The 57,671-nt window shown below is 39.9% G+C and carries 44 protein-coding genes and 1 pseudogene (1 of these 45 running past the window's edge); 39 read left to right on the top strand and 6 right to left on the bottom strand.

Annotation, left to right across the window (positions count from 1 at the left end):
* Nucleotides 1-119: 119 nt before the first annotated feature.
* The 3 genes from QRD39_RS04975 to QRD39_RS04985 form a co-directional block, all read right to left on the bottom strand.
* Entirely contained in the window at nt 120-623 is a 504-nt protein-coding gene (locus QRD39_RS04975) for an HdeD family acid-resistance protein (protein ID WP_008533882.1), read from the bottom strand.
* A gap of 77 nt (nt 624-700) precedes the next feature.
* Nucleotides 701-1,453, bottom strand: a complete 753-nt coding sequence (locus QRD39_RS04980) for an NUDIX domain-containing protein (RefSeq protein ID WP_285955857.1) — start codon at nt 1,451-1,453, stop codon at nt 701-703.
* A gap of 57 nt (nt 1,454-1,510) precedes the next feature.
* Nucleotides 1,511-2,617 (bottom strand): AAA family ATPase, encoded by a 1,107-nt coding sequence (locus QRD39_RS04985; RefSeq protein WP_285955858.1) that lies wholly within the window; start codon nt 2,615-2,617, stop codon nt 1,511-1,513.
* A gap of 361 nt (nt 2,618-2,978) precedes the next feature.
* On the opposite strand from QRD39_RS04985, the gene gdhA reads away from it, so the two are divergent.
* The 22 genes from gdhA (at nt 2,979) to metG (ending at nt 27,008) form a co-directional block, all read left to right on the top strand.
* A complete protein-coding gene (gene gdhA / locus QRD39_RS04990; RefSeq protein ID WP_285955859.1) occupies nt 2,979-4,331 on the top strand; it encodes an NADP-specific glutamate dehydrogenase in 1,353 nt (450 codons plus the stop codon).
* A 240-nt stretch (nt 4,332-4,571) separates the two neighbouring features.
* Nucleotides 4,572-6,215, top strand: a complete 1,644-nt coding sequence (locus QRD39_RS04995) for a glycosyltransferase family protein (protein ID WP_285955860.1) — start codon at nt 4,572-4,574, stop codon at nt 6,213-6,215.
* A gap of 165 nt (nt 6,216-6,380) precedes the next feature.
* Nucleotides 6,381-6,791: a peptide deformylase gene (locus QRD39_RS05000; protein ID WP_285955861.1), complete on the top strand. Its 411-nt coding sequence runs from the start codon at nt 6,381-6,383 to the stop codon at nt 6,789-6,791.
* A 172-nt stretch (nt 6,792-6,963) separates the two neighbouring features.
* Nucleotides 6,964-7,407: a MarR family winged helix-turn-helix transcriptional regulator gene (locus tag QRD39_RS05005; RefSeq protein WP_285955862.1), complete on the top strand. Its 444-nt coding sequence runs from the start codon at nt 6,964-6,966 to the stop codon at nt 7,405-7,407.
* 3 nt (nt 7,408-7,410) lie between these two features.
* A complete protein-coding gene (locus QRD39_RS05010; RefSeq protein WP_285955863.1) occupies nt 7,411-9,225 on the top strand; it encodes an ABC transporter ATP-binding protein in 1,815 nt (604 codons plus the stop codon).
* On the top strand, nt 9,215-10,993 hold the full coding sequence (locus QRD39_RS05015) for an ABC transporter ATP-binding protein (RefSeq protein WP_285955864.1): 1,779 nt from the start codon (nt 9,215-9,217) through the stop codon (nt 10,991-10,993). Before QRD39_RS05010 ends, QRD39_RS05015 begins: the two co-directional genes overlap by 11 nt.
* 109 nt (nt 10,994-11,102) lie before the next feature.
* Nucleotides 11,103-11,726, top strand: a complete 624-nt coding sequence (locus QRD39_RS05020) for a GNAT family N-acetyltransferase (RefSeq protein ID WP_285955865.1) — start codon at nt 11,103-11,105, stop codon at nt 11,724-11,726.
* A 148-nt stretch (nt 11,727-11,874) separates the two neighbouring features.
* A complete protein-coding gene (locus QRD39_RS05025; RefSeq protein ID WP_285955866.1) occupies nt 11,875-12,498 on the top strand; it encodes a GTP pyrophosphokinase in 624 nt (207 codons plus the stop codon).
* Nucleotide 12,499: 1 nt separating this feature from the next.
* Nucleotides 12,500-13,186: a response regulator transcription factor gene (locus QRD39_RS05030; protein WP_285955867.1), complete on the top strand. Its 687-nt coding sequence runs from the start codon at nt 12,500-12,502 to the stop codon at nt 13,184-13,186.
* Nucleotides 13,187-13,189: 3 nt separating this feature from the next.
* Nucleotides 13,190-14,413, top strand: coding sequence for a sensor histidine kinase (locus QRD39_RS05035; RefSeq protein ID WP_285955868.1), 1,224 nt, complete (start codon nt 13,190-13,192; stop codon nt 14,411-14,413).
* Nucleotides 14,414-14,637: 224 nt separating this feature from the next.
* Nucleotides 14,638-15,375 carry a UMP kinase gene (pyrH, locus tag QRD39_RS05040; protein ID WP_004183953.1) on the top strand — a complete coding sequence of 246 codons (738 nt, stop codon included), beginning with the start codon at nt 14,638-14,640 and terminating at the stop codon, nt 15,373-15,375.
* A gap of 14 nt (nt 15,376-15,389) precedes the next feature.
* Nucleotides 15,390-15,947 carry a ribosome recycling factor gene (gene frr / locus QRD39_RS05045; RefSeq protein ID WP_004183951.1) on the top strand — a complete coding sequence of 186 codons (558 nt, stop codon included), beginning with the start codon at nt 15,390-15,392 and terminating at the stop codon, nt 15,945-15,947.
* 88 nt (nt 15,948-16,035) lie between these two features.
* Complete coding sequence (gene cvfB, locus QRD39_RS05050) at nt 16,036-16,893, top strand: RNA-binding virulence regulatory protein CvfB (protein WP_285955869.1); 858 nt, start codon at nt 16,036-16,038, stop codon at nt 16,891-16,893.
* Between the two features lie 8 nt (nt 16,894-16,901).
* Nucleotides 16,902-17,117: a YozE family protein gene (locus QRD39_RS05055; RefSeq protein WP_004183949.1), complete on the top strand. Its 216-nt coding sequence runs from the start codon at nt 16,902-16,904 to the stop codon at nt 17,115-17,117.
* A 241-nt stretch (nt 17,118-17,358) separates the two neighbouring features.
* Nucleotides 17,359-18,669, top strand: coding sequence for a LysM peptidoglycan-binding domain-containing protein (locus QRD39_RS05060; protein WP_285955870.1), 1,311 nt, complete (start codon nt 17,359-17,361; stop codon nt 18,667-18,669).
* A 79-nt stretch (nt 18,670-18,748) separates the two neighbouring features.
* Complete coding sequence (locus QRD39_RS05065; protein WP_285955871.1) at nt 18,749-19,810, top strand: PhoH family protein; 1,062 nt, start codon at nt 18,749-18,751, stop codon at nt 19,808-19,810.
* 142 nt (nt 19,811-19,952) lie between these two features.
* Nucleotides 19,953-20,867, top strand: a complete 915-nt coding sequence (locus tag QRD39_RS05070; protein ID WP_285955872.1) for a hypothetical protein — start codon at nt 19,953-19,955, stop codon at nt 20,865-20,867.
* Between the two features lie 162 nt (nt 20,868-21,029).
* Nucleotides 21,030-21,728 carry a hypothetical protein gene (locus QRD39_RS05075; RefSeq protein WP_285955873.1) on the top strand — a complete coding sequence of 233 codons (699 nt, stop codon included), beginning with the start codon at nt 21,030-21,032 and terminating at the stop codon, nt 21,726-21,728.
* Nucleotides 21,729-21,879: 151 nt separating this feature from the next.
* A complete protein-coding gene (locus QRD39_RS05080; RefSeq protein WP_285955874.1) occupies nt 21,880-22,956 on the top strand; it encodes a hypothetical protein in 1,077 nt (358 codons plus the stop codon).
* A 130-nt stretch (nt 22,957-23,086) separates the two neighbouring features.
* Nucleotides 23,087-23,944, top strand: a complete 858-nt coding sequence (locus QRD39_RS05085) for a hypothetical protein (RefSeq protein ID WP_285955875.1) — start codon at nt 23,087-23,089, stop codon at nt 23,942-23,944.
* 150 nt (nt 23,945-24,094) lie between these two features.
* Nucleotides 24,095-24,790: a hypothetical protein gene (locus QRD39_RS05090; RefSeq protein ID WP_285955876.1), complete on the top strand. Its 696-nt coding sequence runs from the start codon at nt 24,095-24,097 to the stop codon at nt 24,788-24,790.
* Nucleotides 24,791-24,920: 130 nt separating this feature from the next.
* Complete coding sequence (gene metG, locus QRD39_RS05095) at nt 24,921-27,008, top strand: methionine--tRNA ligase (protein ID WP_285955877.1); 2,088 nt, start codon at nt 24,921-24,923, stop codon at nt 27,006-27,008.
* Between the two features lie 176 nt (nt 27,009-27,184).
* On the opposite strand, the gene QRD39_RS05100 is transcribed toward metG, so the two are convergent.
* From QRD39_RS05100 to QRD39_RS05110, 3 genes are all read right to left on the bottom strand, one after another.
* On the bottom strand, nt 27,185-28,030 hold the full coding sequence (locus tag QRD39_RS05100) for an aldo/keto reductase (protein WP_285955878.1): 846 nt from the start codon (nt 28,028-28,030) through the stop codon (nt 27,185-27,187).
* A 10-nt stretch (nt 28,031-28,040) separates the two neighbouring features.
* Nucleotides 28,041-28,937 carry a LysR family transcriptional regulator gene (locus QRD39_RS05105; protein ID WP_021145934.1) on the bottom strand — a complete coding sequence of 299 codons (897 nt, stop codon included), beginning with the start codon at nt 28,935-28,937 and terminating at the stop codon, nt 28,041-28,043.
* Nucleotides 28,938-29,169: 232 nt separating this feature from the next.
* The gene (locus QRD39_RS05110; RefSeq protein ID WP_285955879.1) at nt 29,170-29,910 is read right to left on the bottom strand and encodes a CPBP family intramembrane glutamic endopeptidase; all 741 of its coding nucleotides are present in this window, start codon (nt 29,908-29,910) and stop codon (nt 29,170-29,172) included.
* Between the two features lie 409 nt (nt 29,911-30,319).
* On the opposite strand from QRD39_RS05110, the gene QRD39_RS05115 reads away from it, so the two are divergent.
* From QRD39_RS05115 to QRD39_RS05200, 17 genes and pseudogenes are all read left to right on the top strand, one after another.
* Nucleotides 30,320-32,257 carry a GbpC/Spa domain-containing protein gene (locus QRD39_RS05115; RefSeq protein WP_285955880.1) on the top strand — a complete coding sequence of 646 codons (1,938 nt, stop codon included), beginning with the start codon at nt 30,320-30,322 and terminating at the stop codon, nt 32,255-32,257.
* A 1,305-nt stretch (nt 32,258-33,562) separates the two neighbouring features.
* The gene (locus tag QRD39_RS05120; RefSeq protein ID WP_285955881.1) at nt 33,563-34,522 is read left to right on the top strand and encodes a competence protein CoiA; all 960 of its coding nucleotides are present in this window, start codon (nt 33,563-33,565) and stop codon (nt 34,520-34,522) included.
* 10 nt (nt 34,523-34,532) lie between these two features.
* A complete protein-coding gene (gene pepF, locus QRD39_RS05125) occupies nt 34,533-36,338 on the top strand; it encodes an oligoendopeptidase F (protein ID WP_285955882.1) in 1,806 nt (601 codons plus the stop codon).
* A 212-nt stretch (nt 36,339-36,550) separates the two neighbouring features.
* The gene (locus tag QRD39_RS05130; RefSeq protein ID WP_285955883.1) at nt 36,551-37,771 is read left to right on the top strand and encodes an L-lactate MFS transporter; all 1,221 of its coding nucleotides are present in this window, start codon (nt 36,551-36,553) and stop codon (nt 37,769-37,771) included.
* 71 nt (nt 37,772-37,842) lie between these two features.
* Nucleotides 37,843-38,550, top strand: a complete 708-nt coding sequence (locus tag QRD39_RS05135; RefSeq protein WP_014633986.1) for an O-methyltransferase — start codon at nt 37,843-37,845, stop codon at nt 38,548-38,550.
* 61 nt (nt 38,551-38,611) lie between these two features.
* Complete coding sequence (locus QRD39_RS05140; RefSeq protein WP_285955884.1) at nt 38,612-39,754, top strand: peptidyl-prolyl cis-trans isomerase; 1,143 nt, start codon at nt 38,612-38,614, stop codon at nt 39,752-39,754.
* Nucleotides 39,755-40,095: 341 nt separating this feature from the next.
* Nucleotides 40,096-40,581: an LURP-one-related/scramblase family protein gene (locus QRD39_RS05145; RefSeq protein ID WP_008533915.1), complete on the top strand. Its 486-nt coding sequence runs from the start codon at nt 40,096-40,098 to the stop codon at nt 40,579-40,581.
* A gap of 24 nt (nt 40,582-40,605) precedes the next feature.
* Complete coding sequence (alaS, locus tag QRD39_RS05150) at nt 40,606-43,224, top strand: alanine--tRNA ligase (RefSeq protein WP_021145924.1); 2,619 nt, start codon at nt 40,606-40,608, stop codon at nt 43,222-43,224.
* Between the two features lie 177 nt (nt 43,225-43,401).
* Nucleotides 43,402-44,325, top strand: a complete 924-nt coding sequence (locus QRD39_RS05155) for a helix-turn-helix domain-containing protein (RefSeq protein WP_285955885.1) — start codon at nt 43,402-43,404, stop codon at nt 44,323-44,325.
* Between the two features lie 138 nt (nt 44,326-44,463).
* Nucleotides 44,464-45,156, top strand: coding sequence for a DUF6287 domain-containing protein (locus QRD39_RS05160; protein WP_008533919.1), 693 nt, complete (start codon nt 44,464-44,466; stop codon nt 45,154-45,156).
* 64 nt (nt 45,157-45,220) lie between these two features.
* Nucleotides 45,221-45,520 (top strand): hypothetical protein, encoded by a 300-nt coding sequence (locus QRD39_RS05165; protein ID WP_285955886.1) that lies wholly within the window; start codon nt 45,221-45,223, stop codon nt 45,518-45,520.
* A gap of 289 nt (nt 45,521-45,809) precedes the next feature.
* The gene (locus tag QRD39_RS05170; RefSeq protein WP_285955887.1) at nt 45,810-49,136 is read left to right on the top strand and encodes an SH3 domain-containing protein; all 3,327 of its coding nucleotides are present in this window, start codon (nt 45,810-45,812) and stop codon (nt 49,134-49,136) included.
* A gap of 202 nt (nt 49,137-49,338) precedes the next feature.
* A complete protein-coding gene (locus QRD39_RS05175) occupies nt 49,339-50,091 on the top strand; it encodes a response regulator transcription factor (protein ID WP_285955888.1) in 753 nt (250 codons plus the stop codon).
* A gap of 136 nt (nt 50,092-50,227) precedes the next feature.
* A pseudogene (locus QRD39_RS05185) lies at nt 50,228-51,765 on the top strand (SH3 domain-containing protein).
* Between the two features lie 128 nt (nt 51,766-51,893).
* Entirely contained in the window at nt 51,894-52,460 is a 567-nt protein-coding gene (locus QRD39_RS05190; RefSeq protein WP_021145917.1) for a hypothetical protein, read from the top strand.
* Nucleotides 52,461-52,744: 284 nt separating this feature from the next.
* Complete coding sequence (ldcB, locus tag QRD39_RS05195) at nt 52,745-57,025, top strand: LD-carboxypeptidase LdcB/DacB (RefSeq protein ID WP_285955891.1); 4,281 nt, start codon at nt 52,745-52,747, stop codon at nt 57,023-57,025.
* A 132-nt stretch (nt 57,026-57,157) separates the two neighbouring features.
* Nucleotides 57,158-57,671, top strand: partial view of a carbon-nitrogen family hydrolase gene (locus QRD39_RS05200; RefSeq protein ID WP_285955892.1) — the 5' portion only. 269 nt of this gene lie beyond the right edge of the window; only the first 514 of its 783 coding nucleotides appear in the window; its start codon is at nt 57,158-57,160; its stop codon lies beyond the right edge, outside the window.

The following is a 57,671-nucleotide window of genomic DNA, read 5'->3' on the forward strand; positions in this document are numbered from 1 at the left end:
CTAGACATAATAAAAATCCTACTTTCGTAAACAGTACTTTATGTATTTTTACTGTCTACTTAAGTAGGACTATATCAGATGCAAGGCTTTTTTATGTTTATCTGGTGAATGGTTCTATCCTACCATAAGCGGAATGAAAAGGAGAGAACAGAGACACCTGCAAAAATAATCAATGAAGCTACCAAGCGCCCAATCAGAAAGGCTGAGAAAAATGGTGCGCTAAAGAGCAGTAGTCCAAAGACGAGGCAAATCAAGGCAATTGACAGGGCAGGTTGACCTGAAAAACCAAACTGACGTTGGCGATAGGCGTGAAAACCCTGGGTAAAGGCTGAGACCAGCAACCACCAGGCGATGATAGTTACGGCAACACCTGAGAGTACCCATGCTGATGTTGAAAGCAAAATAATACCAAAAATGATTGAAATAATGCTTTGAAGAAGTTGAATAAAGGAACGCTTCTCATTATCTCGTTTGAAATAAACCATGAGGCTTGATACACCTGATACTAACATCACTAGTGCAAAAAGCCAACCGACAATGGCCAGAAGATTGGTAGGATTAGCGAAGAAAAAGACACCCAAGAGGGTTATGAGGATTCCACTAATCAATGTAAAACTTTTCATACGATACCTCTTTTTAATTTTTCTTAATACTACTATGTGAGAGTCGAATTGTCAAACAAAGACCCTCTTTAAGGAGTCTAGATTTTATAGGAATAAGTGGCAGCTTTTTTGGTTCTCGTTGCCATCTGGCGGCCTGTTTTTTGAAAAATATGTTTAAAGCGACGCAAGAAATTTGTGGAATCCATTTTGAGATAATCCTCGTTAAATGTCCCAAAAAGCTGACGATAAGTGGTTAAGGTGTTTTCATCAGGCATGATGCTGAGTATGGTTGGATGATATTCTAATCGTCCCTTAATGCGTTTCATGGCAGTCAACAGAATATCCCAATGGTCGAAAGCAAGGTCATCTTGAGTCAGTTGCTTGTCACCGTCAATCAGTTGTAACTGGCCATTTACCATCGCAATGTCTACCCAATGGGTCGATGCAGCATCATCTGCAGCCTTTTCTACTTGGTGGTCATTATAAGACTTAAAACAGAGGTAGGCTACTGAAATTGTCCACATTCGAGGGTCACGATAAGGTGTCCCAACGGTGATGAGTTGTTCAATATGCTCTGGATTGAGTTGCACTGATGTCTCTTCAAGAACTTCGCGACAAACAGCCATATTGAGATCTTCTTGTTCTTGGACGAAGCCCCCACTAAGCGCATATTTTCCCAAGAAGGGATGGTTTTTTCGCTTGATAAGTAAGGTTTGAACGCTTCCCTCATAATAGCGGAAAATGACTGAATCTACTGTTACTGAGGGTTTGGCATATTTATCCATTTCTTCTTGCTGGTAGATTTTCAAGAAGTCCTTTTCACTACCAGAATTTTCAAAAGTTTTCGGCATGTTTTTTCCTCCTTGTCTTTGATGCTAAGTTGAGAGATGAATGCTTGAAAAGGTCATCTAAACCTCAATGTGCAAACGTTCTTTGATTGCCTTTTTGGCATAATGGTAGTTGTCTGCAAAAAAGCTATCACTGTCACTATTCTCCCCTAAAATAACGATTTTGTCTTTAAATGGTGACAGTAGGTCTAAAAGATGTTTGGTAAACCAGTCACGTGTATGATTGTCAGCCATAGTCATATCACGAAAGCCATCATCAACATAGTTTGACTTTGGTAGAATGACAAAAATCAAATCCCACTTTTCGCGAGCTTGAGTGACTTGATAGAGGCGGTCCAAGGTGTCAAATTCTTCTTGAGAAATACTCTCCTTCAAATAGTAGTCAATATAAACCTTTGTCACCGTTGAATTGGTATCTGCAAAGATAAGACCTGAGTGTTGCCCCTTATCAATGATATCAGCGGTCTGTGCATATTGGTCGGTCAAGAGGTGAATATAGTCATTGGTATCCAATTCATCATCACGAACATTATACTTTTCTTGATACTCACGGGCATATTCCAGAGAACAGGGAGCATTGTATGTACGAGCCAAATCTTTCACGAGGGTAGTTTTTCCACCGCTAGCAGATCCGACAACCAGGACCTTTCGTGTAAAGTGGCGACGGAAAGGCTTAGTGATAAATCGCCAATTTTCCATAGGGTTATCACGAATCTCGGTAGCAGAGATGTCTATAATAGAACGTTCGATGAGCTCTACCTGCGCTTGGGGATAGTGTTCATTGAGTTCAGTCACATACTCGGGCTCACCAACATAAAAGGTGATCTTTTCAGGGGTGTCGGTATTTTTCGAGATAAGCTCCTTAACATGCTTAACCCATGGAATCCAGCCCTCAGGGTAGGCAGGCATCCCTTCTTCATCTAATTTATCTACGACAACAAGTTCGTCATCATAAAATACTTCACGAACGTAACGAAAGCGTCGGTTGAGAGACAGGCCAGCGCGTGTTCCACGATCTTCTTGATCATTACTGCCACTAACGATTACTAGAACATTATCGTTATAGCGTTTGGCTTTGGTGATGAGGTCAACATGCCCAATGTGCATTGGAGCGAAAGTTCCAAACACAATCCCAATACGCTTTCCTGATAGCTGTTTTCTTTTCATAAGAATAATCCTTTATTTGAAATATAGTAAAATTACTAAATTAATAGTAGCATAGCTCAAAGTCTTTGTAAATAGAAAATAGTAAAATTACTAAATTGTTTTTCACGTCCAATATGGCATGAAATTTTCAAAAAAAGCAAAAAAAAAAATTCAAGAAAAAGCCGAAAAAGTTAATGCGCTTACATTGCTGAATTGATAAGGTTTTAGAAAAGACTTAAAATAGATAAAATTGAATTGATGTCATAAAATCTAACATACAAATCAAAAAAATAACAAAAAATACTTGACAAGAAGATTCTGAAAATTTATACTATTCATGTAATTAAATTACTAAGGTAATTATTTGAAAGGAAACATTGATATGACAACAGGTAAAGAATACGTTGCTAGCGTTTTTGAAAAAGTGAAAGCTCAAAACAGACACGAGGCTGAGTTCCTTCAAGCAGTTGAAGAAGTTTTCGATTCACTTGTCCCTGTCTTCGATAAATATCCTAAGTATATTGAAGAAAACCTTTTGGAACGTTTGGTTGAACCAGAACGTATCGTTTCATTCCGTGTACCATGGGTTGATGATAAAGGTCAAGTACAAGTAAACCGTGGTTTCCGTGTACAATTCTCATCAGCTATTGGTCCTTACAAAGGTGGTCTTCGTTTCCACCCATCAGTAAACCAATCAATCATTAAATTCCTTGGTTTCGAACAAATCTTTAAAAACTCATTGACTGGTCAACCAATCGGTGGTGGTAAAGGTGGATCAAACTTTGACCCTAAAGGTAAATCAGACAACGAAATCATGCGTTTCTGCCAAAGCTTCATGACTGAATTGAGCAAACACATCGGTGCAGATACAGACGTACCTGCAGGTGATATCGGTGTTGGTGGACGTGAAATTGGTTACCTCTATGGCCAATACAAACGTCTCCGTAACGAATACACAGGTGTTCTTACTGGTAAAGGTTTGAACTGGGGTGGTTCACTTGCTCGTACAGAAGCAACTGGTTACGGTGCTGTTTACTTTGCAGAACAAATGCTTAATGCACGTGGTGAAAACTTTAACGGTAAGACAGCAGTTGTTTCAGGTGCTGGTAACGTTGCCATCTACGCTATTGAAAAATTGCAAAGCCTAGGTGCTAAAGCTGTGACATGTTCTGATTCATCTGGTTTTGTTTATGATCCAGACGGAATTGACGTTGACTTGTTGAAAGAAATCAAAGAAGTTAAACGTGAACGTATCGTCAAATATGCAGAAGCTCGTCCAAATGCAACTTACACACCTGCTGGTGGTGAAAAGACAGTTTGGTCTATCAAAGCTGACTTGGCTTTCCCATGTGCAACTCAAAACGAATTGGATGAAACAGATGCAGAAACACTTGTAGCAAATGGCGTTATTGCTGTTTCAGAAGGTGCAAACATGCCTTCAACTTTGGGAGCTATTGATGTCTTCCTTAAAGCTGGTGTATCATTTGGTCCTGCCAAAGCTGCTAACGCTGGTGGTGTTGCTGTATCAGCTCTTGAAATGGCACAAGATAGCCAACGTACACAATGGACATTCGAAGAAGTTGATGCTAAACTTTACGATATCATGAAAGGTATCTACGAAAATGCTGCATCAGCTGCTAAAGAATTTGGTCATGAAGGTAACCTTGTTGTTGGTGCCAACATCGCTGGATTCCTTAAAGTTGCAGATGCAATGTCAGCTCAAGGTATTGTTTAATTAGCAGACCTGATCTGATTAATAAGCCTCTCGATAAAATAAGAAAAGAAGCCTGCGGGTTTCTTTTTTTGTTTGAAAGGGTATGGCAGGTGGATCAAGCTGTAGTGATAGTCTGTCTGGTTGTCAGGAACGTGATCTTTTAAAGAGGTAAAAAGTTTCCTGCTGGATTTTTGGTATAATGAGGGAGCAAAGAATCTCTTTTTATAGCTAATTTTATGATTTAATACGAGAGGAAGAATTGTGATTATTGAACAAAGTCCCTTTGGAGAAAGAGAGAAGAACTCTAGTAATTGGGGAGTCCTTGTACTGAGTTTTTTGATAAGTTTCTTGTCAATCTTGCCAATGTTCTTTTTTAGAGATAAGCTTTATGGCGATGATGTGGTTTTTCATATTAACCGTCTTTTGTCTCTAGACACCATTTGGAAGAGTCCTATCAATTTTACGACCAATGGAGGCACTGGCCAGTTAATCAATACCTTTTATCCTTGGTTGACCTACTATCCAATCTTCTTAGTATATAAGCTGACACAATCTATTTTTGTAGCTTGGATGAGTTTTCAGTTTCTTGTTCGCTTTGCAACCTGTTTGCTTAGTTTTTATGGCTTACGTTTATTGAGGTATTCTGATAAGCAGGTGCTGATATTTTCTACCTTCTATCTCTTTTCGGGTTATTTCTTGCATAATTCCTACTATAGGGCAGCGGTTGGTGAAACGCTGGCGATGATTTTTCTGCCTCTAGTTTTTGTAGGCGTGCGTTTGCTAACTTTTGGAGATTACAAAAAATGGTGGGTCTTGACCCTTGGGATGCTTGGCCTTGTCTATTCCCATGTTTTATCGGTCGTCTTAGCCTCTGTTTTGATTTTCTTAGCAGTGGTAACCAGTTTTTGCATTTGGGACTCTAAGAAAGAGCGGTTACTGGGCTTTCTTAAGGCTACTCTAGTAACTTTGGGAATGTCTCTGGCCTATTTTGTGCCTATGATAGAGCAATTTAGGTATGTGACTTTGCGGACGACATTTAAGCCTTTTCTAGCCAAAACGGCTTTGAGTTTGTCAGATACCTGGGGGCTTATTGTAAGTAGTGATTTAAGGACCCCATCAGTTAATCTTCTTTATCTTGTTGGTTTAGTGTTAAGTCTAGCCTTTGCTAAGTGTTTGGTGAAGGATAGGGAAGCTAGAATTTACCTTTTTATATCTCTTGTTTTAGCCTTTTTAACCTTGAAGAGTTTTCCTTGGCAGTTATTGCAGGAAAGCCCGGTGTCCAATCTTCAATTTCCTTGGAGATTATGGAGTTTGGCTTTGCTATTTTTCAGCTTAGCCCTGGCTAATATCTTAAAGACTATTTCTCTAAAAGCTACGACGGTACTTGTCCTGATTGGTATTTGCCTGAATATGTTTCAGATTGTTACTGTTCAAGATAAGATGACTAAAGTCAAGAACATATTGCCGAGTAATACAAAAGTTACGAAAGAAATGCTGGCTAAGGGAACTTACAAAAATATCAACGGCGATTATACCAATAAAGAAGTTCCCTTTAAGTTTGTCTTTGATAAACACCTTTTTCTAGATACTCAGGAAATTAAGTCAGCCATCAAGCAATCTCCTCATGAGCTGTTATTTAAGGTAACCAATAATTCCCAAGCTGAGAAAGTTTTGTCACTGCCTGTTTTCTACTACAAGGGGCAGAAAGTGACGATAGATGGGAAGCCAGCAACAACTTACTTATCTAATGAAAAGAACCCGACTAATTTAGTCTTGCCACCAGGCAAGCATCGTGTTGTATTGACCTATGCTTATACCCCAGTAGCTAAAATGGCAATGAGTGTTTCAGCGATTAGTTTTTTAGCTTTTATTGGCTATTTGTATAGAGTGAAGAAAGAACGATGAAAAAGAAGCCTGAGGGTTTCTTTTTAGTTATCTCTCTTATGAGGTCAGCCATTTTTGATATAATAAGTTGAGGCTATTATGTCTGAAAATAAAAACCGTTGGCTCAGATAAAAGAAGGACATATGATGTCATAGCTTAAGAAAGAAATGATAAGGGAGTAAAGAGATGATAAAAACTATCGTAAAGGATGTCTTTTTTCTAGGACAAAAATCGACAGAAGCGACTAAAGAAGACCTCTATTTGGCTAAGGATTTGCGTGATACACTGGAATTTCACAAAGATGCTTGTGTGGGTATGGCAGCCAATATGATTGGGGTTAAAAAGCGTGTTATCATCGTCAATATTGGTTTTGTCAATCTGGTTATGTTTAATCCTGTTATAGTCAGCAAGTCTTCGCCATTTCAAACCGAGGAGTCTTGTTTGTCTTTAGAGGGAAGTCGTCCAACCAGACGTTTTGAATCAGTTGAGGTAGCTTATTTAGATGAACAATGGATGCCTAAGCAGTTAAGTTTTTCTGGTATGCCAGCTCAAATTATTCAACATGAATTGGACCATTTGGAAGGTGTTATCATATAGAAGGTACTTGAAATAGATTCTAAGAGAGATACATTACAGTTGAAGAGTGAGAGTAGACACTAAAAATTCCTACCTCACTCTTTTTTAGTTCTCATAGAAACTTTTTTCTTGACAATAGTTCTCATAAGAACTAAAATAGTTCCCATGAGAATTATTTAAGGAGGAAGATGCAATGCATGGAAAAGATCCCTTTAGTGACTTCAGAGAGTTCATCAATACCATGGAATCTCGGGTGCAAGAGCTAGGTAAAGCGCATGGTGTTGAGCATCTAGCTGGTCCTCAAGGTTTTGCTGTCAAGTATTTGTCTGACAACCAAGATAAGGAAATTTTTATTAAAGACATTGAGAAAAGACTATGTATCTCTAAATCGGTGGCTAGTAATCTGGTCAAACGGATGGAGAAAAATGGTTTCGTTGAATTGGTGACATCAGATAAGGACAAACGCTACAAGTATGTACATCTGACAGACTTGGGCAAAAAGAAGGCCCAAGATGTCGAACATTTCCGAGAGGCCATTCATGAGCAGTTGTTAGAAGGTATATCAAAAGAAGATGCCGAGACGGCTTTTCGAGTCTTTCATCAAATTCGCAAGAATTTAGAGAAAAATAAGGAGTAACTTATGTTTAAAATATTTAAACGTTTGACGGCAAAAGAGTTAAGTATGATTGTCTTAGCTGTGATTTTTGTTTGCTTGAACGTCTATCTAAACTTGAAAATTCCAGACTATATGTCTGACATCACAACCCTCTTATCAACCAAGGGGACTAAAGCATCAGATATTTTCGCCTGGAATACGGATGTCCCAGGGATGCGAATGCTTTTGATGTCCTTTGCGGGCTTTATGGCCTCTGTAGCAGTTGGATTTCTAGCTGCCAGAACAGCGGCAAGTTTCACTACTCGTCTTCGAGATGATATTTTCCATCAGGTTCTTGATTTTTCGGATGCTGAGATTAAGAAATTCTCCATACCTAGTCTTTTGACCCGTACGACAAATGATATTACCCAGTTGCAGATGGTCCTTACCATGGGGTTACAGGTTGTTACACAAGGGCCAATCATGGCAATCTGGGCGATTACTAAGATTGCAGATAAAAATGGAAATTGGCTCCTAGCCTTGCTCGTTGCTGTGGCGGTGATTGCCATTCTCTTGCTTTTCCTTTTAATCATGGTTATGCCTAAACAACGCTTGATTCAAACTCTGACAGATAAACTCAATAGCGTGACACGTGAATCTCTTACTGGAATTCGTGTGGTGCGTGCCTATAACGCCGAAAGTTATCAAGAGGATAAATTTGAAGATGCCAATACAGCCTTGACTCGAAATAATCTTTTTATCGGACGCTCTTTTGCCTTACTAACACCAGTTATGACAGCTGTATCCAGTGGTTTAACCTTAGCTATTTATTGGATTGGTGCGCATTTGATTGAAGATGTTAAGATTCCAACAGATCCAACTAAGATTGCTGGTGCCATGGAAGATAAAATCCATCTCTTCTCAGATATGGTGGTTTACTCCTCTTATGCCATGCAGGTTGTTATGGGATTCATGATGATGATTGTTGTCTTCTTCCTTCTTCCACGTGCCGTTGTAGCAGCTGGACGTATCAATGAAGTTTTAGATACCCAATCTTCAGTTTCTTACCCTGAAAACAACTCTGAAAAGCCTAAAGAAGTCGGTACTGTCGCATTCGATGATGTTTCCTTCCGTTATTCTGAAACTTCAGAGCCTGTTCTGGAGCATGTTAGCTTCAAAGCTAAGAAGGGGGATACGGTTGCCTTCATTGGTTCGACTGGTTCTGGTAAATCAACGCTTGTCAACCTTATCCCACGTTTTTACGACGCCACGCAAGGGACTATCAAGGTTGATGGTGTAGATGTACGTCAGTATGACCATGACACCTTGCACAATATTGTCGGTTATATTCCACAAAAGGCAGTACTTTTCTCAGGGGACATCACGTCAAATATGACGATGGGAACCAGCAATAATAGTCCCCTTGATGATGTTAAGATTTGGGATGCTCTCGAATTGGCTCAAGGAAAAGACTTTGTTGAAAATAAAGAAGGTCAACTTAGGGCAGAAGTGGCTCAAGCTGGGTCTAATTTCTCAGGTGGACAAAAACAACGTTTGGCTATTGCGCGTGCCTTGGCTCGTAAGCCTGAAATCTTGATTTTTGACGATTCCTTCTCAGCTTTGGACTATAAGACAGACCGTAAACTGCGTCAAGAATTAGCTGAAAAAACACAAGATATGACCAAGTTGATTGTTGCTCAACGTATCTCTACCATTATGGATGCCGATCAAATCTTGGTGCTTGACCAAGGTAAGGTTGTTGGTCAAGGAACCCACAAGGAACTCTTGGCTAATAATGAAGTCTACCAAGAAATTGCCTATTCACAATTGTCTAAGGAGGAGTTAGAAAATGGAAAATAAGCCAAAAACATCGTCCTATAAACGCTTAAAACCCTATATTAAAGGCTTTCAAATTCCCTTTGTCTTAGCGATTTTTGGGGCTATTATTTCAGCGGTCATTACAGTTATTGGACCTGATAAATTAAAAGAAATCACCAATCTTATTACTGATGGGATTACGCCAACTAAGATGGGAATTATTCCCGGTATTGATTTAGACAAGGTGGGCAGCATTGCTTTAACCTTGGCTGTTCTCTATGCTATCTCAGCCATTGTTGGTTATTTGCAAAGCTTTACGGTTGCGACGGTTACACAACGCTTTTCACAACGTTTCCGTACCGCTATCCAAAAGAAAATTAACAGTGTTCCTCTTAATTATTTTGATAGTCACTCCCAAGGAGACACCCTCTCTCGTGTGACCAATGACGTTGACCTTTTGGGACAATCGCTCAGTCAAGGACTGGGTACCTTAATTACGTCCAGTGTTCTCTTGGTGGCAGCTATCATTATGATGCTCTATTCGAATGTCAGCATGGCCTTTACCGCCATTGGTTCTGTCTTGATAGGATTTGTTCTTGTAGGCTTTATCATGGGCTTCTCGCAACCATTGTTTAAACGCCAACAAGATAATCTGGCTAATATCAACGGTTATATCGAAGAAATCTACACAGGTCAAGCAGTTGTAACGAGTTACAATGCCACTGAAGAGAGCAGTAAGGCATTCAAGGCCCTAAACGATAAACTTTATAAGTCGATATGGCAGTCTCAGTTTATCTCAGGTATTATGATGCCACTTATGATTTTCATTGGGAACTTTGGTTACGTTATGGTCTGTCTTGTGGGAGCTATTAAGGTTATTGACGGAAGCTTGACTATTGGTGATGTGGTAGCCTTCATGACCTATGTTCGTATCTTCTCACAACCCCTTTCTCAAATTGCGCAAGGAATTACACAACTCCAATCAGCAACTGCAGCTATTGGGCGTATCTTTGAATTTTTGGAAGAAAAAGATATGGATGACGAGTCAGCCAAGACAGCTGAGTTGACAGATACTAAGGGTCAAGTTGTCTTTGACCATGTTTCCTTTGGTTATACGCCTGAAAAGACTATTATTCATGATTTTTCAGCAGTCGCAAAACCTGGACAAAAGATTGCTATCGTTGGTCCAACGGGTGCTGGTAAGACGACTATTGTTAACCTGCTTATGAAGTTCTATAACATCGACCGAGGTCGTATCACTATTGACGGTGTGGATACTAATGATATGAAACGTGGAACTGTCCATGATCAATTTTCTATGGTGCTTCAAGACACTTGGCTCTTTGAAGGTACTATTCGTGATAATTTGATTTACAACCAAGAAAAAATTTCTGACGAGCAAGTCATTGCTGCGGCCAAGGCTGTCGGTGTTCACCACTTCATCACCACGCTTCCAAAAGGTTATGATACTTATTTGGATGACTCGGTTACACTTTCAGTTGGTCAGAAACAGCTTTTGACCATTGCCCGTGCCCTTCTTAAGGACGCACCTCTCCTTATTTTGGATGAGGCGACATCATCAGTCGACACCCGTACTGAAGAATTGATTCAAAAAGCTATGGACAAGCTTATGGAAGGTCGTACTTCCTTTGTCATTGCCCATCGTTTGTCAACCATTCGAAATGCTGACCTTATCCTTGTGATGAAAGATGGTAATATTATTGAACAGGGTAATCATGCTGACCTTATGGCGGCAGATGGTTTCTACGCTGATCTTTATAATAGTCAGTTTACCGAAGAAGTTACCTAGGATTTTCTTACAAAATTATAATATTTAACAAATTTTCATAAAACGTATGACTATAGGTCGTGCGTTTTATGTTATACTGAGAAAAAACAGATAGATTAGGAGACCCGTCATGCAATATCGTCAAGCAAGACAAGATGAAGTTCAGGAAGTTGCACAAGTATGTGCAGATGCCTTTGAAGATTATCCCTATCTCTCAATGATTGCCAGTAATTTAAAGAAACCTGAGCAGTACCAGGAATTTGTCTTAGCCTTACAGGAAATGTTAGTGCGTTTGGCAATAAAGATGGATTCTTGCTTGGTAGCCGAACAGGATGGTCGCATTGTTGCGGTAGCTATTTTGCAACATCAGACGGTTTCCATGCTTAACTATTTGCAAAATGGAGCGACCAAGCTGTTCCGTTTCATCAGTATTACCAAGTTGTTTAAATATTTTAACTTTGTCGAAGAATCAGAGAGACATTTGGAAGATTCTGCAGAATACGACTGGTACCTGATGATGTTGGCGGTAACCCCCGATTTTCAAAGAAAGGGAATCGGAAGTCGCTTCTTACTTGAAGGTGTTGAACCCTTTGTGCGTAGCACAGGAGGCCGTAGTCTTGGCTTGATTACTAACCGTGACTATAATGTACCTTTTTATGAGAAGAATGGCTATAAGCTATGTGGTTACAAGGTTTTGACTTATGAAAAACACAAGCTGGGCAACTGGCCTTTTGTCAAATCTCTTGAAGAATAGTCAAGTGGAAGGAAAACTTAGAGATGTAAAATGAATCTGGCTTCGGCTGGATTTTTTTCATAGTCACAATGCTAGCTCTATTAGGCTCATTCCTTATTTTTAAGCCTATCTATGCTATAATGAAGAAACGCTATTAGAGGAGGTTTTTATGTCAACTTCAAGTATTTATGGGGAATATGCTCAGTATCTCCCCAACATTTTACAAGAAATAACAGACCCTATTATTGCGGCTAATATTGCGAGCAAAAAAGAAACAGGCTTTAAACTCTATGAACATTTTATTTCACGGATTAAGGAAAGTGACTCCATGCGTGAAAAGTGTCGTCGGAAGAATTTGCCTGAGACTAGCCAGTCTGCCCTCAAGGAAATTTGTGACAGTATTGGAATCCGTATCGTTTGTGGCTTTGTTGATGATATTTACAAAACTATCGAAGTGATAAAGGCTATTCCTGGTGTCACGGTCCACAATGAGAAGGATTATATTTCAAATGCCAAGCCTAACGGTTATCGTTCTTATCACCTCATTTTGGAAATAGAAACAGACTTTCCAGATGTTTTAGGTCAGGCCAAAGGTACTTATTTTGTAGAGGTTCAACTTCGTACTATTGCTCAGGATTCCTGGGCCAGTCTGGAACATCAGATGAAGTACAAGCATGATATCAAGAATACAGAAATGATCACCCGTGAGCTTAAGCGTTGCGCAGATGAATTGGCTTCATGTGATTTGACCATGCAGACCATTCGTAATTTAATTCAAGAAGGAGGGGACTAAGATGGCTCTGAAAATTTTATTAGCAGAGGACGAGGAAGACCTTTCTCGGGTTTATAAAGCAGCTCTTGAACATCAGGGGTACGAAGTGGATCAGGCCTTTAATGGGCAAGAAGCAGTGGATTTGGCTGCCCAGAATGCCTATCAAGTGATGATCATGGATATCATGATGCCCATCAAAACAGGTATTGAAGCCCTAAGAGAAATTCGCTCAACTGGGAATACCACGCATGTCATTATGTTGACGGCCATGGCCGAAATTGATGATCGTGTGACGGGACTTGATGCTGGTGCGGATGACTACTTGACCAAGCCCATGTCTCTAAAGGAACTTTTGGCTCGTTTGCGTTCATTGGAGCGCCGTTTTAGTGAAACATTTACGGCAAAAGTTTTGACGCTTGGCTCGGTTTGTTTGGACCAAGAGGATCAAGAGTTAGTGGCTGGCAATAGTATTCGCCTTTCAAGTCGTGAGACCAAGTTAATGGCTTATTTCATGCACAATCCTACCAAGAAGTTAAGCACTGAGCACCTCTTTAAAACCATCTGGGCTGATGAAGATGACGTTGATGAATCAATTGTCTGGGTTTATATTTCCTATCTGCGCCAGAAATTGCAAGCTATTAAGGCTGATATTAGCATTTTGGGCGAAAAGGGTGGCGACTTTTGTCTTGAGCTAATGAGAGAGGAGTAGGACATGTTTAGACGATTACGCCTGCAATTTATTACGATTGCTTCCTTGGCCATTCTCTTTATCTTGGTCTTTATGGTGGGAATCATCAATACCGTGAGGTCTTTTCAGACGGAGCAGGAAATTAGCAAGGTACTCAACACCCTTTCGGAAAATAATGGTAGCTTTGGGAAAACCACAAAAATTGAGATCAATCAAGGACGTGAGATTCCTTCAGACAGTTTTCGATTTTTCAGCGTGACCTTGTCTGGTGATAAAGTGGTCAGCCAAGATACCAGTCATATTTCTTTAATAGATGATGATGAGGCTGTTAGTTATGCACTTGCAGCTAGCCGTATGACGAGTAATCTTGGAACGATTCGAGAAAAAAACATCAATCTTAGCTATCAAGTAAGTAAGGTCAGTAAAAATAAGGTTTTGGTAGTCTTTTTGGACACGTCTTCTTATTATAATTCTTCCCAAGCTTTAATGAGTCTTTGTATCCTTTTATCACTGTTTGGCTTCATCTTTTTTGTCGTTATTGTCAGTGCTTTGTCTGGAATCGTCATTCGCCCCTTCATTCGAAACTATGAAAAGCAACGGCGTTTTATCACAAATGCAGGTCATGAATTGAAGACCCCATTGGCCATTATTTCTGCCAACACGGAGCTACAGGAACTCATGACTGGGGAAAACGAATGGACCAAGTCTACTAACGACCAGGTAGCACGATTGACCACTCTAATCAATTCGCTTGTGGCTTTATCTCGGCTTGAGGAGCATCCTGATATCGTTCTTCAAGATGTGGATTTTTCGTATGTTACTGAGGATGCAGCAGAGGACTTTAAGGGACCAGTTGTTCGTGACGGGAAATCCTTCCTTATGGATATTTCTCCAGATATCCATGTAAAGGCCGAAGAAAAGTCTCTCTTTGAACTTGTAACTCTCCTTGTGGATAATGCTAACAAGTATTGTGACCCAGAAGGGACGGTTACTGTAAGGCTCCGCCAAGTCGGAAGAACACGTAAGCGGGCTCGCTTAGAAGTGTCAAATACCTATAAAGATGGTAAGGCAGTCGATTATAGTAAGTTTTTTGAGCGCTTTTATCGTATCGAAGAATCTCATAATAACAAGGAAAATAAAGGTTTTGGCATAGGCCTATCCATGGCTCAAAGCATGGTCAAATTATTTAAAGGGCGTCTATTTGCCTCCTACAAAGATGACACCATCACTTTTACGGTCATCTTGTAAGGATATTTTAAAATATTTGACTAGGTGAAAACCCTAATTTATGATAAAATAGTAAGGATGAAGATTTAGTGTTCGCTTTGTCATAAAGAGACCATTTGTCAATCTGGAAAGAGCTTGTAAGAGCTTAATCTCCTTCTTAAAAAGATGGTCATTTACGGATTAGGAATGATAAATCTGAGCCAAGAATACAATCAGAAAAACAACATAGTTAATAGGGAGAAATCATGGTAGAACCAAAATACAAACGTGTCCTCATTAAACTTTCAGGTGAAGCTTTGGCTGGTGAACGTGGTGTTGGGATTGATCTTCCAACCGTACAAACAATGGCTAAAGAAATAGCAGAAGTCGCAGAATCAGGTGTTCAAATCGCCTTGGTTATCGGTGGTGGTAACCTTTGGCGTGGCGAACCTGCAGCCGAAGCAGGAATGGATCGTGTTCAAGCGGACTATACGGGGATGCTTGGAACAGTTATGAATGCCCTTGTTATGGCAGACAGTTTGAAACAACTTGGTGTTGACACACGTGTTCAAACGGCTATTGATATGAAATCTGTGGCTGAACCCTATATCCGAGGTCGTGCCCTTCGTCACCTTGAAAAAGGACGTATCGTTATCTTCGCAGCAGGTATCGGTTCTCCATACTTCTCAACTGATACCACAGCAGCCCTCCGTGCCGCTGAAATTGAGGCTGACGCTATTCTTATGGCGAAAAATGGTGTGGATGGTGTCTACAATGATGACCCACGTAAGAATGCTGATGCGGTTAAATTTGATGAATTGACCCATGTGGAAGTTATCAAACGTGGTCTTAAAATTATGGACGCAACAGCCTCTACCTTGTCAATGGATAACGACATTGACCTCGTAGTCTTCAACATGAATGAACCAGGTAATATTAAACGTGTTATTCTAGGTGAACACATCGGAACTACCGTTTCAAATAAAGCAGACGCACACAAGTAAGAAAGAGAGAAATTATGTCAAACGCAATTATTGAAAAAGCTAAAGAACGCTTCGCCCACTCACATGAGTCATTGGCTCGCGAATTTGGTTCAATCCGTGCAGGTCGTGCCAATGCCTCACTTCTTGACCGCATCACAGTCGAATATTATGGTGCCCCAACGCCTCTTAATCAATTGGCTTCAATCACTGTTCCTGAAGCACGTGTTCTTTTGATTTCACCATTTGATAAAGGATCAATCGCTGATATCGAACGTGCCATCAACGAATCTGACCTTGGTATTAACCCAGCAAACGACGGTTCTGTTGTGCGCTTGGTTATCCCAGCACTTACAGAAGAAACTCGTAAGGAATTGGCTAAAGAAGTTAAAAAAGTTGGTGAAAATGCTAAGATCGCTATCCGTAACATCCGTCGTGATGCTATGGATGAAGCTAAAAAGCAAGAAAAAGACAAGGAAATCACAGAGGACCAATTGAAAGGTCTTGAAAAGGATATCCAAAAAGCAACAGACGATGCTGTTAAAAAAATCGACAGCATGACAGCAGAAAAGGAAAAAGAACTCCTTACTGTTTAATCAATAGAAAAATAAGGAGAGTGGGACAGAAGCAAAAAAGCATGGACTATGTTAGCTTCCTTGTCCGGCTCTCTTTTTGAGGAAAAATATGAATACACTACTTGGAACCATCATTACTGCCTTAGTAACTGATGAAAATGATCGCTTTTACTTTGTCCAAAAGGATGGCGTGACCTTTGCTTTGGCTAAAAATGAAGGAAATCATGCGATTGGTGACATGGTAACAGGCTTTGCCTACACTGACAGCAAGCAGAAATCACGTTTGACACAAAAGGAAATTAAGGCAACTCGTGATTCTTATGATTGGGGAGAAGTCACTGAGGTTCGTAAGAATTTAGGTGTCTTTGTGGATGTGGGAATCCCAGATAAAGAAATTGCCGTCTCTCTTGATGTGCTGCCGGAACTCAAAGAGCTTTGGCCTAAGAAGGGTGATAAACTCTACATCAAACTAGACGTCGATAAAAAAGACCGTATTTGGGGGCTTCCTGCTGAACCTGAAGTCTTTCAACGTATGGCTGGGCCTGCCTATGACAATATGCAGAATCAAAAATGGCCAGCTATCGCCTATCGTCTCAAGCTCTCAGGAACCTTTGTTTACCTACCAGAAAATAACATGCTTGGTTTCATCCATCCGTCAGAACGTTATGCTGAGCCACGCTTGGGTCAAGTCCTTGAAGCCCGTGTGATTGGTTTTCGTGAGGTCGATCGTACCTTGAATTTGTCTTTGAAACCACGTTCTTTTGAGATGCTTGAAAATGATGCTCAAATGATTTTGACCTATTTAGAAAGCAACGGTGGTTTTATGACTCTGAACGATAAATCATCACCAGCAGATATAAAGGCAACCTTTGGTATTTCAAAGGGGCAATTTAAAAAGGCCTTGGGTGGTTTGATGAAGGCTAAAAAAATCAAACAAGATCAGTTCGGAACAGAATTAATCAGTTAGGAGAAAGTATGAGAAAATCTTTTTATACTTGGCTGATGACGCAACGTAATCCTAAATCCAATGAACCAGTAGCCATTTTAGCTGACTTGGCGTTTGACGATTCAACCTTTCCTAAACATACTGATGACTTTGAAGAGGTGAGTCGCTACTTGGAAGATCAGGCTAGTTTCTCTTTCAATCTAGGTCAATTTGATCATATTTGGGAAGACTATCTAGCGCATTAATAGTGCTTAATTCCTATTAAAGGACAGACCTATCTTGACAAAAACATTTTCAAGAAAACAGCAGTTGAGGGAGAATGAATTGTTACATTTTTTTACAAATGTCTCAGCTTTTTTTCAATAAATTAGGCGTATTACAACTAGTTAGTAATTGCTTTAAAGTGCAATAATTTGCCACTTTTTTGACGAGAAGTGTGGTATTATTGTAAGTGTTAAAATTGTTAAAAAAGGAATGAATTTATACATGTTATCAAAATCAAAAACAACTAAGGCACTTCTATACTCGACCGCAGCTCTTTCACTTTTTGCTGCTAGTCATGTACATGCTGATGAAGTAGCCAATTGGACTGCCCGTTCAGTGGACCAAATCAAAGCCGACATCGCTGTTAGTGATAACCAACAAACTTACACTGTTCAATACGGTGACACTTTGGGTAGTATCGCAGAAGCAATGGGAATCGATGTAAATGTTTTGGCTAATATCAACCAAATCACAAACATTGACTTGATTTTCCCTGGAACAGTCTTGACAACAACTTACAACGCTGATAACCAAGCAGTATCAGTTAAAGTTGAAACACCAGCTTCAGAAACTTCAAATGCATCTGTTGTTGCAGAGGCTAACTTGACAACTAACGAAGTAACAGTAAACGGACAAGCTGTAGCAACAACAGATTTGTCTGCTCCTGTTGATTCAGTAGACACAACGGCTACAGTTGCTCCTGCTACAGAAGAATCAACACAAGCTGTTTCAGAAGTGACAGAAGCTATCGCTTCAGCATCTGAAGCACCAGCTTACGCAGATACTGAACAACCAGTTGCCGATGCCATTGATCATGTAACGGCATCAGCAAAAGCAAAACCTGCAGAAGCTCCAGCACCAGCAGCTGAAGAAAAAACAGCACAGCCTGCAGAAGCTCCAGCAGAGCAACCGGCAGCAACATCAGAGGCAGCTTCAGAGGCTCCAGCGGCTTCAGAAGCTCCAGCAGAGCAACCAGCAGCAACATCAGAGGCAGCTTCAGAGGCCCCAGCGGCTTCAGAAGCTCCAGCAGAGCAACCAGCAGCAACATCAGAGGCAGCTTCAGAGGCCCAAGCGGCTTCAGAAGCTCCAGCAGAGCAACCAGCAGCAACATCAGAAGTAGCTTCAGAAGCCCCAGCGGCTTCAGAGGCGCCAGCAGCACAACCTGCTTCAACAAACACGCTTCCAACGGATCCACACCTTCAACCACAAGCTGAAGCTTTCCGTCAAGATGTAGCATCAAAATTCGGTCTTACTGATATCGGTGGTTACCGTGAAGGTGATCCTCAAGACCATGGTAAAGGACTTGCCGTTGACGTTATGGTACCAGTTGGTTCAGAAGTTGGTAATCAAGTCGCTCAATATGCTGTAGACAATATCTCAAATGCAGGTATCTCATATGTCATCTATCGACAACAATTCTACGCACCAGTAGATAATATCTACGGGCCAGCTAACACATGGAACCAAATGCCAGACCGTGGTAGCGTTACTGAAAACCACTATGACCACGTTCACGTGTCATTTAATGAATAAGTCAGAATGATAAAAAGTCACGCTTAGCGTGATTTTTTTGATATAATGGATAAAAATACTTAAGAAAGAGGAACTCTATTTGCAAGAGTATTCTGTTGAAATTACCCTTAATCACCCAGATGATGTCTTGTCGCTTTTTGGAACCAATGAGCGTCATCTAAAACTCATTGAAGATAACTTGGGCCTTATCATTCATGCTAGAACAGAGCGTGTCCAAATTCTTGGAGACGATCAGGAAAGCGTTGAATTGGCACGTTTGACCATTCAAGCCCTCCTCGTTTTAGTGGAGCGAGGGATGCTGGTTAACACTTCAGATGTTGTGGCAGCTCTAACCATGGCTCAGGATGGTTCGATTGACAAATTTGTTGCCCTTTATGAAGAAGAAATTATCAAGGACAATAGTGGTAAACCAATTCGAGTGAAGACCTTGGGACAAAAGGTCTACGTTGATAGTATTAAAAATCATGATGTGGTCTTTGGGATTGGTCCAGCAGGTACAGGAAAAACCTTTCTAGCAGTTACCCTAGCTGTCACAGCACTTAAGCGTGGTCAGGTGAAACGTATTGTGCTAACCCGTCCGGCTGTTGAGGCAGGCGAAAGTCTTGGTTTCTTACCAGGAGACCTTAAGGAAAAGGTAGACCCTTACCTTCGCCCTGTCTATGATGCCCTTTATCAAATCCTCGGTAAAGAGCAGACGACCCGTCTCATGGAACGTGAAATTATTGAAATTGCGCCACTCGCCTATATGCGTGGTCGGACCCTTGAAGATGCTTTTGTTATCCTTGACGAGGCGCAAAATACGACCATCATGCAGATGAAGATGTTCTTAACGCGTCTTGGCTTTAATTCTAAGATGATTGTCAATGGGGACATGAGCCAGATTGACCTTCCACGTCGTGTTAAGTCAGGTCTTATTGATGCTATGGAAAAATTGAAGGGTATCAAGTCTATTGATTTTGTTCATTTCTCTGCCAGTGATGTCGTCCGTCACCCAGTCGTAGCTGACATCATTAATGCTTATGAAAAAGATGTACCTAAGTTTGATCTTGAGGAAAAATCAGAAGGATCAGACCAGGCTGAAGAAGTAGCATCAGAATTGACCGAATATCCAGTCATTGGTGCTGAGGATGTTAAAAAATAGAAAGTAAGAAAGAGGTTTGAGAGCTGATATTTTCAAGCCTTTTTTATATGGCAATACTTTAATATAATAAAACTAAATATTGATTTATTGGTTTTTCTGATAAAATAATAATATAAATATTTCATTTAAAAGGAGATTAATAATGAATCAGAAAGATTGGATTAAATATTTTGAGGTGATAAACGATCGTAAACCGACTCCACAAGAGTTTGCGGCTGCAAAAGAGGCTGGGGAGTTTGTGAGTGCTAGTCCGAATCTCCAACAGACGGTATCAATTGAAAAAACGACTCGAGTAAATCAACAGGGCCAGGATCAGTCTTTTAATGTAGGTACTCAACAAATAACACAACCTGTTACTCCGGAATTTGAGAGTATGGATAAACTGCCCAAACCAAAAAGGAAACTTACCAAGAAAACTAAAACAGTAGTATTTTCTATTCTAGGGGTTCTTACTGCGATCTTATTGATAGTTGGAGGCTATAGCCTTTGGCGTTACCAATCTGGAAAGCTTGCTTCAGGAGTTTATGAAGAGGTATATGGTGAATATTATGATTATGAAAAGAAGAAGTGGATAGAAATTAAGAAAGAGTCTGCTAAAGATGGTGTGCCATTATATGACTTTGTAGTTGTTAAAGGAGATAATTACCAATATCATTCTTTTTGGAAATTAGACTCGGGTAGTTATGTTAATCCTACTGACTATGACTCAACTGTAAACACCTTAAAGTTGTATCCTTGGGAAAAGCAGGCTAAATTTCAGATGTCGTTTTCGGAGTATGAATCTGAGTTTACGAAATTAAGAAAAAACTATCCAAAGTTTATCAACGACACTTATTTTGATGTTAAGGAGTCTTACCAGAAAAAATCAAAAACGACAGTGTTATATGAGAAAAATGGTGATATGTTTACAGAGAAGAATTATGATGAGGACGGGAAATTATTTTTAAAGAGAACTTTTAGACGTTTATCAAAAGAGGATTCTAGAGAAAGACTAGCTGATTATGACAGAGCAGTTGAAGAAGATAAAAAAGAACGTCAAGAAGATTCTGATGATTAATAGATCAGAAAAAGTTAATTAAAAGAAAAGTCAATTGTTTCTTTAAGATATAGGAAGGTCAGCGAATAATGCTGGCTTTTTCCTTTGCTGTCCTGTCACTAGCTATTCCCCTATTTTTGGTAAAATAGTATTGAAGAATAGGCCAATAAGGAGGGGAGAAGTATGACTAAGGCAAAAAAATGGAAGATTGCTATTATTTCGGTTCTAGGCCTTGTGGCGGTAGTCTTAATAGCCATTGGAGAGGGAAGGTTTTGGAAGTATCAAGAGAATCATATTCCGGATGGCACCTATCAGATGGTAAAATATGAGGCTAAATCAGCATATTCCAATGAATTGATAAATTGGACTGAGCGGGGAGAGAATAATGATAGCTTATATGAGGATTTTATAGTTGTTGAGAATATGAAATCTCAATTTTATTATGTTTTTGTGGGGGATGGGGAACCTTTTGTCTCACCATTTGAGCACGATGAAAAGATCCCACAGACTTTTGACCCACGTACTGGGACTTTGAAACAGGATCTAACAGTCTCTGAATATAAAGCTCTAGTGATTTCTTATATTGATAAGATTTCTAAAAAGGGAGAGGAGTATTCAAGAGTAAAGGAAGTATCTGTCCAGAGGTGTGTAGATGATTATAAAAAAATGTTGAAGCAAAAAAGAACTTATGAAAAGAGTCCTAATGGTCTCGTTCTGACTGTTTATGCTGATGATGGACATATTGAGTCGCGTAGAACTTTTAAACGATTAAGCTCAGAGGAAGCCGAAGAACTCAAAAGTGGTTATGATGGGGATTATGAGTATGCCTTGGAGTATCATAAGGGCTGGGATCATTATGGAGATTATGCCATCTGGCGTTGAACCCACTTACCGACCAAGCAGCTCTTTACTATCGAGAATTGTAGCCTAATGGTTTATTAAAAAACTTACAGGCTTTATGATAATTGTCAAATACTATTTCATCATTAATTTTGGTACAATAGACTTGTAGACCAATAAAAAGGAGATTATTATGAACCAGCAAGAGTGGATTGAGTACTTTGAATTAGTCAACGGTCGCAAACCAAGTCCAGCAGAATTAGCTCAAGCTCAAGCAGCAGGGGAGTTTATTCTTGAGCGACCTAATGTCTTTGGAGCAACTGGACAGGCTAATGAACCAAGAAAAATTAAACCAGCTGAACCTGTTATTTCTATGACGCAACAGCCTCAGTTTGCCCAAACAACAGCAACCTTCCAACAAGCCATGCCAGTGAAAAAAGGAATGTCAAAAAAAGCCAAGATTATTCTAGCATCAGTCTTGGGTGCTGTGGCAGTGATTTTACTTTCTGTTGGTGGCTATTCATTATGGCGTTATCAGTCAGGAAAAATTGTAGATGGAACCTATGAAGTCGTTTCTCTCTCTCGTTATGATGAAGACAAAGATAAAATGGTTGATGGCTTAGATGAATACAAGGACGAAGGTTTGGACGTGCAGTCTTTTGTAGTTGTAAAGAATAATCAATCTAGAACCTACAATTTATTAGAGAGTGACAATAAATCATATGTTAGTTTGATAGACTATGAGATGGATGTTCCTCAGGTATTTGATCCGTGGAATAAAACACAAAGTCAAGTTTTAAATGCGGATCAAGTCGAAGATGCCACAAAAGACTTCATGAAAAAGATGAGAAAAGACTATTCGTTCTATACCAAAGAGGCAGCTGACAAAGTCGTTAAAAAAACAACAAGAGAATATAAAGATACCTTGAAGGAAAAACGTACTTATGTCAAACATGGTGATGAATACACTCTGACTACTTATGATAAAAAAGGAAAGCTTGAGTCACGTATTACCCTTAAACGTTTAAGTAAATCTGATGCAGACAAACGTTGGGATGATTATAAAGACGCTGTCAAGGATTATAAGAAAGAGCTGAAGTCTTATAGCAATCAATACGATGACTTCAAGGACTATTATGGTTATGGTTACGGTAGTGATTATGGAAGTGACTATGGAAGTGACTATGGTTACGGCTATAGTGACGACTATGGTAGCGATTCAAAATCAAGCTCTAGCAGTAGCAGTAAAAAGAGCGTTGATAGAATTTAACATTCATAAGTCTAGTAAAGTAGTATCAGGCATAAAGTCGGGTACTGCTTTTCTTTTTATGAAAATAGTCAAATGGATTTTTGGCATTTTTCTGGTAAAATAGGAGTATCAATGAAAAAAGGGGACTTTTATGAACGAAACAGAATGGTTAGATTATTTTGAAACAATCAATAATCGCAAACCAAGCGAGGAAGAAATTCAACAGGCTAAAGCTAACGGTGAATTTGTAGCTTCAGAGCCTGTGGCAGAGAACAGCCAGCCACAAGTTCAGGTGAGTGGGCCAGTGACTGGACAAGGGACACCAGTTGTGGCACCTAAAAAAGGCTTGTCTAAGACAGTGACGATCATTATTGCTTCTGTTATTGGAGCAGTTGTACTAATTGCACTTTCTTTTGGTGGCTATGCCTATTTCCACCTACAGGGAGGTAAAATCTCAGAAGGAACCTATCAAATAGAAACTTATCGCTATTATGATAAGGACAAGAAAAAGATGGTTGATGGTATGGAATCCTACGAGAAAGGGAAGTTAAAAGACGGTGATTTTGTTAAAGTTAAAGGCAATCAGTTGAAATTTTATAACTACACCTTGGCTGGTGCGGTTAACTTGGTTGACTTTACGGATTATGATACCGAAAAAGCTTTCCGTCTTGATAACTGGTCTAGAACGCTCACACCAACAATGTCTTTGGCTGATTACACAAAAGTCGTTGAGAAAGCTGTAGATAATCGTTATAAAGTGGACGAATATACCACTAAATCTGATATCGACGATAGTAAAAAAGTCTACATTAAGGATTATAAAAAATCTCTTAAAGAGACGGTTCACTATAAGGTCAATGGCGATAAAATTATTGTCCTTATCTATGATAAAAAAGGCAAACTTTCAGAAGAAAAAGTCTTTAAACGCCTAACAAAAGAAGAAGAGAAAAAACTAGATTACGAATATGAGCGCGATGTTAGAGCTGATAAAAAACTCTTTCATTCCTAGTTAAATGTGAAATGAACAAAAACCAGCTAGTCTGGTTTTTTCTTTTATGAAAATAATCACAGAAATATTTCCATAATTTTTGCTACAATAAAAGATAGTTGTTTTCAGTTAATCATTAAACAGTGGACAATGAAGAGGAAAAAGAAAAATATGTACAAAAAATCAGTTAATGCAGGTTCAAAATTTAAATGGCATCGTTTTTTAGTCAAAGGCCTTGCCGGAATCCTAATAATTTTAGGTCTAATGGGTGGAGGCTATGTGTTTTGGAGGCATCACACAGGGAAAATAGCTGATGGTCTTTACCAATTGCAAACGGCTAAGTATTATAACAGTACGACCAAGACCTGGATGGACGGTAAACCTGGTTATGAAGGAACAAAGCTAAAGGATTTTATGCGTGTTGAAGACCAAGAAGCTAAAGAGTACACTTACTATACCTTTGAGAGTAGTTATGGGTCATTTGACAATGTGTCTCCTATTGACTTCGAAACGGGAAAAAACTATAAGGTTAGTGCTTGGTCTAGAACGTTTAAGCCCTTAGTGACTCCTAAAGACTACCAAAAAGAAGTTCATAGCATTGTTCAAAAATACTATAAGGCCAGTGCACTTGTCAGCCAAAAGGCCATCGATCAAATGGAGAAAAAGCTGATTGATCTTTATAAGCGACGAAGTGAAGGAAAAATCAGTTATGAGGCTAAAGGTAATCAGTTGACGGTAATCATATTTGACAAAAAAGGAAAGGCCATCGAAAAGCGGAGTTATAAGCATCTTTCAGGCAAGGATGCTAAGCAATTAGATGCCAACTACCAAAAGGCAGTTAAGCGTTATAAGAAAAGTAATAAGTAACTGTCAGATTTTCTGAATGAATATGCTTTAAAACCAGCTAGTCTGGTTTTTTTAGTGTCCAAAACGTGCTATAATAAGATGTTATATCATCAGTGTTAGCCCATTTGTTAACACATGAAAGGAAATTAAAATGACAAAAACATTCTACATCACAACACCTATCTACTACCCATCTGGTAAATTGCATATTGGTTCTGCCTATACAACCATTGCTTGTGACGTCTTGGCACGTTACAAACGCATGATGAACTATGATGTCTTCTACCTTACTGGGCTTGATGAGCACGGCCAAAAGATTCAACAAAAGGCTGAAGAAGCAGGAATCACACCACAGGAGTATGTGGATGGTATGGCTGTGGGTGTTAAGGACCTCTGGCAACTTTTGGATATCTCATACGATAAATTCATCCGTACGACTGATGATTACCATGAAAAAGTTGTTGCTCAAGTTTTCGAGCGCCTCTTGGAACAAGGAGATATCTACCTTGGTGAATATTCGGGTTGGTATTCAGTCTCAGATGAGGAATTCTTTACAGAAAGCCAGCTTGCAGAAGTTTACCGTGATGAAGAAGGCAATGTCATTGGTGGTGTGGCTCCATCAGGACATGAAGTGGAGCTAGTGTCTGAAGAATCCTATTTCTTTAAACTCAGCAACTATGCAGACCGTTTGACGGCCTTCTTTAAAGAACACCCAGAATTTATCCAACCTGATGGTCGTATGAATGAAATGCTTAAAAACTTCATCGAGCCAGGCTTGGAAGACTTGGCTGTGTCACGTACAACCTTCACTTGGGGGGTTAAAGTCCCATCAGATCCAAAACACGTGGTTTATGTGTGGATTGATGCTCTTATCAACTATATTACAGCCCTTGGTTATGGTCAGGATGAGCATGGTAACTTTGATTTGTTCTGGCAAAATGATGAAAACCACGAAATTATCCACATGATTGGTAAGGATATTCTTCGTTTCCACTCAATCTACTGGCCAATCATCCTTATGGCTCTTGATTTGCCATTGCCTACACGTCTTGTTGCCCACGGTTGGTTCGTCATGAAAGACGGTAAGATGTCTAAGTCTAAAGGAAATGTGATCTATCCAGAAATGTTGGTAGAGCGTTTTGGTCTTGATCCACTCCGTTACTACCTCATGCGTAGTCTTCCAGTTGGTTCAGACGGTACCTTCACGCCAGAAGACTATGTGGCCCGTATCAACTATGAGTTGGCTAACGACCTTGGAAACCTCCTCAACCGTACAGTTGCCATGATTAACAAGTATTTTGGTGGTCAAGTACCAAAATTTGAAAAATATTCACACGAAGAACAGGTTAAAATGGAAGATGGTTCTTGGGAAACTGTCTATCCACCAGCTAGGACGTTAGAGTTATATTCAGATGCTACCGTATCAGCTTATTGTAAGTTCATGGAAAGAGTGGATTTTCCAAAAGCTTTAGATAGAGTTTGGTCGCTTATTAATCAAGCTAATAAGTATATTGATAAAACTGAACCTTGGAAGTTAGGAAATACTAATAACAAATCCGACATAGAAAAATTAGAAGAGGTTATGAGCCATTTAGTTGCTTCTTTGAGAGTTATAGCTTATCTCATTCACCCATTTATGGTAAAGACTTCTAATAAGATTTTAGATCAACTTGGAATGGAGAAAATCGATTCTAAACGAAAATCTAAAGTTAATTTATTTGATGGGAAGAAGTTTCTTAAATTTGATAATATTTCACCCAATTTGACAGTCGTTTCAAAAGGTACACCAATCTTCCCACGTCTTGACATGGACGAAGAAATTGCCTACATCCAATCTCAAATGAACGCAGGCAAACCACAAGAAAAAGAATGGAACCCAGAAGAGGTCGACCTTAAATCTGAAAAAGACCAAATTAAATTTGACGACTTTGACAAGGTTGAAATCCGTGTCGCTGAAGTTAAAGAAGTAGAAAAAGTCGAAGGTTCAGACAAATTGCTCCGTTTCCGTCTTGATGCTGGTGACGGTGAAGACCGCCAAATCCTCTCAGGTATCGCTATATTCTATCCAAATGAACAAGAATTGGTTGGCAAGAAACTTCAAGTCGTGGCGAACCTCAAACCACGTAAGATGATGAAAAAATATGTCAGCCAAGGTATGATTCTTTCTGCTGAACATGACGGCAAACTCACTGTCTTGACAGTAGACCCATCTGTTCCAAACGGAAGTGTGATTGGGTAAAACAATTTAGTTTTTTGCGATTTCCTCAAGAGGAAATAGGATGACGAAGCGCTTTTGAATAATAAGGCTTCTGTTCCATTCCCTATTTTGAATTTTAAAGGGTGCTCCTACTTACCTAAGGGCAATCTAAATAAGACATTTTTAACATTAAAACGAGTTCAGTCGAACTCGTTTTCTTATACACTATATTTCAGTAAATGCTTAATGCGTTCCACGCTTTCATCAGGACCATAAGCATTTGGGTATCGGTCTAATTTACTGATAGCATCAAGGTCTGCCTGGTTTAGGTGAAAGTTAAAGCTATCAAAGTTTTCCTTCATCCGTTCGATATGGGTGCTTTTAGGGATGGTTAGAATACCTTGCTGGGTTTGCCATCTGAGGATGACCTGGGCAACTGTCTTGCCATGTTTTTCAGCGATAGCAGTTAGGGTTGAGTCCTGAAAAATACCATCCTCTCCTCTGTGAAAAGGGGCCCATGCTTGCGTCAGAGTACCAAATTTCTTATCAGCTTTCTGGATAAGTTTGTGTTGTTTATAGGGATGCAACTCTATTTGGTTGACTGCTGGAACAACAGGAGTTTGCAAGGCAAAATCCGCCAAACGTCCTGTTGAGAAGTTAGAAACCCCGATGGCTCTAATAAGTCCTTCATGCTGAAGCTCAATCATAGCACGCCAGGCACCATGTAAGTCGCCAAAAGGTTGATGAATCAAATATAAATCAAGATAGTCAGTATCTAGTTTGCGGAGGGTCTCTTTTAAGGCTAATTTGGTATCTTCGTAGCCGAGCTGGCTAATCCAGGCCTTGCTGGTTAGGAAAATATCTTCACGAGGAATGCCAGAAGTCTTAATGGCACGACCCACAGCCTTCTCATTACGGTAAAGACTGGCTGTATCAATCAGACGATAGCCGACAGAAAGAGCATCTTCTACGGCTTTTTGACATTCCTTTTGGTCGAAAATTTGCCAGACGCCAAAACCGAGTACGGGGATTTTGATGCCGTTGTTAAGTGTTTGAAATTCCATTTTCTTCTCCTTAGTGGTGGGGTAGTAAGCTATCTTGGATTTCTTCGATAAATGCTTGGATAATTGCAGATTTTTTCTGTTTATTATTGGTCACAATACCCAAGGTGTGCTTGGGACTGTCCTTAAGTGGGATTAGGACAATCTGGTCCTTGATAAAACTGTTGACAATACCAAGGCCAGAAGCATAACTATCAGAGGCACAGAGCAAATTCATGACACTACCTCGGTCATTACTGTAGATAACCTGTTGATCAGGTAGAACCTCCAGAGGGTCCTCATCAAAGTGAATACCAGAACTTTCCTGACGAAAACGGACCTGTGGATAGCCCTCTAAATCCTTGAGATTGAGGGATTTTTTCTTGGCTAAGGGATGTTGACGCCCCAAGAAAATCTTAGTCTCAAACTCCCCAAGCGGAGTAAATGCCAAATCCATGTGTTTGAAACTACGCTCTAGGATGTGGGCATTGTCTTCATCAAGGTAAATAATCCCCAAGTCACTTTCGAAACTCTCCACACTTTTGAGAATCTTTCTGGTGGTTGTTTCAATCAGTTGAAATTCTTGATAATCACTACGAAAGCGTTTGGCAATGTGAGCCATGGGAAGTGACAAAAAATCATAGTGGTGACTAGCAATAGTGAATGATTTCTTGAAGGACTTGCGATAGCGTCCTTCTAGTAGATCTAGCTCTCCAAGGATACGTTTGGCGTATTTGAGAAAATCATGGCCATCATCAGTCAGTTTGGCTCCTGTATTGGAGCGCTCAAAGAGTAGAACTCCTAGTTCTTCCTCTAAATCACGAATGGATGCTGAAAGATTGGGTTGCGTCAAAAAGAGTTTCTTAGCAGCTTTACTAAAAGACCCTGTTTCAGCTATAGTCTGAACATAGCGGCATTGTTGAAAATTCATAAGCATCCCCTTTTTTAAAAACATGATTGTGACCTATATTATAACAAAATGAGAAGTCTAATATCAGCAAAATCCTGATAGGAATCAATGAAGACCTGATATGAAATTTTTATGAAGCCAGGTCTTATAAGAGTAGTGAGGATTGAGAGGGTTGGAAGAAGGGATTTCGACAAAAGAAAAGCACTCCAAAAGTTAGTTTTTTTGTCTAACTTTTGAAATGCTGTATAAAGTGTCAGTTACTAAGACGTCTAATGGCATCCAACTTTTTAGGTCGAATGAGGAAGAGTCCGATGGCAATGAGTGGTAACCAGAGAATGAAATGCCAGATACTTGTAGCTGGAGCAGCCTGCGTTGATTGTGACATCAAGACACTGGTAAAGTCAACCAAAAAGTGCAGAATGATAGTCCACCAGAGGCTACCTGTGCGTAGGTAAATAGCAGCAAAGAATATGCCGATAGCCGAGGCATAGTAAACTTGAAACAGGGTAGCATCCAAAGGTTGGTGGGTGAGATTTCCTAGATGAGCCAATCCAAAAAATAAGGCTGATAAGAGAACGGCCCCCAAAATTTGTTTTGAAGACCTAATACCATCTTGGAAGGCGAGTTTAAGGAAGAGTCCACGAAAAACATATTCTTCAAAAAAACCGGCTCCTAAGGCGACAATCAAGGCGGTACCAATCATATGAGGTGCCTTACTAATACCCAAAGCTCCCCCAGAAATATAGATACAGTCAGCTAAAATAATCAACCAACAAACACGTAAGGTTTCAGCCAGACCTATCTTTTGAGTGGATTTGATTTTTAAACCTAGTCGCCTATGTACTAGGAAGTAACATCCGCACCCAAGAACAAGCGTTTTAATAAGATAGGCTAAATTTTCAGGCAAGGGCCTGAGTATCAAACGAAGTGCGAGGTTCGCAAAAATAATAGTGATCCCCAAAAGGAGCAGTGTCCTAACTTCTTTCTTTGTCATTGAAAAAGTTCCCCAACTTTCTTAACATTTTTTTCAAGCATACGACGAAAAGCTATTAAAGTCAAGGCCTTAAAGGTAGTTTTTCTGTTCTTTTATCAAGAAGGATAAGAGCTTTAGATGAGGTTGAGTCTCTAGGGATGCGTTTTGACTCTAATCGTTATCTCTGAGGAGGGTTTGACAACTGTAAAAAAATAAATGAAGAAATGGTACCTTCTTCTTATACATATCTAGGATAATTGTAAAGAAATGATTAAAATATAACAAAAATGTGTCATATTTTAAAAGTGTGTAGCAAATACATAAGTTTTTTTTCATAAATCTATTGCTAAAATTTAAAAATCACGGTAGTATATTAAACGGTTAAGTAAAACTGGTTAATAAAGCATTAACCGAAAAGGAGAAAGTATAAATGAAAGTCAACCCATTTAAAACAACATTATATTCAAGTGTATTGCTTGCAGGACTTGCTGCTACTAGCGTAGCAGCCGCAGATGAAGCTAAAGATGCCACAGTAGCTACAGATACTGATGCCACAGTCTCAAATGCGACTGCAGAATCAAGTGCTAATCTTGTTAAGACAACAGGAGATGCAGCAGTTGTTACAACTGTACCTGGAACAGAAGAAACAACAACAACTGAAACAGATACTACTGTAAAAACAACAACTAAAGCTATTGCTGAAGTGTCAAACCCTGACTTTGATAATGCTGTTGAAACTGCAAAAACTACGGCAGCTGCATCAAAAGACTCTGCTGATGTTAAGGCTGTTCAAGAACAAGCAGCTAAAGATGCACAAACAGCTTCAAACACAGTTGTTTCTGAAAATAAATTAACACGTGAAGAAGCTGATGCGGCGCTTACATCTGCTCAAGCAAATGTTGTCGCTACAGGAGGATTCACAGTAAGTGAAGAAGCGGGTGTTAAACATACTAGTGTTGAAGCTGCCAACAATGACAACAAAGTGCAAACTAAAGCTTTGACGACTGCTGTCTCAGACTATAAACAAAAACTTGCAGATTACAAGACACAATTGGATAAATACTACCAAGACGTTCTTGCTTATGCTGCTTGGCAAAAATCTTACAAAGAATATACTGGTGGTTCAAATGCTCGTCTTTTGACAAAAGGATTAGCAGAGAATGCGACTGGTTTGATTTATCAAACAGAGGCTAATGCCGCAATGACTGTTGAAAATTCAGCTGGTTCTGTTGACTACTTGGATAAAAACATCCAATCAGGTCATTCAGAAGATGAAATTCTTCAACAGTTCAATACATCTCGTTACATTCCAAGTGATTTCAGTGCTGCTAATGGGACACAATATACTATTAACGCTGATGGTGAGTATACTGAAGATGTATGGTTGAAGATGGCTACAGGTCAAACATTGACTGTAACCTACAACAACCTTAACGGAACGTCATACAATGGTACTCCAGTTAAGAAAATCGTTGCAACATACACTTTGGTAGAAGCACCAAGTACAGATGGTTCTGCCATTGTTAAGTTGTACCACGATCCAACTAAGACCCTTTTTATTGGTTCACAAACTGACGATACTAACAAAAAACTTCATGTTAAGATGAACTTGAACTTCTTTGATTCTGAGTCATCAGTGACACCACTTGACTTGTCTAAGAATGGATCAGTTTTGAGTATCTCATCACTTAACCATTGGAACACTGAACTTGGAAACCACATCGAAAAAGTTGGTTTGAATGGAAACGAATACGTTCAAATCCCTGGTTCATCTATCACTTTGCATGAAGATGGCTATGCTTATGCAAGCAATGATAACGAATTTGTGGCTAATGGTGCTCGTTTTAACAGCGACCCAACAGTAGATCCAACAACTGGTGAAGTGACTGATGAGGGGTGGGATGCTATCAACCCAGATGGAACACCTCGCACGAAGAATGCTTACTATGGTGCAGCTGCAACAATCTTCAAAGGTCAACCAATGGACTTTATCGTAAGCGGAAATAACCTCAACGTTCCAACAGCTTACTGGTTCGCAACAAACTCAACTGTGGTTGTTCCTGAATTGCCAGAAGAACCAAATAAGCCAGTTCTTCCAAATACAGTTTCAGTATCAGTTACTTACCACAAGAACTTTGTATCTGTTGAAAAAACAACTGAGAAACCAAAACCACAAGTACCAACAACTCCAACAGAACCAAAATCTGTTAAACCTGTGACACCAACATCAGTTCCTGTAAAAGAAGAGGCTCCAGCTCTTCCATCTACTGGTGAAAAATCAACAGCAGCTTCTGCAGCAGCCGGTGCAGCTATGGTGACATCAGCTTTGGCCTTGTTTGGTATCTCAACTTACAAACGTAAACACTAAGATAAGTTATAGAAACTAGGAAGATGATTTTCCTAGTTTTTTTATGCAAGAAATGATTAGAGAAATTGGCTATAAAAAAATATGAAATTTTCTGATAATTACTAAATATCATCCAAACAGATAAAAAAAGGTGAAAGAAACAAAAGTTTTCTAATTTTTCAACACCCCCCAGAAATGCTTTTGTTATAGTGGTTTTAGGCGTTCCCCCTCTTTGAATTAGCTGTTTAAAAAATATTTTCAAAAAATATGAAATAAATTAATTGACAAAAAATTATAATACAGTATAATAGATACTGTTAGGAAGAGTTTGTTTTTTGACAGGGTGACTCCCTAGTCAAAAAGGACTATCTTAGAATTCAAAATTCTAAGTTATCAAATTCCAATGTTTCATTGTGATGATTTAAAAAGAGAAGATTTGAACAGCAAACAAATTAGATTAATCTATTTAAAACATCAGCATCATCGTAGCGGGGGCTAGCGGTATTTTTAATCCGTGTAGAGACAAACGACAGATTCAAAAACAGCAGAATCGGTAGAGGCTACTCTTCGGAAACGAAGAGGGAGAGAAAATAAAGCAGCAACTGCATATACTTATCAGAAGGTGGACTAAGCCTAAGATAGGTAGTATGTTTTGAGAGTGGCTATTTTAGCCAGTACTCATCTAGAGATTAGTATCTTGAAAGCAGGATGACTGCCTGCTATACAGAGCTTGAGGGAAAGCTTTATTAGATTGACTGACTATCAATCTCGGGATACTTTGAAGCTAGAGACCATTTTGGACCAACACGGTTTTGCGTTTGTTGGTATTGAACTGCACCTAGGGAAATGGTGGTTCAATGTTAGTAAATAAGGATTTTGGATGGTAAGCATCCAAGTCTAAAAATTGTTTTATCTTATTATTGACTAAAGGGATTAAGTCCTTGATGAGAGTTAGGAACAAAAGGGTGATAAGCATATTAGGATGATGTTCCAGTGGCGGAATTTGACCAGATGTTTGTGAGAGCATCTGTCTGTGCTACATTGGCTATTTTCAATAGTCGTGTGGGATAGAGACTGTTTTCAGCTTCTAATTTCAGGGTAGATTGGGGGATTTACCTCTAGAAATTGAAAGATTGAAAAGAGTTCAAATGGATTGAGCGGCACTTGTAACCTAAGGTAAGCAATACACCTATAAACCTATGTTTCCATGCAGCAGGGAGCAAGTTTCAATTCGAATGGGGGACGCATCTAGAGAAATCTAGATGCTTTTTTTCATTTTATGACATCTTTTGCGAATAAGTAATAGAGTGCATAAAGGAGAGAGTCATGTTAATTGCTAAAAATCAGGAAGGTCTCTTGGTTTCGGCTCTTGAAAATGGGTTGAACCGTGAGAAAATTTATAGGTGCCCTGGCTGTCAAGGGATTGTAATGTTGAGACAGGGACAGGTGATGTGCCCGCATTTTGCCCACAAATCCTTGCAGGGTTGTCAGTTTTTCTCAGAAAACGAATCGGCCCAACATTTATCCCTAAAAGCTGCTTTGTATCAGTCCTTGGACAATCATGGCGAAAAAGTTTGTATTGAAAAGGTGATACCTGAGTTGGGCCAGATTGCAGATTTATTCGTTGGAGATTCCCTGGCTCTGGAAGTCCAATGTTCTCGTTTGTCACAGAAACGTCTCAGAGAGCGGACCTTAGCTTACCATCAAATAGGTTACGAAGTACGTTGGCTTTTGGGACAAGAACTGTGGCTAGGACAGCGTTTAACAGATCTACAGCGTGATTTTCTTTATTTTACAGCTAAGATAGGTTTCCACCTCTGGGAACTCGATTGGGAGAGGGAAGAAGTGAGACTTAAGTATCTCATCTATGAGGATATTTTTGGGAAGGTTCATTATTTAACCAAGTCTTGGTCCTTAACCGAAAATCTCATGTCCATATTACGTTTTCCCTATCAGGCAAGGAAGGTGGAGACTTATCAAGTGCCTCAACGAAGGAAGGTCTCGCGTTTGATTCAAAGAGAGTTGATGGGCAAAAATCCAAGGTGGATGAAAAGACAGGAGACAGCTTACCTTAAGGGAATGAATTTATTAAGTATGTCCGATCAGGATTTTTTTCCACAAGTGAGGTTTCCTGAATCCAAGCAAGGATTCGTGCAAATTAGACTAGCACTTGATGGTTTTGAAAAGGTTTTTAAGCAATATTATCGAAAAAGGGATTTTTCTTACAGACAAACCCTCTACCCTCCTACCTTTTATGCTAAAATAGTAGAGTATAGACACAATTAAGGAGAATATTATGTCAGACAATCGTAGTCATTTAGAAGAAAAATATACATGGGATTTGACCACCATTTTTGCGACAGATGCTGCTTGGGAAGCTGAATATGAAAGTACTGTTCAGGATCTTAAGAAAGCTAGTGCCTTTGCTGGTCACCTCTTGGACTCAGCCAAGAATTTGCTTGAGGCTACAGAACTTTATATGAGTTTGATGCGTCGTTTGGAAAAGATCTACGTTTATGCGTCAATGAAAAATGACCAAGACACAACGGTTGGTCTTTATCAAGAATACCAAGCTAAAGCTTCAAACCTTTACTCACAGTTGAGTGAATCCTTTGCTTACTTTGAGCCTGAATTTATGGCTTTGGATGCTGAAAAACTAGCATTCTTCAAAGAACAAGAACCTGGTCTTGAACTTTATGACCACTATTTCGAGCGTCTTTTAGCCAACAAAGACCATGTGCTTTCACAAGAAGCAGAAGGTCTTTTGGCAGCAGCCGGCGATATTTTCAATGGCCCAACAGAGACCTTTAATGTCTTGGATAACGCTGATATCCTCTTCCCATGGGTATCAGATGGTCAAGGGGATGTGATTGAGTTGACACATGGTAACTTTATCACGCTCATGGAGTCTAAAGACCGTGACATTCGTAAGGGAGCTTATGAAGCGATGTATGGAACCTACGAACAGTTCCAACATACCTATGCACAAACCCTCCAAGGCGTGGTCAAGGTTCACAATTACCAAGCTAAAGTACGTCACTATAACTCAGCACGTCATGCAGCGCTTGCGGCTAACTTTATTCCAGAAAGTGTTTATGACTCACTCTTGGAGTCAGTGCACAAACATTTACCACTTTTACACCGCTACCTAGATTTGCGTAAGAAGGTCTTGGGACTTGATGAGCTTAAGATGTATGATGTCTATACGCCACTCTCTGAGACTGAGACTGCTCTTACTTATGAAGAATCCCTCAAGAAAGCAGAAGAAGTCTTGGCTATCTTTGGTGAAGAGTATAGTGAAGGGGTTCATGCAGCCTTTACGGAACGTTGGATTGATGTTCACCCTAACAAAGGGAAACGCTCTGGTGCCTACTCAGGTGGTGCCTATGATACCAATGCCTTCATGCTTTTGAACTGGCAAGATACTTTGGACAATCTCTTTACCTTGGTTCACGAGACTGGTCATAGCTTGCACTCAACCTTCACACGTAAAACCCAACCATATGTTTATGGGGATTACCCAATTTTCTTGGCGGAAATTGCGTCAACAACTAATGAAAATATCTTAACAGAAACTCTTCTCAAAGAAGTTAAAGATGACAAGACACGCTTTGCTATCCTCAACCACTTCTTGGATGGCTTTAAGGGAACAGTTTTCCGTCAAACTCAATTTGCTGAGTTTGAACATGCTATTCACGAAGCGGATGCATCAGGTCAAATCTTGACAGCCGACTTCATGAATAAACTTTACGCAGACCTCAATGAGAAATACTATAACCTTAAAGCTGAAGATAACTACGAAATTCAGTTTGAGTGGGAACGTATTCCGCATTTCTACATGAATTACTATGTCTACCAATACGCTACAGGGTTTGCAGCAGCAAGCTACTTGGCTGAAAAAATTGTTCACGGTACTGAGGAGGATAAAGAAGCTTACCTTACTTACCTTAAGGCGGGAAGCTCAGATTATCCTTTGGAAGTTATCAAGAAAGCTGGTGTTGATATGACTAATACCGACTACTTGGATGCTGCCTTCAAAGTTTTTGAAGACCGTCTCGTTGAATTGGAAGCCTTGGTTGAAAAAGGTGTTCACCTTTCTTAAAAAAGTCATTATACTATATGAGAGAATCATTCTGGAAAAGAGTGGTTCTTTTTATGTCTAAAAACGAACATTTACAGTATAAAAGTCTTGATTAATACGGAAATTACTAATGAGCATATTTATAGCCCTTTGTTTATATTCATGATAGACTAAAAACCTAACGTTTTATAATTGATAAGTGAACAATGTTCAGAAATAGAAAGTAGGTTTTTGTGAAAACAACCAATCGTTATCTTGTAGCAACGTGTGGTGTCTTACTCCATCTCATGTTGGGGTCTACCTATGCTTGGAGTATCTATCGTAATCCTATTATGGCCCAGACTGGCTGGGATCAATCTTCAGTTTCTTTTGCCTTTTCATTGGCCATCTTTTGTCTTGGTCTTTCTGCAGCCTTCATGGGACGTTTGGTTGAAAAATTTGGTCCTAGAGTGACTGGAAGTATGTCGGCTGTTCTCTATGCTGGAGGTAACATTCTAACAGGAATTGCCATTGCTCAGGGAGAGCTGTGGATACTTTATCTTGGTTACGGTATTCTTGGTGGTCTAGGGCTGGGTGTGGGGTATATTACGCCTGTTTCAACCATCATTAAGTGGTTTCCTGATAAGCGTGGACTTGCGACTGGTCTTGCCATCATGGGCTTTGGCTTTGCCTCACTGCTAACCAGTCCTATTGCCCAATATCTGATTCAGGCACGTGGTGTTGAGCAGACCTTTTATATCTTGGGAGTTGTTTATTTTATTGTGATGCTTTTTGTCTCACAATTCATTAAACGACCAAGTGTAGAGGAAGCACAACTGTTGGCTGACAAGAGTCCAAACCGTCAGGCTGCTGATTTGAGCAAAGGGGTTACGGCTAATGAAGCTCTGAAATCGTCAACTTTCTACTGGTTATGGCTTATCTTGTTTATCAATATTTCATGTGGCTTAGCCCTTGTCTCTGCTATTTCTCCAATGGCTCAAGATATGGTTGGGATGTCAGCGGAATCAGCAGCAGTTGTTGTCGGTGTTATGGGAATCTTTAATGGTTTTGGTCGCCTTCTGTGGGCAGGCTTGTCGGATTATATTGGGCGTCCGAAGACCTTTATCCTCCTCTTTGTGGTTAATATCGTTATGGCTATCCTCCTAATTGTCCTGCAAGTTCCACTTGTCTTTGTGGTTGCGATGGCTGTTCTGATGACTTGCTACGGGGCAGGATTCTCCTTGATTCCTCCCTACCTTAGCGATATCTTCGGGGCAAAGGAATTGGCTACCCTTCATGGTTATATTCTGACTGCCTGGGCTATGGCAGCCTTGGTGGGACCAATGCTCCTGTCGGTAGCCTATGAATTGACAAAATCTTACCAGATGACCTTGCTTGTTTTCATTGCTCTTTACGTGGTAGCTTTAGTTATTGCTTACCTCTTGAAAAAGAAGGTTATTCGTCAAGTAGTCTAATGATGAGGATTTGAGTTATAGATAAGAAAACTCTCTAGCACTCGCTAGGGATTTTTTATATAATAAAACACATGGTTAAATCATATAGTAAAAACGCAAATCACAACATGCGTCGCCCAGTAGTAAACAAGGATATCGTGGACTACATGCGAACGCATCTTCAGGAAAATAAAGGGCATTTGGCTGAGCTGGAGGCCTTTGCTCGTAAGGAAAATATTCCAATTATTCAGCACGAAGTTGTTGCTTATTTCCGATTTTTGTTACAGACCTTGCAGCCTAAGAAAATCCTTGAGGTAGGAACGGCTATTGGTTTTTCAGCTCTTCTAATGGCTGAGTACGCCCCTGATGCTCAGATTACGACGGTTGATCGTAATGAAGAAATGATTGGCTTTGCCAAGGAAAATCTAGCCAAGTATGACAGTCGCAAACAAATTACCTTAGTTGAAGGTGATGCAGCAGAAGTTTTGCAAGATTTGGACACTGATTATGATTTTGTTTTTATGGACTCAGCCAAGTCTAAATATATCGTCTTTCTGCCTGAAATCCTAAAACGTCTCAAGGTAGGTGGTGTCATTGTCTTTGATGATATCTTCCAAGGGGGGGATATTGCCAAAGACATCATGGAGGTTCGTCGTGGTCAGCGTACGATTTACCGTGGTTTGCATCGTCTTTTTGATGCGACCTTAGATAACCCTGGTTTGACTGCTAGTTTGGTACCTATGAGTGACGGACTTCTTATGCTTCGGAAAAATTCTGAAAATATTATCTTGCCAGATTAAGCATTATTTAAGTAAGTGTGGTATAATAACAAAGATATTGACAATTTAAGGAGTAGATAGAATGGCTAAAGAAAATGAAAACCTTGAGTCAACAGAAGAAACTGTTGAAGAGGTTGTAGCAGACAAAGACGTAGAACAAGAGCAACTTGATCGCCAAAAAGAAGAAGAGGAAAGCATCGCCCTCGCTAGTGAAAAAGCGAAAGAAAAAGCTAAACGTGCTAAAACTAAGAAAACACGTGATGCTGGTAAACCAAGTTCAGGTGGTCGCTTCCTCGGAGGTCTTGCCCTTGTAGCTGTCTCAGCTCTTGTTGGTGCAGGGATTACATATGTTTCTCTTGGGAACAAAACAACTGAAGAAACAACTTTGGTATCTATGAAGGGTGATACTGTCACTGTTGGTGATGTGTTTGATTCACTTAAAGGTAGCAGCCAAACCCAACAAAGTGTTTTGAGTGCAACCTTGCAAAAAGCTCTTGAAAAAGAATACGGTAGCAAGGTCAGTAAAGAAGACGTTGATAAAGCCTACAAACAAGCTTCAGAACAGTATGGAGAACAATTCTCACAAGTTCTTGCAGCTTATGGTCAAACAGAAGAGTCATATCGTACACAAATCCGTACGCAAAAATTGGTGGAATATGCTGTTAACCAAGCAGCTAAGAAAGATTTAACAGAAGCAAACTACAAGGCTGCTTATGATAACTACACACCAAATACAGAGGTTCAAGTCGTTTCAACAACTGATAAGGCAGTAGCTGATAAGGTTGACTCTGAAGCTAAAGCAGAAGGCGCAGACTTCTCACAAGTCGCTAAAAATAATAGCTTGGAAGTGAACTCTAAGACAGTTAACTCAGCATCTCAAGACTTCCCAACAGACGTTTTGACAGCAGCTTTCAAACAAGATGCCAATGCTGTTTCTGATGTAGTCACAGTTTCAAACAGTTCAACAGGTGCAGCTACTTATTACATCGTTAAGACTGTTTCAAAATCTGATAAAAATGCAGATTGGAAAAACTACAAGGATGATTTGACTAAGGTTATCATCAATGGTAAGAAAGCTGATACTAACTTCACTAACTCAGTAATTGCTAAGGTTCTTAAAAAATACAATGTTAAGGTTGTAGATAAAGCCTTTAGCGCAATTCTTGACCAGTATGTGACTGGTTCTGGAGCTTCATCAAGTTCAACATCAAGCTCTAGCAAATAAATCACAAGATAGAGTTGATAATCTTGTTATCAACTTGACCTAAGACCTAAAACACGTTAAAATGGAAAGTAACGAAGAGTTTTAATATTAGGAAACTCTGAGTCTTCCCTTTGAGAAAGGTAATCATTACTTCGGATACAGAAAAATGGCGGTTGCTGCGAGCCATGGACGGATGGGATTACTTGCTACTCAAAGTTTACAATTTAAGAAAAATAAGAATGACAAGGTCATTGAATGAAGGTGGTACCGCGGTTCACGTCGCCCTTCGTTTAGTGGTCTTGTCTTTTATTCTTTTAGTATTTTTTGAATGAATGTATGTATGACATTATTGGAGGTAGCTTATGAAAACCTATTTTGTCAAACAGAAGTTTCGATTGGGTGGTGAACGCTTTGATATCAAGGATGATCAAGGTAGAGTTGCCTACCAGGTCGAAGGATCCTTTTTTAAGGTTCCAAAGACCTTTACGATTTTTGGCGAGGATGGTCGTGAGATCAGTCATATCACCAAGGAGCCTATTAGTCTCTTACCCAAATTTACGGTGGATTTACAGGGTGGTTCGAGTTTTTACATTCGTAAAAAATTAACCTTTCTTCGTGATAAGTATGATGTCGATAATCTTGGCTTGCGAATAGAGGGGAATATTTGGGACCTGGATTTTCAACTGCTTAATAGTCAAGATCAGGTAGTTGCTAGGATTCAAAAGGAACTCTTCCATCTAACATCGACCTATACTGTTACCGTTTATGAAAATACTTATGCCGATTTAGCCATTTCCCTATGTGTCGCTATTGACTATGTGGAAATGCTCGAGAATAGCTCAAAATAAGAAACAATTGATTAAGGAGAAACAATGAAACAACTTACTTCAGCACAAATTCGTCAAATGTGGCTTGATTTCTGGAAATCAAAAGGTCACGCTGTTGAACCATCAGCTAACTTGATTCCAGTTAACGACCCAACCCTTCTTTGGATTAACTCAGGGGTTGCCACTTTGAAGAAATATTTTGATGGCTCAGTGATTCCTGAAAATCCACGTATCACCAACTCACAAAAAGCTATTCGTACCAACGATATTGAAAACGTTGGTAAGACAGCTCGTCACCACACGATGTTTGAAATGCTTGGTAACTTCTCAGTTGGTGACTACTTCCGCGATGAAGCCATCACATGGGGTTATGAGCTTTTGACAAGCCCAGAGTGGTTTGATTTTCCAAAAGACAAACTTTACATGACTTACTACCCAGATGATAAAGATTCATACAACCGTTGGATTGCTTGTGGTGTTGAACCAAGTCACTTGATTCCAATTGAGGATAACTTCTGGGAAATCGGTGCTGGACCTTCAGGACCAGATACTGAAATCTTCTTTGACCGTGGAGAAGACTTTGACCCTGATAATATTGGTATCCGTTTGCTTGAAGAAGATATTGAAAACGACCGTTACATTGAAATTTGGAACATCGTTTTGTCACAATTTAACGCAGACCCAGCTGTCCCACGTTCAGAATACAAGGAACTTCCTAATAAAAACATTGATACGGGCGCAGGTCTTGAACGTCTTGTAGCCGTAATGCAAGGGGCTAAAACAAACTTTGAAACTGACCTCTTCATGCCTATCATTCGTGAAATCGAAAAAATGTCTGGCAAGACTTACGATCCTGATGGGGATAATATGAGCTTCAAGGTCATCGCTGACCACATTCGTTCATTGGCCTTTGCCATCGGTGACGGTGCTCTTCCAGGTAATGAAGGTCGTGGTTATGTCCTTCGTCGTCTTCTCCGTCGTGCTGTAATGCATGGTCGTCGTCTCGGTATTTCTGATGCTTTCTTGTACAAACTTGTTCCAACAGTTGGTAAAATCATGGAAAGCTATTACCCAGAAGTTCTTGAGAAGAAAGACTTTATCGAAAAAATCGTTAAACGTGAAGAAGAAACCTTTGCACGTACTATTGATGCAGGTTCGAGCATGCTTGATGAACTTCTTGCTAACCTTAAGAAATCTGGTAAAGATACGCTTGAAGGTAAAGACATCTTCAAACTTTACGATACTTACGGATTCCCAGTGGAATTGACAGAAGAATTGGCTGAAGACGAAGGCTTCAAGATTGACCATGAAGGTTTCAAAGCTGCCATGAAAGAACAACAAGACCGTGCGCGTGCTAGCGTCGTTAAAGGTGGTTCTATGGGTATGCAAAATGAAACCCTCGCTAATATTACTGAACCATCTGAGTTCTTGTATGAAGATGAAGCTGCAGAAAGCCGTTTGAGCGTTATCGTTGCTGATGATGCCCGTCATGATACTGTAAATTCTGGACAAGCTCTCCTTGTCTTTGAACAAACACCATTCTACGCTGAAATGGGTGGACAAGTAGCTGACCACGGTACGATCTCAGATGCAGCTGGTACTGTTGTGGCACGTGTTGTTGATGTCCAACGTGCGCCAAATGGTCAACCTCTTCATACCGTTGAGGTTGAAGGTGAACTTGTAGTCGGTGCTAACTATAAACTTGAAATTGATCATACACGTCGTCATCGTGTCATGAAAAACCACACAGCAACTCACCTCTTGCACGCTGCCCTTCATAATATTATCGGCAACCATGCGGTCCAAGCCGGTTCACTTAACGAACAAGAATTCTTACGTTTCGACTTCACTCACTTTGAGGCTGTAACTCCAGAAGAATTGCGTGCTATCGAAGAACAAGTCAATGAAGAAATCTGGAAAGCAACTCCAGTAACAACGATTGAAACAGATATTGACACTGCTAAGTCAATGGGAGCTATGGCCCTCTTTGGTGAAAAATATGGTAAGAATGTACGTGTCGTTTCAATCGGTGATTACTCTGTTGAGCTTTGTGGTGGTACACACGTTGCTAACACTGCTGAAATCGGTATGTTCAAGATTGTCAAAGAAGAAGGTATCGGTTCAGGAACACGTCGTATCTTGGCAGTAACATCACGTGAAGCTTACCTTGCTTACCGTGAAGAAGAAGATGCCCTCAAAGCAATCGCAGCAACACTTAAAGCACCACAATTGAAAGAAGTGCCTAACAAGGTTGCTAGCCTTCAAGAACAGTTGCATGCCCTTCAAAAAGAAAATGCTGCTCTTAAAGAAAAAGCAGCAGCTGCAGCAGCTGGTGATGTCTTCAAAGACGTTAAAGAAGCTAACGGTGTTCGTTACATTGCTAGTCAAGTAGAAGTTTCTGATGCAGGTGCCCTTCGTACCTTTGCTGACCAATGGAAACAAGCAGACTACTCTGATGTCCTTGTCCTTGCAGCTCACATTGGCGAAAAAGTTAATGTCCTCGTAGCAAGCAAGTCTAAAGACGTTCACGCAGGTAATGTTATCAAGGTTCTCGCACCAATCGTATCAGGTCGTGGTGGTGGTAAACCAGATATGGCCATGGCCGGTGGTAGCGATGCCAATGGTATCCAAGATCTTCTTTCAGCAGTAGCAGAACAGCTCTAAGATGTGATACAATGAAAGTAACTTGAAAAGGTAGGATGGAAATCCTATCTTTTTTCTTTGTAAGTGGTATTGAAAGTAATGATTATTTTCGTTTCAAAATTGAAATAGTGAATACTGGGTGGTATACTATTACAAATCATAAAAATTATAATAGTTTCAAGTAAAAGGGAGCTAGCGATGTTTGGACAAGACTTTGGTCATCGGTTAAGAGAATTGAGATTAGCACAAGGATTCACTAAAGAAAAATTTTGTGAAGGGGATGAGGTTTTATCAGTACGACAATTGACACGTATAGAAACAGGGAAGTCTCAACCTAAATTAGAGACCTTAGAGCACTTGGCAAGACGTCTGAATATATCTTTATCGGAATTGCTTGGAGAGAGGGCTATAGGTTCAAAGTTGCCGGTAGAATACCTCAATCTCAAATATCAATTGATGCATGCGACTAGTCTAGATAAGCCAAATAACCTAATGAAACTAGACGAAAAGCTGGGTAAAATTATTGATATTTATTATGATGATTTGCCAGCTGATGAACAGAGGGTTGTTGATATCTTACAGTCAAAACTTTACTCATATACTTCAAAGACACACCAAAAATTTGGCATGAGCATTTTGGAGAAGAGTTTATCATCATTATGTGAGAAAAGGGTATACACTATCAATGATCTACTACTTATAGAACTATATCAAATTTCGTTAGGAGATGGTGATAGTATGCGGTCAGATGGGTTTAGTGAAGAGACTTTTTATGCCATTTGTAGAAATCTTATAAATAGTTATGATAATATTCCCACGGAGTATTTATTTTTACTTAGGGATGCCTTATTAATGGTTCCAATAGTTGAATATGAACGAAAAAAGTTTCATTTATCGGAGATAGCATTCAATCAACTGCATCGTATTATGGAGGAAACTCAAGATTATCAGAAAAAACCAATTTTGAGAATGCTAGAGGGACAGTATCTATATGTTGTAAAGAATGATATTTTTGAGGCTAAAAAGGCTTATCAAGAAGGGATAATCTTGGCTAGATTGTTAGGAGATACCTCTTTAGCTGACATCATATCAGAGAAAATGGGAGATGTTATGAAAGAATAGAGCAGGACATACGTGTCCTGTTCTTTTTTTCTAATATGCAGTATATTATATGCATAAGAAGAACTAAAGAATATAACTTATTTCATCGAGATTTTTGAAAATGACACAGTCTAAAATAGAGTATTAAGGAGAATTATTATGAAACCTGCTACAAAACGTTTCACAACTTTAACCGCACTCGCTTTAACTTCCGTTCTATTACTTGGTGCATGTGGTAATAACAAGAAGGAAGCCACATTAACATCGAGCTCTAGTAAGGTTAGTCAGAAAGTGAAATCGACAAAACCATCTTCAAAAGAAAAAGCGAAGAAGTCTGAGCAAAAGACAAAATCTTCTAGTTCAGAAGAAGTCTCAAAAGCAACCTCTGGAGAAAAGGATTCACAACCATCAGCCGGAAATGTTGCTGGATCTGCTCAACAAGAAGTTGCTCCAACAAATCCTAGTGAAGAAACAGCTGGAGTAAATCAAGGAACTACGACAGAACAACCAGCTACTTCAGCGGAACAAACACCAGCTACCACAGCAGTTGATGCTACTGCAATGGCTAATGGTGATTTCTCTAGTGTTGCTGGTACCTATCAAAATGACCTAGGAGACACAATTACAGTATCCCCATCTGGTAGTGTAACCCGTGTTGGTGCTGAAAGTGGTTATAGTGATACAAGTAGTCAGCTCTTTAATGGTTTTGCTCAAGATGGCGGTTATGTGGCAGGTTTTGCTCATAATGATGGACCAACCAGTGACCCAATTTTCTTTGATAGTAATGGACAGATTCGTTTTGGTTCTGATGCGATATATGGTCGGATGCATGTTTACAATAAATTAGATTGATGGTATTGTCCCTCAGTACTTAAGAAAAGGAAATAACAAGTAGTAGAAGGAGCATACTTTAAAAATGTCTCAAAAAGAACATGGAGAAGTGAGAAGTACTAGTGGCACCTTAAAGGGTACCTATCAATATTTGAATTCTCCCAGTCCTCGTTTGTTTCCGTTTGTCTTTATTAGTAATGTAACAGATAGTCTTCAGATGTTTCGCGTGTGTAAGAATGGAAAGCCAATTGCCTTTCCATTACTTCTACCAAATCAATATAAAATTGTCTACATTAAGGACTCTCAAAATGTTAGCTCCTGTGATGAGATTACAGTGACTGAACATTTAGAAGAATACATCTATGATGAATCAGACTTAGACTAGAATGATATCTATAGTCAATTTAACTCGGAATGAATTGATTAATCTATTCAGATTTGCTTAATGTGTCAAGAAATTAGATGTAGGAAAAGTCCTTAGATAATATATCTAAGGGCTTTTCTTCATTATAATAGGTAATAGTTATCGAAAAGATTATCTATCAATTTTCCACAAAATAAAGTTTAGTAATATTAATGAAATACTTGTAAAATATTTTTAAAAGAAGTATACTATAGGCGTAAAAACGGTTCCATTATTTTATGAAACAGCCTAGAAAGTGAGAGTGATCAAAATGAGAAAGGCAAATGTTATCAAGGAACGTCAACGTTATTCTATTCGTAAATATTCTTTTGGAGCTGCATCAGTCTTGATTGGTGCGAGCTTGATGCTTGGTGGGCATGCTTTGGCTCAGGAACAAGCTAATGGCACAGGTTCTATCACGGACTATGAAGTTACTGTAAATAATTCTGAAGCACCCCAAATTGACCAAGCAACTTCAGAAGCTGTTACCGATGTCCTCAATCAACCAGCTTCAAGATCTGAAGCGCCAAGACCTAAGCTTGTTAGCAGTGAAGTTGCTTCCTCTGAAGCTAGTAGTGTAGTGGTCAGCGAGGCTGCTTCTTTGGAAGTACCAGCAGAGGTTGCTCAATCTGCATCTACTGTTGCTTCTGTTGCGAGCTCAGAGGTGGCTAGCCCACGTTATGAAGTGTCATCAGTAGCTAGCTCTGAAGTAGCTAGTGAAACGGACCGTTCAGCAACTTCAGAAGTAGCAGAAGTTAGAGGTACTGACCGTGAAGCTGTGGATACTCCTCAACCTGGTGTAGATGGTCCAGTGACTGCAGATGGTTCTCTTGATATCCCATCAAACGGTACCTATTATTTCCGTCGCACAACAGAAATTCGTACTGCGCCAATCATGGATATCAAACCTACTTTTGTCTTTAGTGCAGGCGACCATGTTATCTATGACAAGGTCTTGAAGAGAGACAATCACCAATGGATTTCTTACATTGGTTACGACTATGAACGCTACTACGCTGATATCGCAGCTTTGAAAACTGAAACCACTAGTAGCACCACTGAAGCGACTAGAGATGAAACCATTCCTGAACGTGGTACTTATTACTTCACTAAACCTGCAGATGTGAAGAACCAACCTAGCTTGACTGCTAAGACTGAGTTCAATTTTGATCCAGGTATGTCAGTCAACTACGATAGATCTTTGCTTGCTGACAACCACCGTTGGATTTCTTATGTGTCATACAATGGTACTCGTCGTTACGTCGACCTAGGTGCTACTGTAGAGGCTGTAGCTAAACCAAGAGGCGATATCGCTATTGAAAGCCATGACAATGGTGATTTTAGTGTCGTTATCAGTAATGTTTCAGACCAAAACGGTGTCCTCGGGGTATCCGTTCCAATCTGGTCTGAAAAGAACGGTCAAGATGATATCATCTGGTACAATGCGACTCGTCTTAACAATGGTAACTACAAGGTTAATGTCAGTCTAAGTGACCACAAGAATGAACGTGGTCTCTACAATGTTCATCTTTACTATGTTGAAACTAATGGTAAATTAGTTGGTGTGGGTGGCACCACTTACACAGTTCCTGCCAAGGTTGAAGAAACGCATACAACAACTAGTTATAGCCTTCCTGATGCAGGAACTTATACTTTTAAAGAACGCTCTAGCATCAAGGCAGAACCTCGTGTAGCAAGCCCAGAGTTGGCCTACTACGATGCTGGCATGTCAGTCAACTATGACAAGATTGTCAGTGGTGATGGTTATCAATGGCTTTCTTATCTCAGCTACAATGGCAATCGCCGTTATGTAGCTGTGGCAAAACTTGCTCAACAAGAAAGCAAACCAAGCGGTACTATTAATATTGAAAATCTCTCTAACCTTGGTTTTGATGTTCATATCACCAATGTTTCTGGTGGCGACAAGGCTATCCAAGGCGTCAGTGTTCCAGTTTGGACAGTTAAAGACGGCCAAGACGATTTGGTATGGCACCAAGCTGACAGACAAAGTGATGGTAGCTACAAGGTTCGTATTAATGTTAGTGACCATAAGTCTGAAGCAGGCGAATACATTGTTCATCTCTACTATGTCCAAGACGGTAAGATGGTAGGTATCGGAGGCACTAGCACAACTGTTCCAGTTCAAAATGCAACCCGCCACAACCTTCCAGCTTCAGGTTCATATACCTTTACGGCTCGTTCTGGCATCAAGACTCAACCTTTGGTAGCTAACCCAGATGTTAGTTACTACGATGCTGGTATGTCAGTCAACTATGACAAGGTTGTCAATAATGACGGCTATACATGGCTTTCTTATCTCAGCTATTCAGGAAATCGTTTCTATGTGGCTATCGCACCAACGAGCGTGACTAAACCTGTAGAACAACCAGTCCAACCAAGTACACCTTCATCTGGCACCTATACTTTCAAGGAACGCTCTAGCATTAAAGCAGAACCAAGTGTGGTAAGTCCAGAGTTGGCCTACTATGATGCTGGTATGTCAGTTAACTATGACAAGATTGTCAGTGGTGATGGTTATCAATGGCTTTCTTACCTCAGCTTTAATGGTAACCGCCGTTATGTAGCTGTGGCAAAACTTGCTCAACAAGAAAGCAAACCAAGTGGTACTATCAATATTGAAAATCTCTCTAACCTTGGTTTCGACGTTCATATCACTAATGTTTCTGGTGGTGACAAGGCTATTCAAGGAGTAAGTGTTCCAGTTTGGACAGCTAAGGACGGCCAAGACGACCTTGTATGGCACCAAGCTGACAGACAAAGTGATGGTAGCTACAAGGTTCGCATCAATGTTAGCGACCATAAGGCTGAAGCAGGCGAATACATTGTCCATCTCTACTATGTTCAAGACGGTAAGATGGTAGGTATCGGAGGCACTAGCACAACTGTTCCAGTTCAAAATGCAACTCGCCACAATCTTCCAGCTTCAGGTTCATATACCTTTACCGCTCGTACTGGCATCAAGACTCAACCTTTGGTAGCCAACCCAGATGTTAGCTACTACGATGCTGGCATGTCAGTCAACTATGACAAGGTTGTCAATAATGACGGCTATACATGGCTTTCTTATCTTAGCTACTCAGGACAACGTTTCTATGTAGCTATCGCACCAACGAGTGTGACTAAACCTGTAGAACAACCAGTCCAACCAAGCACACCTTCATCTGGCACCTATACTTTCAAGGAACGCTCTAGCATTAAAGCAGAACCAAGTGTTGCAAGTCCAGAGTTGGCCTACTATGATGCTGGTATGTCCGTTAACTATGACAGATTGGTGACTGCAGATGGTCATACATGGCTCTCTTACCTTAGTCGTGGAGGTAGCCGTCGTTACATTTCTATTGATGGTAAGGCAACAGCAGTTGCTCAACCAACAAGTCCAAGCCTAGCAGCAACCGGCACTTATACCTTTACCCAACCTAGCTCTATCAAGACTCAACCAAGTGTTGCAAGTCCAGAGTTAGCCTACTATGATAAAGGCATGTCCGTTCGCTATGACAAGGTCCTTACAGCTGATGGCCACACCTGGTTGTCTTATGTAACCTATAGCGGTGCAAGACGCTATGTGGATATTTCTTAAGAGTTGTAACATCACTCTCTTTTGAGGGTGGTGTTTTTTTAGTTTCAAGAGTTGAATAAATATATTGTTCAATATGTTTTGGAAATATTTGCCGTAAATTAGCGAAAGTTGTAAAATCAAGGTGAAAGTATAGGATTCGTTCTATACGTAGCTAATTCATCAAGTTATTGAAAGAAAATGATATAAAACGGAGGTACTGAGCATGTTAGATATTTTTGTTTTAGAAGAAGATTATTTTCAACAAGCTCGTCTTGAGGATGCTATCCACAAGTCCAAACAAATATATATTTTAAGAATTGGGAAGGTCGATTTATACGATAAACCTAATCAATTATTAGAGCGTATTACGGAAAGGGGCTCGCACTTACTGTTTTTCCTAGATATTGCAACTGATAGTGATGTCGAAGGGGGAATATTGGTTGCTCAACAGATACGTGAGCGAGATCCGTATGCTAGTATTGTTTTCATCACAGCACATCCCGAACTCCTACCATCAACCTTTCAGTATCGCTTAGCTGCACTTGATTTTATTGATGAGAATTTGCCTGATAATGAATATGAAGATAGGCTTATTTCTGATATTGGATTAGCACTTTCTAAAAATGGTTTGAGCCAAATAGAGTGTGCTTTTACGGTAGATACAAAGAATGCAACTATACAAGTTCCTTTTCATAAGATTCTTTATTTTGAAACATCTCCAACAGTTCATAAGGTGATTCTTCATACAACGGAAGAGCAGATTGAGTTCTATGGTCAATTATCAAAAATTGTGAAACAAGATTGCAGACTGTATAAATGCCATAAATCATTTGTTGTAAATCCCGAAAACATTGTGAGATTGGACAAAGAGTTAGGTATTATTTATTTTGAAAACGGAGAGTCATGCTTGGTTTCAAAAGCTAAACAAAAAGAGATTGTTGCTAAGATGCTTGTTCCAAAAAACATGGCAGTTTGATGTATATAGTATTTTTATTTTAAAATGTTATTTTCTGATTATGACGGAATTTGAGTATTTTATGACAAGTATGAAAATAATTAATTTTTGATGCTATACATTTTTAATGTAAAAAATTTAAGGAGATTTTTCTATTATGAAGAATAGTTATTTCAACTGTACTAGTCAACGTTTCTCAATTCGTAAGTATTCTTTTGGTGCTGCTTCTGTGCTTTTAGGGGTTTTCCTACTTTCTGGTGTACAGACTGCTCATGCTGATGAGCAAACGGCTGTTTCTGAATCAACTGCAAGTATTACTAGCGATAATGGAGTTGTATCAGAGAAAGTAACTTCTTCAATACTGAGATTGCTCTTTCTGAAGCTACTGTTTCAGTTCCAAAGGATAGTTTGGAACCTGCTAAAGCACTTTCAAGTGCTGTGACTCCAGAAAAGACAAGTGAAAGTTCTCAGCATGTTGAAACAGTTACTACGAATGAAACTCACAAAGTTGAAAATACTACTGAAGCGATATCAACAGTAGAAGAAAAGGTTAACGTAGCGACAAATACTGATAAGTCATCTGATAAAAAAATTACTACTCCAAGCATTTCAAATGAGGCAAATAAAAAAATTGAGTCCGAGGTACGTGAAGATAAGGAGACTGAAAAAGTTACTGTAACAGAGAAAATTTCTGATCCAAAAGTTCCTGAAATAAAAACAGATAATAAGCCAACAATACCAAGTACTGGTTATTCGCGATTATTCAGTGTTGGAAATATCAGACGACCAATGTCAACTAATCCTAGAATTGGTGATGATTACCCAGCAGCGTGGAGGTTTGCTGAAGGATACGACCAGTGGGGATATGCTATGGGTAACTGTACATCTTTCGTTGCTTATAGATTAAAAAATGTGAATCATATTGAACCACCTCGAGCATTGGGAAATGGAGCCCAATGGGGTGCTTCTGCTAGAGGGTATGGCTATCGTGTAGATAAAACTCCAGCTAGAGGATCTGTAGCATATTTCGATGATGGCGGGTATGGACATGTTGCATGGGTAGCGGATGTCCGTGGTGATAATGTTATTATTGAGGAGTACAATTGGTATATCAATGGTATATATGATCATAGTTACCATACTCAAACATTACCTATTTCCCATTATACTGGTTACATCCATTTTAAAGACTTAAAAGGTGGAAATACAAGTATCCCTGATACTCCAACACCAACAGATAATACAGGAAGTAATTTAGCTTCTTCAGGATCTTATCAATTTACAGAGAGAGTAAGCATTAAAGCTGAACCTAAAATGTCTGCCCCAGAACTTGCCTATTATGAAGCAGGAAATACTGTTAATTATGATAAAACACTCCAAGCAGATGGTTATGTCTGGATTTCTTATCTATCATATGCTGGAAACCGTCGCTATATTCCAGTACAAAAGCTTTCAACTGTAGAAAGTGCTTCAACTATATCTAATCCTTCTAAACCATCAATTCCTAATAGTGGTGTTTATACTTTTAAAGGCTATGCAAGTATCAAAGCAGAACCAAAGATTTCTGCACCTGAGTTGGCATACTATGATGCTGGAAATACCGTGAATTATGATAGTCTTATTCAGGCAGATGGTCACTATTGGATTTCTTACTTATCATATTCAGGTGCACGTCGCTATATTGCTATTAGCTAAGACATAGGGGTCACCCTATTATAGAAGATCGCAGGAAATATTTTTATATTATTTTATGAAATTGTATTGAAATATAGAAATAAAGATGTTATATTTGTAACGAAAAACAAATAAAAGGAATATTAATCATGAAAAATACAAGTAAACTTATTGGTTTAGTATTAGCCCTTATCGTAGTTACCCTCGCTATCTTTTTGGTGACTAAATTTAACAGCCATGAATCAGCGCGTGTTGGCACAAGTAGCAGTTCAGTCCAAACGGTTAAAAAGTCATCTTCAAGCTCAAGTAAGGTCGTTAAGAAGGATAAAAAATCAACTCGATCATCATCTTCGGCAGTCACAAATGAAGAAAATGACAATCAGGCCTCAGCAGTAGCACCTAAGGCTTCTTCTCAAGAACAAGCTCAAGCAGGTACTACAGATGGCGGACAAGTGGCTGAAGCAACAACACCAGCTTCTCAAGTTGGAGGAGTTGAGGGTGGTCGAGGTGCTTGGAAAGCTACTTCTGGAACATTGACACTTGATGAGGAAACCCCTGTCTATGCTGCACCAGATAAAGACAGTGGGGTTGTTTCTAAAATGCCTGCAGGTGATGTTGATTGGGATAAATATGAAATTTTACCTGATGGAAACTGGTATAGTTTTGTCAAAGATGGGCAACGTTATTACATTTCATATTCAGATGTAGGACATTGATATAAGGTTCAAAAATGAAACATGATGGCATTTAAAGCTATCGTGTTTTTACTTTATTTTCCATTTTTTTGGAAAAACAACGAATATATAAGTATAATCAGTCATTTTTTTCGATTATGACGAAAATCGGACAGTTTATGATTTAAGTGGGAACAAGTCAAAAAATTTGGTATACTAGTGGACAAGTGAGAAATATAAAGTAATTTTTGTAAAACACTTGTAATATTTGTCACCTAATGTTACAATCAATCGGTAATAACAATTTGATAGAGAGAAATAATAATATGAAACGAGAAAAATTTTTACACGAACAACAACGTTTTTCAATTCGTAAATATTCTTTTGGGGCTGCGTCAGTTCTTTTAGGAGCTAGTTTGGTCTTTGCGGGCCAAGCTTTGGCTGACGAACACCACGAAGTCACAACGACTTCAGATGCCACTTTGCGTGCGACTTCAGATAGTGATGCCTTAACAGCGGCTGATATTTTCAGTGGCGTAGCAACTAATGGAGTGGCGTCAAGTGAGAAAGCTAGCGAAACTTCAACAACGAGTCAAACAGTTAGTGAAACTGCTACTAGCGAAGCGACAAGTGAAGTCAGTGCCTCACAAACAGCTGATAAAGCATCTGAAACTGCAGTTGCCCCTTCAGCTGTGACAAATCGCTCAAATCTAGCTGAAAAAGATGCTAATCTTGATGTATCTAGTATGGTGAGAGCGGCTGTTAATACTAGCTTGGTGAGCACACCAACAACTACTACAGACAGTGACCTTCCAAGCCAAGGAACTTATGTCTACAAGGAACGTACAGAAATCAAGAATCAACCTAAGATTTCTGCCAAGGCTGAATTTTATGTGAATCCAGGGGATAGCGTCTTTTACGACCAAGTCGTGACAGCTGACGGCTACCAATGGATTAGCTACAAATCATACTCTGGCGTGCGTCGTTATGCGCCAGTAAAACCAGTGGCGGCTGGTAGCGGCAGTGGTAACAGTGGTAGTGGGGATGGTAAGCCTTCTAATGGCGCTCAAGCTACAACAGGGGCTTTGAACATCCCAGCGACAGGAACTTTCTACTTTACACGTGACACAGATATTAAGAAAGAACCAAAAGCAGATCTCAAACCTACTTTTGTTTTCAGTAAGGGTGACCATGTCATCTATGACAAAGTTTTGACTGCGGATAATCACCAATGGATTTCTTACCTTGGTTATGACTATGTTCGCTATTATGCCGATATTGCGACTTTGACACCTGCCAAAGCTGAAACACCAGCTGCTAAGCCAACAGAAAACAATCAAGCAAAACCAGAAACTACTGGTGCTGAAAAACTTCCAGCAAGTGGTACTTATAATGTGACACGTAGCTTGAATGTTAAAAACGAACCTAAGGCCTCTGCAGAAACGCTTTATACCTTGGAAAAAGGCTACAAAGTGAACTATGACAAGGTCTTGACTGCGGATAACCACCAATGGATTTCTTACATTAGTTACAGTGGTACACGTCGTTATGTGGATATTGCGACTTTGAAAACTACTGAGTCTAAGCCACAAGAAAACCGTGTTTCAGGTGACCTTACTATAAGCAACCAAACTTCTAACGGCTTCGATGTTGTGGTTACCAATGTTTCAGGTGGTGGCAAGACAGTTCAAGAAGTTCGTGTTCCAATTTGGTCAGATAAGAATGGTCAAGACGATCTCACTTGGTACCATGCCGACAAACAATCAGACGGTAGCTACAAGGTTCACGTAGATAAAGCCAGCCATAAGGGTGATACTGGTAGCTATTCTGTGCATCTTTACTATGTGTTGGATGGCAAGAGAACTTATATTACAGAAACTAAGGCTACAGTTCCTGAATCTCAAGTAGCAGGAAAATTGACGATTACCAACCAAACCTCTAATGGCTTTGATGTTGTCGTAACTGATGTTTCAGGTGGTGGCAAGACAGTTCAAGAAGTTCGTGTTCCAATTTGGTCAGATAAGAATGGTCAAGATGACCTCACTTGGTACCATGCTGACAAACAATCAGACGGTAGCTACAAGGTTCATGTAGATAAAGCCAGCCACAAGGGCGATGCTGGTACCTATGCTGTGCATCTTTACTATATGTTGGATGGTAAGCGAACTTATATTACCGAAACTACAGCCACAATCCCTGAAACTCAAGTAACAGGAAAATTGACGATTACCAACCAAACGTCTAATGGCTTCGATGTTGTGGTTACCAATGTTTCAGGTGGCGGCAAGACAGTCCAAGAAGTGCGTGTTCCAATTTGGTCAGATAAGAATGGTCAAGATGACCTCACTTGGTACCATGCTGACAAACAGTCAGATGGTAGCTACAAGGTTCATGTAGATAAAGCCAGCCACAAGGGCGATGCTGGTACCTATGCTGTGCATCTTTATTATATGTTAGATGGTAAGAGAACCTATATCACAGAAACTACAGCCACAGTCCCTGAATCTCAAGTAGCAGGGGAATTGACGATCACCAACCAAACCTCTAATGGATTTGATGTTGTCGTAACTAATGTTTCAGGTGGCGGCAAGACAGTCCAAGAAGTCCGTGTCCCAATCTGGTCAGATAAGAATGGTCAAGATGACCTTACATGGTACCATGCTGATAAGCAGTCAGATGGTAGCTACAAGGTTCATGTAGATACAGCCAGTCACAAGGGCGATGCTGGTACCTATTCTGTGCATCTTTACTATATGTTGGATGGTAAACGAACTTATATTACCGAAACTACAGCCACAGTCCCTCAATCTAATGAATCCCATGTAACAGGGAAATTGACTAATAACGGTTCTTATTACAGTGTTCGTGGTAAATACGATGATATTATTATTGTCAATAAAAAACACGGTCTTTCTAAGGACTATAACCCAGGTGAAAACCCAACAGCTAAGGCAGCCTTTGTTCGTCTTCGTGACGATATGATTAACCAAGGTTTGAATGTTGGACGTTCATACAGTGGTTTCCGTTCTTACGATTATCAAAAGACTCTTTACGACAACTATGTTAGTCGTGATGGTCAAGCAGCAGCGGACCGTTACTCAGCTCGTCCTGGATTTAGCGAACACCAAACTGGATTGGTCTTTGACTTGACTGACAAATCTGGTAATTTGCTTGAAGATTCACGTGCTAGTCAATGGCTTAAAGATAATGCACATAACTATGGCTTTATCGTGCGTTTCCAAGCAGGTAAAGAAGCTTCAACTGGCTACATGCCAGAAGCATGGCATATCCGCTATGTGGGTAAAGAAGCTAAAGATATCCATGATTCAGGATTAAGCTTGGAAGAGTACTTTGGAATTGAAGGTGGCGATTATGCTACTAGCAGCAAACCTGCTGAAAGCAAACCAGCCACTACAGGTGCCATCAACCTTCCAGCGACAGGCACTTATACCTTCACAGGTCGTGCGTCAATCAAGGCAGAAGCTAAGGTTTCAAGCCCAGAGTTGGCCTACTATGACAAGGGTATGAGCGTTAACTACGATAAGGTTTTGACAGCCGATGGTCATCAATGGCTTTCATACATGACAGCAAGCGGTGCCCGTCGTTACGTTGATATTGCAACAGTTAAAGCTACAGAAACTAAACCAGAAGCCAAACCAGTTGCTAAACCAGCGGACCAACCAAGTCTTCCAGCGACAGGAACTTATACTTTCACAGGTCGTGCGTCAATTAAGGCAGAAGCCAAAGTTTCAAGCCCAGAATTGGCCTACTATGATAAGGGTATGACTGTAAACTACGACAAGGTTTTGACAGCCGATGGTCATCAATGGCTTTCATACATAACAGCAAGCGGTGCCCGCCGTTACGTTGATATTGCAACAGTTAAAGCTACAGAAGTTAAACCGGTTGCTAAACCAGCGGATAAACCAAGTCTGCCAGAATCAGGCACTTATACCTTTACAGGTCGTGCGTCAATCAAGGCAGAAGCCAAGGTTTCAAGTCCAGAATTGGCCTACTATGATAAGGGTATGACTGTAAACTACGACAAGGTTCTGACAGCTGATGGTCATCAATGGCTTTCATATGTAACAGCAAGTGGTGCCCGTCGTTACGTTGATATTGCAACAGTTAAAGCTACAGAAGTTAAACCGGTTGCTAAACCAGCGGATAAACCAAGTCTGCCAGAATCAGGCACTTATACCTTTACAGGTCGTGCGTCAATCAAGGCAGAAGCTAAGGTTTCAAGCCCAGAGTTGGCCTACTATGACAAGGGTATGAGCGTTAACTACGATAAGGTTTTGACAGCCGATGGTCATCAATGGCTTTCATATGTAACAGCAAGCGGTGCCCGTCGTTATGTTGATATTGCCGCAGCCAAGGCTGAAGCAAGTCAACCAACTGCGAAACCAAGTCTCCCAGAGTCAGGCCGTTATACCTTCACAGGCCGTGCGTCAATTAAGGCAGAAGCCAAGGTTTCAAGCCCAGAATTGGCCTACTATGATAAGGGTATGAGCGTTAACTACGATAAGGTTTTGACAGCCGATGGTCACACATGGCTCTCATACATGACAGCAAGTGGTGCTCGTCGTTACGTCGATATTGCTTAATGAGATAAAGAATCAGGTTGGACAACGTGTCCAGCCTTTTTTGATAGCCTCTCTTTATCAGGAGATTGAATTTTTCAATTTTTGTGACGTCTTTTGGAGTGCTATAATGGTTAATATAGAATCGAGGTTACTATGAAAATCGCATTGGTACAGATGGATGTTGCTCACGGACAGCCTGCTGAAAATGTAAAACACGTGAAAGAGATGTTGGAAAGGGCGCTTGATGACAATCCCGATGTTATTGTGCTTCCTGAAATGTGGAATACAGGCTATGCTTTAGATGAACTTGACGGACTTGCAGATAAGGATGGACTGGAATCTCAAGCTCTCTTATCTCATTTTGCCAGAGAACATGCTGTGGCTATTCTCGGAGGGTCTGTTGCCATTGAGAAAGATGGCAAATTCTACAATACAACCTATGTCTACAATAAGTCTGGGGACTTAATCAATACCTACAGTAAGGTCCATCTTTTTGGATTGATGGCGGAGGACCAGTATATGTCTGCTGGGACTGTGGAGTCTGTTTTTGAGCTTAATGGTGTGACAGCGGCTAGTGTCATTTGTTACGACATTCGTTTTCCTGAATGGGTGCGAACACAGATGGCGCAAGGGGTCAAGGTGCTTTTTGTGGTAGCTCAGTGGCCTG

This window comes from Streptococcus raffinosi (genome assembly GCF_030284685.1).
In the GTDB taxonomy this organism is placed as follows: domain Bacteria; phylum Bacillota; class Bacilli; order Lactobacillales; family Streptococcaceae; genus Streptococcus; species Streptococcus raffinosi.

Coding starts and splice junctions, on each gene's coding strand:
- QRD39_RS05140 (WP_285955884.1), top strand. CDS start 38,612: ATGGCTAAAGAAAATGAAAACCTTGAGTCAACAGAAGAAACTGTTGAA.
- QRD39_RS05075 (WP_285955873.1), top strand. CDS start 21,030: ATGACTAAGGCAAAAAAATGGAAGATTGCTATTATTTCGGTTCTAGGC.
- QRD39_RS05160 (WP_008533919.1), top strand. CDS start 44,464: ATGAAACCTGCTACAAAACGTTTCACAACTTTAACCGCACTCGCTTTA.
- QRD39_RS05025 (WP_285955866.1), top strand. CDS start 11,875: ATGTCAACTTCAAGTATTTATGGGGAATATGCTCAGTATCTCCCCAAC.
- QRD39_RS05005 (WP_285955862.1), top strand. CDS start 6,964: ATGCATGGAAAAGATCCCTTTAGTGACTTCAGAGAGTTCATCAATACC.
- QRD39_RS05055 (WP_004183949.1), top strand. CDS start 16,902: ATGAGAAAATCTTTTTATACTTGGCTGATGACGCAACGTAATCCTAAA.
- QRD39_RS04980 (WP_285955857.1), bottom strand. CDS start 1,453: ATGCCGAAAACTTTTGAAAATTCTGGTAGTGAAAAGGACTTCTTGAAA.
- QRD39_RS05000 (WP_285955861.1), top strand. CDS start 6,381: ATGATAAAAACTATCGTAAAGGATGTCTTTTTTCTAGGACAAAAATCG.
- QRD39_RS05165 (WP_285955886.1), top strand. CDS start 45,221: ATGTCTCAAAAAGAACATGGAGAAGTGAGAAGTACTAGTGGCACCTTA.
- QRD39_RS04985 (WP_285955858.1), bottom strand. CDS start 2,617: ATGAAAAGAAAACAGCTATCAGGAAAGCGTATTGGGATTGTGTTTGGA.
- QRD39_RS05060 (WP_285955870.1), top strand. CDS start 17,359: ATGTTATCAAAATCAAAAACAACTAAGGCACTTCTATACTCGACCGCA.
- QRD39_RS05115 (WP_285955880.1), top strand. CDS start 30,320: ATGAAAGTCAACCCATTTAAAACAACATTATATTCAAGTGTATTGCTT.
- metG (WP_285955877.1), top strand. CDS start 24,921: ATGACAAAAACATTCTACATCACAACACCTATCTACTACCCATCTGGT.
- ldcB (WP_285955891.1), top strand. CDS start 52,745: ATGAAACGAGAAAAATTTTTACACGAACAACAACGTTTTTCAATTCGT.
- QRD39_RS05090 (WP_285955876.1), top strand. CDS start 24,095: ATGTACAAAAAATCAGTTAATGCAGGTTCAAAATTTAAATGGCATCGT.
- pepF (WP_285955882.1), top strand. CDS start 34,533: ATGTCAGACAATCGTAGTCATTTAGAAGAAAAATATACATGGGATTTG.
- QRD39_RS05080 (WP_285955874.1), top strand. CDS start 21,880: ATGAACCAGCAAGAGTGGATTGAGTACTTTGAATTAGTCAACGGTCGC.
- QRD39_RS05015 (WP_285955864.1), top strand. CDS start 9,215: ATGGAAAATAAGCCAAAAACATCGTCCTATAAACGCTTAAAACCCTAT.
- QRD39_RS05100 (WP_285955878.1), bottom strand. CDS start 28,030: ATGGAATTTCAAACACTTAACAACGGCATCAAAATCCCCGTACTCGGT.
- QRD39_RS05020 (WP_285955865.1), top strand. CDS start 11,103: ATGCAATATCGTCAAGCAAGACAAGATGAAGTTCAGGAAGTTGCACAA.
- QRD39_RS05110 (WP_285955879.1), bottom strand. CDS start 29,910: ATGACAAAGAAAGAAGTTAGGACACTGCTCCTTTTGGGGATCACTATT.
- QRD39_RS05170 (WP_285955887.1), top strand. CDS start 45,810: ATGAGAAAGGCAAATGTTATCAAGGAACGTCAACGTTATTCTATTCGT.
- QRD39_RS05135 (WP_014633986.1), top strand. CDS start 37,843: ATGGTTAAATCATATAGTAAAAACGCAAATCACAACATGCGTCGCCCA.
- QRD39_RS05120 (WP_285955881.1), top strand. CDS start 33,563: ATGTTAATTGCTAAAAATCAGGAAGGTCTCTTGGTTTCGGCTCTTGAA.
- QRD39_RS05145 (WP_008533915.1), top strand. CDS start 40,096: ATGAAAACCTATTTTGTCAAACAGAAGTTTCGATTGGGTGGTGAACGC.
- frr (WP_004183951.1), top strand. CDS start 15,390: ATGTCAAACGCAATTATTGAAAAAGCTAAAGAACGCTTCGCCCACTCA.
- QRD39_RS05070 (WP_285955872.1), top strand. CDS start 19,953: ATGAATCAGAAAGATTGGATTAAATATTTTGAGGTGATAAACGATCGT.
- QRD39_RS05175 (WP_285955888.1), top strand. CDS start 49,339: ATGTTAGATATTTTTGTTTTAGAAGAAGATTATTTTCAACAAGCTCGT.
- alaS (WP_021145924.1), top strand. CDS start 40,606: ATGAAACAACTTACTTCAGCACAAATTCGTCAAATGTGGCTTGATTTC.
- QRD39_RS05190 (WP_021145917.1), top strand. CDS start 51,894: ATGAAAAATACAAGTAAACTTATTGGTTTAGTATTAGCCCTTATCGTA.
- cvfB (WP_285955869.1), top strand. CDS start 16,036: ATGAATACACTACTTGGAACCATCATTACTGCCTTAGTAACTGATGAA.
- QRD39_RS05010 (WP_285955863.1), top strand. CDS start 7,411: ATGTTTAAAATATTTAAACGTTTGACGGCAAAAGAGTTAAGTATGATT.
- QRD39_RS05105 (WP_021145934.1), bottom strand. CDS start 28,937: ATGAATTTTCAACAATGCCGCTATGTTCAGACTATAGCTGAAACAGGG.
- QRD39_RS05155 (WP_285955885.1), top strand. CDS start 43,402: ATGTTTGGACAAGACTTTGGTCATCGGTTAAGAGAATTGAGATTAGCA.
- QRD39_RS05035 (WP_285955868.1), top strand. CDS start 13,190: ATGTTTAGACGATTACGCCTGCAATTTATTACGATTGCTTCCTTGGCC.
- pyrH (WP_004183953.1), top strand. CDS start 14,638: ATGGTAGAACCAAAATACAAACGTGTCCTCATTAAACTTTCAGGTGAA.
- QRD39_RS05085 (WP_285955875.1), top strand. CDS start 23,087: ATGAACGAAACAGAATGGTTAGATTATTTTGAAACAATCAATAATCGC.
- QRD39_RS04975 (WP_008533882.1), bottom strand. CDS start 623: ATGAAAAGTTTTACATTGATTAGTGGAATCCTCATAACCCTCTTGGGT.
- QRD39_RS05030 (WP_285955867.1), top strand. CDS start 12,500: ATGGCTCTGAAAATTTTATTAGCAGAGGACGAGGAAGACCTTTCTCGG.
- gdhA (WP_285955859.1), top strand. CDS start 2,979: ATGACAACAGGTAAAGAATACGTTGCTAGCGTTTTTGAAAAAGTGAAA.